Annotated in this window: 41 protein-coding genes, 3 pseudogenes and 1 riboswitch (2 of these 45 only partly in view); of the genes and pseudogenes, 21 read left to right on the forward strand and 23 right to left on the reverse strand. The window is 49.0% G+C overall.

Going from position 1 to position 57,671, the window contains the following annotated elements; all coding sequences use genetic code 11:
- The 9 genes from pheT to accC all read left to right on the forward strand — a co-directional run.
- A protein-coding gene (gene pheT, locus SPI9445_RS0101775) for a phenylalanine--tRNA ligase subunit beta (RefSeq protein ID WP_017302998.1) crosses the window boundary here: on the forward strand, window positions 1-1,979 show its 3' portion. It extends 457 nt beyond the left edge of the window; only the last 1,979 of its 2,436 coding nucleotides appear in the window; its start codon lies off the left edge, out of view; its stop codon occupies window positions 1,977-1,979.
- Between the two features lie 14 nt (window positions 1,980-1,993).
- Entirely contained in the window at window positions 1,994-3,145 is a 1,152-nt protein-coding gene (locus SPI9445_RS0101780; protein WP_026079457.1) for a glycosyltransferase, read from the forward strand.
- A gap of 80 nt (window positions 3,146-3,225) precedes the next feature.
- Window positions 3,226-3,957: an undecaprenyl-phosphate galactose phosphotransferase family protein gene (locus tag SPI9445_RS0101785; protein ID WP_017303000.1), complete on the forward strand. Its 732-nt coding sequence runs from the start codon at window positions 3,226-3,228 to the stop codon at window positions 3,955-3,957.
- Window positions 3,944-4,135 (forward strand): hypothetical protein, encoded by a 192-nt coding sequence (locus SPI9445_RS31285; RefSeq protein ID WP_237747913.1) that lies wholly within the window; start codon window positions 3,944-3,946, stop codon window positions 4,133-4,135. Before SPI9445_RS0101785 ends, SPI9445_RS31285 begins: the two co-directional genes overlap by 14 nt.
- 77 nt (window positions 4,136-4,212) lie before the next feature.
- Window positions 4,213-5,289 carry a GDP-mannose 4,6-dehydratase gene (gene gmd / locus SPI9445_RS0101790; RefSeq protein ID WP_017303001.1) on the forward strand — a complete coding sequence of 359 codons (1,077 nt, stop codon included), beginning with the start codon at window positions 4,213-4,215 and terminating at the stop codon, window positions 5,287-5,289.
- Between the two features lie 243 nt (window positions 5,290-5,532).
- A complete protein-coding gene (locus SPI9445_RS0101795) occupies window positions 5,533-6,489 on the forward strand; it encodes a GDP-L-fucose synthase family protein (protein WP_017303002.1) in 957 nt (318 codons plus the stop codon).
- A 420-nt stretch (window positions 6,490-6,909) separates the two neighbouring features.
- Window positions 6,910-8,031, forward strand: coding sequence for a tetratricopeptide repeat protein (locus SPI9445_RS0101800; RefSeq protein WP_017303003.1), 1,122 nt, complete (start codon window positions 6,910-6,912; stop codon window positions 8,029-8,031).
- Window positions 8,000-9,451, forward strand: a complete 1,452-nt coding sequence (locus SPI9445_RS27210) for a pentapeptide repeat-containing protein (protein ID WP_017303004.1) — start codon at window positions 8,000-8,002, stop codon at window positions 9,449-9,451. Before SPI9445_RS0101800 ends, SPI9445_RS27210 begins: the two co-directional genes overlap by 32 nt.
- A 126-nt stretch (window positions 9,452-9,577) precedes the next feature.
- Complete coding sequence (gene accC / locus SPI9445_RS0101810; protein WP_017303005.1) at window positions 9,578-10,924, forward strand: acetyl-CoA carboxylase biotin carboxylase subunit; 1,347 nt, start codon at window positions 9,578-9,580, stop codon at window positions 10,922-10,924.
- A gap of 48 nt (window positions 10,925-10,972) precedes the next feature.
- Here accC and SPI9445_RS0101815 read toward each other — a convergent pair whose 3' ends face one another.
- Together SPI9445_RS0101815 and SPI9445_RS0101820 are read right to left on the reverse strand one after the other, a co-directional pair.
- Window positions 10,973-13,330 carry a response regulator gene (locus SPI9445_RS0101815; protein WP_017303006.1) on the reverse strand — a complete coding sequence of 786 codons (2,358 nt, stop codon included), beginning with the start codon at window positions 13,328-13,330 and terminating at the stop codon, window positions 10,973-10,975.
- 219 nt (window positions 13,331-13,549) lie between these two features.
- Window positions 13,550-15,457: an ATP-binding response regulator gene (locus tag SPI9445_RS0101820; RefSeq protein ID WP_017303007.1), complete on the reverse strand. Its 1,908-nt coding sequence runs from the start codon at window positions 15,455-15,457 to the stop codon at window positions 13,550-13,552.
- 58 nt (window positions 15,458-15,515) lie between these two features.
- Here SPI9445_RS0101820 and SPI9445_RS0101825 point away from each other — a divergent pair, with 58 nt between their 5' ends.
- Window positions 15,516-16,079 (forward strand): HD domain-containing protein, encoded by a 564-nt coding sequence (locus SPI9445_RS0101825; protein WP_017303008.1) that lies wholly within the window; start codon window positions 15,516-15,518, stop codon window positions 16,077-16,079.
- A gap of 213 nt (window positions 16,080-16,292) precedes the next feature.
- Here SPI9445_RS0101825 and SPI9445_RS0101830 read toward each other — a convergent pair whose 3' ends face one another.
- From SPI9445_RS0101830 to SPI9445_RS0101840, 3 genes are read right to left on the reverse strand one after another with little or no spacing between them, the layout of a single operon-like run.
- Window positions 16,293-17,621: a TRAP transporter large permease gene (locus SPI9445_RS0101830; protein WP_017303009.1), complete on the reverse strand. Its 1,329-nt coding sequence runs from the start codon at window positions 17,619-17,621 to the stop codon at window positions 16,293-16,295.
- Window positions 17,611-18,177, reverse strand: coding sequence for a TRAP transporter small permease subunit (locus tag SPI9445_RS0101835; RefSeq protein ID WP_017303010.1), 567 nt, complete (start codon window positions 18,175-18,177; stop codon window positions 17,611-17,613). The genes SPI9445_RS0101830 and SPI9445_RS0101835 overlap by 11 nt, the downstream gene beginning before the upstream one ends.
- Window positions 18,178-18,201: 24 nt before the next feature.
- A complete protein-coding gene (locus SPI9445_RS0101840) occupies window positions 18,202-19,311 on the reverse strand; it encodes a TRAP transporter substrate-binding protein (protein ID WP_017303011.1) in 1,110 nt (369 codons plus the stop codon).
- 1,233 nt (window positions 19,312-20,544) lie between these two features.
- Between SPI9445_RS0101840 and sbcC the strand changes: the two genes are divergently transcribed.
- Together sbcC and ygfZ are read left to right on the forward strand one after the other, a co-directional pair.
- Window positions 20,545-23,571 (forward strand): exonuclease subunit SbcC, encoded by a 3,027-nt coding sequence (gene sbcC / locus SPI9445_RS0101855; RefSeq protein ID WP_017303015.1) that lies wholly within the window; start codon window positions 20,545-20,547, stop codon window positions 23,569-23,571.
- A gap of 244 nt (window positions 23,572-23,815) precedes the next feature.
- Window positions 23,816-24,871, forward strand: a complete 1,056-nt coding sequence (gene ygfZ, locus SPI9445_RS0101865; RefSeq protein WP_017303017.1) for a CAF17-like 4Fe-4S cluster assembly/insertion protein YgfZ — start codon at window positions 23,816-23,818, stop codon at window positions 24,869-24,871.
- On the opposite strand, the gene SPI9445_RS0101870 is transcribed toward ygfZ, so the two are convergent.
- Both SPI9445_RS0101870 and rpaB read right to left on the reverse strand, forming a co-directional pair.
- The gene (locus tag SPI9445_RS0101870) at window positions 24,858-25,952 is read right to left on the reverse strand and encodes an anthranilate phosphoribosyltransferase family protein (RefSeq protein WP_017303018.1); all 1,095 of its coding nucleotides are present in this window, start codon (window positions 25,950-25,952) and stop codon (window positions 24,858-24,860) included. The genes ygfZ and SPI9445_RS0101870 overlap by 14 nt on opposite strands.
- Before the next feature lie 33 nt (window positions 25,953-25,985).
- Window positions 25,986-26,756, reverse strand: a complete 771-nt coding sequence (gene rpaB / locus SPI9445_RS0101875; RefSeq protein WP_017303019.1) for a response regulator transcription factor RpaB — start codon at window positions 26,754-26,756, stop codon at window positions 25,986-25,988.
- A gap of 376 nt (window positions 26,757-27,132) precedes the next feature.
- On the opposite strand from rpaB, the gene truB reads away from it, so the two are divergent.
- Window positions 27,133-28,014: a tRNA pseudouridine(55) synthase TruB gene (truB, locus tag SPI9445_RS0101880; protein WP_026079458.1), complete on the forward strand. Its 882-nt coding sequence runs from the start codon at window positions 27,133-27,135 to the stop codon at window positions 28,012-28,014.
- 149 nt (window positions 28,015-28,163) lie between these two features.
- Here truB and SPI9445_RS29725 read toward each other — a convergent pair whose 3' ends face one another.
- Window positions 28,164-28,352, reverse strand: coding sequence for a hypothetical protein (locus tag SPI9445_RS29725; protein ID WP_071525252.1), 189 nt, complete (start codon window positions 28,350-28,352; stop codon window positions 28,164-28,166).
- Here SPI9445_RS29725 and SPI9445_RS0101890 point away from each other — a divergent pair.
- Complete coding sequence (locus SPI9445_RS0101890; RefSeq protein ID WP_017303022.1) at window positions 28,351-29,985, forward strand: alpha-D-glucose phosphate-specific phosphoglucomutase; 1,635 nt, start codon at window positions 28,351-28,353, stop codon at window positions 29,983-29,985. The genes SPI9445_RS29725 and SPI9445_RS0101890 overlap by 2 nt on opposite strands.
- 287 nt (window positions 29,986-30,272) lie before the next feature.
- Here SPI9445_RS0101890 and SPI9445_RS23965 read toward each other — a convergent pair whose 3' ends face one another.
- Together SPI9445_RS23965 and SPI9445_RS0101900 are read right to left on the reverse strand one after the other, a co-directional pair.
- A complete protein-coding gene (locus SPI9445_RS23965) occupies window positions 30,273-30,665 on the reverse strand; it encodes a DUF4278 domain-containing protein (RefSeq protein ID WP_017303023.1) in 393 nt (130 codons plus the stop codon).
- 42 nt (window positions 30,666-30,707) lie between these two features.
- Window positions 30,708-30,789, reverse strand: a riboswitch (Glutamine riboswitch).
- Between the two features lie 268 nt (window positions 30,790-31,057).
- Entirely contained in the window at window positions 31,058-31,672 is a 615-nt protein-coding gene (locus tag SPI9445_RS0101900; protein ID WP_026079459.1) for a Uma2 family endonuclease, read from the reverse strand.
- Window positions 31,673-32,100: 428 nt separating this feature from the next.
- On the opposite strand from SPI9445_RS0101900, the gene SPI9445_RS0101905 reads away from it, so the two are divergent.
- Window positions 32,101-32,673 carry a Uma2 family endonuclease gene (locus tag SPI9445_RS0101905; RefSeq protein ID WP_026079460.1) on the forward strand — a complete coding sequence of 191 codons (573 nt, stop codon included), beginning with the start codon at window positions 32,101-32,103 and terminating at the stop codon, window positions 32,671-32,673.
- A gap of 78 nt (window positions 32,674-32,751) precedes the next feature.
- On the opposite strand, the gene ilvB is transcribed toward SPI9445_RS0101905, so the two are convergent.
- The 3 genes and pseudogenes from ilvB to SPI9445_RS31840 all read right to left on the reverse strand — a co-directional run.
- Complete coding sequence (ilvB, locus tag SPI9445_RS0101910) at window positions 32,752-34,611, reverse strand: biosynthetic-type acetolactate synthase large subunit (RefSeq protein WP_017303026.1); 1,860 nt, start codon at window positions 34,609-34,611, stop codon at window positions 32,752-32,754.
- Window positions 34,612-35,002: 391 nt separating this feature from the next.
- A complete protein-coding gene (locus SPI9445_RS0101915) occupies window positions 35,003-35,251 on the reverse strand; it encodes a hypothetical protein (protein ID WP_026079461.1) in 249 nt (82 codons plus the stop codon).
- Window positions 35,252-35,361: 110 nt separating this feature from the next.
- Window positions 35,362-35,523: pseudogene (locus SPI9445_RS31840) on the reverse strand (RNA-guided endonuclease InsQ/TnpB family protein); the annotation flags it as partial.
- A gap of 45 nt (window positions 35,524-35,568) precedes the next feature.
- Here SPI9445_RS31840 and SPI9445_RS31845 point away from each other — a divergent pair.
- Window positions 35,569-35,655, forward strand: a pseudogene (locus SPI9445_RS31845) (IS200/IS605 family transposase); the annotation flags it as partial.
- A gap of 248 nt (window positions 35,656-35,903) precedes the next feature.
- The gene (locus SPI9445_RS27215) at window positions 35,904-37,901 is read left to right on the forward strand and encodes a histidine kinase dimerization/phosphoacceptor domain -containing protein (protein WP_017303028.1); all 1,998 of its coding nucleotides are present in this window, start codon (window positions 35,904-35,906) and stop codon (window positions 37,899-37,901) included.
- 97 nt (window positions 37,902-37,998) lie between these two features.
- On the opposite strand, the gene gltB is transcribed toward SPI9445_RS27215, so the two are convergent.
- Window positions 37,999-42,588, reverse strand: a complete 4,590-nt coding sequence (gltB, locus tag SPI9445_RS0101925) for a glutamate synthase large subunit (protein WP_026079462.1) — start codon at window positions 42,586-42,588, stop codon at window positions 37,999-38,001.
- A 431-nt stretch (window positions 42,589-43,019) separates the two neighbouring features.
- Here gltB and SPI9445_RS31565 point away from each other — a divergent pair, with 431 nt between their 5' ends.
- Complete coding sequence (locus tag SPI9445_RS31565; RefSeq protein ID WP_017303031.1) at window positions 43,020-43,154, forward strand: hypothetical protein; 135 nt, start codon at window positions 43,020-43,022, stop codon at window positions 43,152-43,154.
- Window positions 43,155-43,488: 334 nt separating this feature from the next.
- On the opposite strand, the gene SPI9445_RS0101940 is transcribed toward SPI9445_RS31565, so the two are convergent.
- Both SPI9445_RS0101940 and SPI9445_RS0101945 read right to left on the reverse strand, forming a co-directional pair.
- A complete protein-coding gene (locus SPI9445_RS0101940) occupies window positions 43,489-45,129 on the reverse strand; it encodes a Ppx/GppA phosphatase family protein (protein ID WP_017303032.1) in 1,641 nt (546 codons plus the stop codon).
- A 186-nt stretch (window positions 45,130-45,315) separates the two neighbouring features.
- Window positions 45,316-45,888: a peroxiredoxin gene (locus SPI9445_RS0101945; RefSeq protein ID WP_017303033.1), complete on the reverse strand. Its 573-nt coding sequence runs from the start codon at window positions 45,886-45,888 to the stop codon at window positions 45,316-45,318.
- Between the two features lie 401 nt (window positions 45,889-46,289).
- Here SPI9445_RS0101945 and SPI9445_RS0101950 point away from each other — a divergent pair, with 401 nt between their 5' ends.
- Window positions 46,290-46,718 carry a Fur family transcriptional regulator gene (locus SPI9445_RS0101950; RefSeq protein WP_017303034.1) on the forward strand — a complete coding sequence of 143 codons (429 nt, stop codon included), beginning with the start codon at window positions 46,290-46,292 and terminating at the stop codon, window positions 46,716-46,718.
- 371 nt (window positions 46,719-47,089) lie between these two features.
- On the opposite strand, the gene SPI9445_RS23975 is transcribed toward SPI9445_RS0101950, so the two are convergent.
- On the reverse strand, window positions 47,090-47,683 hold the full coding sequence (locus SPI9445_RS23975) for a hypothetical protein (protein WP_017303035.1): 594 nt from the start codon (window positions 47,681-47,683) through the stop codon (window positions 47,090-47,092).
- A gap of 223 nt (window positions 47,684-47,906) precedes the next feature.
- On the opposite strand from SPI9445_RS23975, the gene trpS reads away from it, so the two are divergent.
- On the forward strand, window positions 47,907-48,917 hold the full coding sequence (gene trpS / locus SPI9445_RS0101960) for a tryptophan--tRNA ligase (RefSeq protein ID WP_017303036.1): 1,011 nt from the start codon (window positions 47,907-47,909) through the stop codon (window positions 48,915-48,917).
- A 62-nt stretch (window positions 48,918-48,979) separates the two neighbouring features.
- Here trpS and SPI9445_RS0101965 read toward each other — a convergent pair whose 3' ends face one another.
- The 5 genes and pseudogenes from SPI9445_RS0101965 to def all read right to left on the reverse strand — a co-directional run bounded on the left by SPI9445_RS0101965 (window position 48,980) and on the right by def (window position 52,471).
- Window positions 48,980-49,249: a hypothetical protein gene (locus SPI9445_RS0101965; protein ID WP_017303037.1), complete on the reverse strand. Its 270-nt coding sequence runs from the start codon at window positions 49,247-49,249 to the stop codon at window positions 48,980-48,982.
- A 101-nt stretch (window positions 49,250-49,350) separates the two neighbouring features.
- Window positions 49,351-50,196, reverse strand: a complete 846-nt coding sequence (locus tag SPI9445_RS0101970) for an ArsR/SmtB family transcription factor (protein WP_017303038.1) — start codon at window positions 50,194-50,196, stop codon at window positions 49,351-49,353.
- A gap of 67 nt (window positions 50,197-50,263) precedes the next feature.
- Window positions 50,264-50,416: pseudogene (locus SPI9445_RS31850) on the reverse strand (Uma2 family endonuclease); the annotation flags it as partial.
- 40 nt (window positions 50,417-50,456) lie between these two features.
- A complete protein-coding gene (locus tag SPI9445_RS0101975; protein ID WP_017303039.1) occupies window positions 50,457-51,641 on the reverse strand; it encodes an RNA-guided endonuclease InsQ/TnpB family protein in 1,185 nt (394 codons plus the stop codon).
- A gap of 281 nt (window positions 51,642-51,922) precedes the next feature.
- Window positions 51,923-52,471 (reverse strand): peptide deformylase, encoded by a 549-nt coding sequence (gene def, locus SPI9445_RS0101980; RefSeq protein ID WP_017303040.1) that lies wholly within the window; start codon window positions 52,469-52,471, stop codon window positions 51,923-51,925.
- Between the two features lie 304 nt (window positions 52,472-52,775).
- Here def and SPI9445_RS23980 point away from each other — a divergent pair, with 304 nt between their 5' ends.
- Window positions 52,776-54,440 (forward strand): adenylate/guanylate cyclase domain-containing protein, encoded by a 1,665-nt coding sequence (locus SPI9445_RS23980; protein ID WP_017303041.1) that lies wholly within the window; start codon window positions 52,776-52,778, stop codon window positions 54,438-54,440.
- A 130-nt stretch (window positions 54,441-54,570) separates the two neighbouring features.
- On the opposite strand, the gene SPI9445_RS0101990 is transcribed toward SPI9445_RS23980, so the two are convergent.
- Window positions 54,571-57,671: the 3' portion of an ankyrin repeat domain-containing protein gene (locus tag SPI9445_RS0101990; RefSeq protein WP_017303042.1), read on the reverse strand. It continues 1,945 nt past the right edge of the window; 3,101 of the gene's 5,046 nt are visible here — the last part of the coding sequence; its start codon lies beyond the right edge, outside the window — the gene reads right to left on this strand; the stop codon is at window positions 54,571-54,573.

Genomic DNA, 57,671 nt, shown 5'->3' on the forward strand with positions numbered 1-57,671 from the left:
TGGGTCTGGATGATGTGATTTTAGACTTGACATCAACGGCAAATCGTGCTGATGCCCTGAGTATGGTGGGGGTAGCGCGGGAGGTGGCGGCTCTGACCCAAGGGGAAGTTAAGTTACCCCAAGCCTCTACGCCCAAGGTGGCGGGGAAAGGGGGCTTAACGGTGCAGGTGGCCGAAAAACAAGCTTGTCCGGTTTATATTGGGACGGTGATTGAAGGGGTAAAAATTGGCCCCTCGCCGGATTGGTTAAAGTTCCGCCTCCAGAGTGCTGGGATTCGCCCGATCAATAATGTGGTGGACGTGACGAACTATGTCTTGTTGGAGTGGGGACAGCCTCTCCACGCTTTTGACCGCGATCGCCTGCAAACCCTGACTAAAAGCTCAGAATTAGCCGTAGGCGTGGGTTTTGCCCAAGGGGAGGAGTCCCTACAAACCCTCGACGGACAAACCCGCCCCCTCGACCCCCAAAACCTCTTAATCACCGTGAATGACCGTCCCGTAGCACTGGCTGGGGTCATGGGGGGCGAAGAAAGCGAAGTCCACGACCAAACCACCAACCTCCTCCTAGAAGCGGCCTTATTTGACCCCGTAGCCATTCGCCGTTCCTCCCGTCGCCAAGGCCTCAGAACCGAGTCCTCCGCCCGCTATGAACGGGGAGTGAACCCGGTAGAATTGGATCTCGCCTGTGGGCGAGCGATTGCCCTGATTACCAAGTTGGCTGGGGGTCAGGTGGTGAGCCAACAGGCCGATGATAGCCGCCCCCCGGTTCAGGACTGGACCCGCACCCTTGAACTCCGCTTATCCCGTCTCCAGGCCGTTTTAGGTCAGGTGAAGAAAGGGGAGGCGCTAGGGGAGATTGAAGCGGCGGAAGTGGAAGGCATTCTGAGCGCCTTGGGCTGTAAATTGAAAGCCACCGGGGAAGCAGAACCCGTCTGGCAGGTGACCATTCCCCCCTACCGTTACCGCGACCTAGAACGGGAAATTGACCTAATTGAAGAAGTGGCGCGGTTATACGGTTATGACCGTTTTTGTGATACCTTACCCCGCAAAACAGAACCGGGAATTCTGCCCCCCAAACGCAAGGCCTACAATGGAATTCGGGCGGCCTTGCGGGGCATTGGTTTAACGGAGGTGGTTCACTATTCCCTCGTGAAACCGGAAATGGCTCAGGTGGTAATTGCTAACCCCTTACTGAGTGAATATTCTGCCCTGCGTTATGAGTTAGTCAATGGGTTATTAGATGCCTTTGACTATAACCAGTCCCAAGGGAATGGGGCGTTAAATGCCTTTGAAATTGGGCGAATTTTCCATAAGTCGGAAAGTGGGACATTGGGAGAAGCGGATGAAATCGCCGGGATTTTAGGGGGTCATTACTTCACCTCGGGACGCTGGACTACAAGCGGCAAGGGGTCGCCCATGACCTGGTATGAGGCGAAGGGGTTGTTAGAGAGTGCCTTTAGTCGTTTAGGGGTGACGGTAAGCTATCAACCTTGTAGCACTGAGGCGCTATTTCATCCAGGCCGTACCGCTTCCCTGTGGCTGGGGGAACAGGAGTTAGGGATTTTTGGCCAGTTGCATCCTCAAGTCCAGCGCGATCGCAACTTCCCCGAAGCGGTTTATGTGTTCCAACTCCAGGCCGAGGTTCTACTGTCTCAAATGAAACACGACGAACCGACTAAATTTAAGGTCTATTCCCCCTATCCAGCCGTAGAGCGGGATCTGGCCTTCTTCGCCCCCCTTGATTTAGCCGTGGGAACCCTCACCCAAACCATGGAGGAAGCCGGAAAAGCCCTCCTAGAGCAGGTGGAACTCTTCGACGAGTATCAAGGGAAGGGGGTACCCGAAGGTCAACGGAGTTTAGCCTTTAGTTTGGCCTACCGAGCAGGCGATCGCACATTAACCGACCAAGAAGTAGAACCCATTCACCAAAAAGTACGGGATGCCCTAGTAGAGCAATTCGCCGTCACCTTACGATCTTAATACAATCTTATTCAATGAAAATCGCGCTTGTGCATGAATGGTTAACCCCCAAAGCCACCGGAGGTTCTGAACTGGTCGTGCAGGAAATTCTCCAACATCTTGAGGCAGACCTCTATGCACTGATTGATTTTGAATCGGTCAATCCCCAGAGTTACTTATTCGGTCGCACCATCGGCACCACCTTTTTACAACACCTACCCCTCGCCCGCCGGGGCGTACAAAAATATTTACCCCTACTCCCCCTCGCCATTGAACAACTCGACTTGCGAGATTATGACCTCATCCTATCCTCCTCCCACGCCGTCGCCAAAGGAGTCCTCACCCGCCCCCATCAGCCCCATATTTGTTACTGTCACAGTCCCATGCGGTACGCCTGGGATCTCACCTTTGATTACCTCAAAAACAGTCGCCTCGGACGGGGCCTTCCCGGTCTTTACACCCGCTACCTCCTCCACCATCTACGTCAGTGGGACGTGATTTCCGCCAATCGGGTAGATTACTTTATCGCTAATTCCCAATATACCGCCCAACGAATTTGGCGTTGTTATCGTCGTACCGCCGAAGTGATTTATCCCCCCGTTCATATAGAGCGCTTCCCCTTCGAGCCAACTAAAGATAATTTTTATCTAACAGTTTCCCGTCTGGTCAGTTATAAACAAGTATCTTTAATTGTCAAAGCATTTAACGAACTCAAACAGCCCCTAGTCGTCATAGGGAGTGGACCCGAGTTGAAAACCATCCGTCAACTAGCCCAGAGTCATGTTGAAATCCTTGGTCCTCAACCCAATGAGGTAGTAGAGCAGTATATGGCAAAAGCTAAAGCCTTTGTCTATGCTGCCCATGAAGATTTTGGCATTGCGCCAGTAGAAGCCCAGGCCTGTGGCACCCCAGTCATTGCCTACGGTGCAGGGGGGGCCTTAGAGACGGTGAGAGATGCCCAAAAATCCCGAGAAGGAGGAACCGGATTATTTTTCTCTGGTCAAAATGTGGAATCTTTAGTCAAAACAGTAGAGACTTTTGAGAAAATTCGAGGAATAATTGATCCAGAGGCTTGTCGCTTGCAAGCAAACCAGTTTGCACCGACAATCTTTAAGCAACGATATCTCAGCTTCCTAGAACGCTGTTGTCAAGAGTGGAACCTGGGTCCAGTTCACCCCCATTTTTGAGCAATGTAACGGGAATTGCCCCCGCTAGATATCAAATGACTTTATCATTGGGGCTATGTGGTGTGATGTGAAGGAGTAAGATGACTGCGGAAAGCCAACTTGTCTCCGTCAAGCTATTGAGAGGGCGGATTTCTCAGAAAAATCGCCCCCAAACTGCTCAAAGCCGAGCAGGAGTGCGATGGCTTGATGTTCTAGACGGAAAATTCACGAAACGGCTCTTTGATATTGTCTTTTCGTTGACGGTTCTGATTGTGTGTTCCCCTCTGTATCTAGTTTTGGCGTTGCTGATTGCGCTGAGTTCCCCCGGGCCGATCTTTTATGTACAGAAGCGGGTCGGCAAGAACTATAAGCCCTTTGGCTGTATTAAGTTCCGGACGATGGTCAACAATGCCGATGCCCTGTTAGATGAGATGATCTTGAATTCCCCTCAGCTACGCAGCGAGTTTGAGATGGATTTCAAAATTAGAAACGACCCCCGAGTAACTAGGATAGGTCGTTTTCTCCGTTTAACGAGCTTAGATGAATTTCCCCAATTCTTGAATGTCTTGATGGGGGATATGAGTGTGGTGGGGCCTCGTCCTTTAGTGCCGGGTGAACTAAAGCGCTACGGTCGCAATATTGACCGCGTGTTAACGATTCGTCCGGGGATTACGGGTTTATGGCAGGTGTCTGGACGGAATGATATTCCCTATCATCGTCGTGTTCAGATTGATGTGTATTACGCGAATTCCCGCACGTGGTGGATGGATTTGTATGTGATTGTTAAGACGATGGGGGTGATTTTGTTCCCCCGCAATAATGGAGCCTATTAAGGGAGTCTGTGGTGGGGTCTTAACCCGGTGCGGAGTAGTCTTTCCGAGCTTAAATCCGTTGAAAGCAGAGTCGGGGGAGGGAAATCTAGGAGCGCTGGCCTGTTTGACGAGGTGCGATCGCCTAGTCCACAATAGAAAAGTGGATTTAACCCTTGGAGTCCTTGAGCAAAGCCAATAAAATTGGTGGTGAGCACCCATGAGCAATCATGGTGTGTCTACAATGTAGCGATTTCTCGTCCTAGGAAAATTGAAAGAATGACGCAAACCAAGCGAGCGCTGATTACGGGCATTACAGGTCAAGATGGCTCTTACCTAAGTGAGTTATTACTAGCAAAAGGCTATCAGGTTCATGGCATTATTCGCCGCACTTCAACCTTTAACACTGACCGGATTGATCATATTTACGTTGACCCCCACAATGAACAAGCACGGTTGTTTCTGCACTATGGGGATTTAACCGACGGGACAACTCTACGGCGGATTTTAGAAGAAGTTGAACCCCACGAAGTCTATAACTTAGGCGCTCAGTCCCATGTCCGAGTGAGTTTTGATGCCCCAGAATACACCGTGGACACCGTAGGGATGGGGACCCTGCGCCTCCTCGAAGCCGTGCGCGACTATCAACAACGCACCAGTAATCAAGTCCGTTTCTATCAGGCTGGCTCTTCGGAAATGTTCGGGAAAGTGCAGGAAGTCCCCCAAAAGGAAACCACGCCCTTTTACCCCCGTAGCCCCTACTCCTGCGCTAAGGTGTTTGCTCACTGGCAAACGATTAACTACCGGGAGTCCTATGATTTGTTCGCTTGTAATGGCATTTTATTCAATCATGAATCGCCGCGACGGGGTGAAACCTTTGTGACGCGGAAAATCACCCGGGCGCTGGCTCGGATTGTGGCCGGACAACAGAAAAAGCTCTATCTGGGGAATTTAGACTCTAAGCGGGACTGGGGCTATGCGAAAGACTATGTAGAGGCTATGTGGTTAATGCTCCAACAGGATGAGCCAGATGATTATGTGATCGCCATGAATGAAACCCATTCCATCCGGGAGTTTCTGGATATTGCTTTTAATTATGTCAATCTCAACTGGAATGATTTTGTGGAGTTTGACCCCCGTTATTTGCGTCCGGCAGAGGTAGATTTATTGATTGGCGATGCGACAAAAGCCCGGGAAAAACTGGGCTGGAAACCTAGCGTCACCTTTGAAGAGTTGGTAAAACTCATGGTGGATTCTGACCTAGGGGCTTTGGGGTTATCGTCTCCCAACTCAAGCGGGTCTGGGGTGGAAGATAATGCTTATATTCGGCAAAATATGGGCGCGACGGTAGATTAACGCTCCTGATGGTGGAGTTGGGCAAACATCCTCGCCTGTCACGAGAGCGGGGATGTTGTCGTTTCAAGTTAAATTGGTATTAGATGTCAACGGTCAACCTAACAACATAAAGCCGTCCTAGAAGGCTTGTCCTGAGCAAAGCCGTTCGTGAAACGTTGCGTAGCAAAGGGACGGGGTTTTAAACTCATTTTCTTGATAATGTAAAGGAGTCCCCAGAGCAAACCTACGGGAAAGGATAGAGTCATGCTAGATTTAAGCGGGAAACAGATTGTCGTCACAGGCGGTGCTGGTTTTTTAGGGCGGCAAGTGGTTGATCAACTGTGTCAGGCCGGCGCGAATCCAGAGAAGATTTTTGTACCGCGATCGCACACCCACAACCTCTGCACCCTCGAAGCCTGTCAGACAGTCGTCGAAAACCAAGACATCATCATTCACCTCGCCGCCCACGTCGGGGGGATTGGCCTCAACCGAGAAAAACCCGCCGAACTCTTCTACGACAACCTCATGATGGGAACCCAACTCATCCACTGTGCCTATCAAGCCGGAGTTGAAAAATTTGTCTGTGTTGGCACCATCTGCGCCTACCCCAAATTTACCCCCGTTCCCTTCAAAGAAGAAAACCTTTGGGATGGCTACCCCGAAGAAACCAACGCCCCCTACGGCATCGCCAAAAAAGCCCTACTGGTTCAACTCCAAGCCTATCGTCAACAATACGGCTTTAACGGCATTTATCTACTACCCGTCAACCTTTACGGCCCCGAAGATAACTTTAACCCCAACAGTTCCCACGTCATCCCCGCCCTGATCCGCAAAGTTCACGAAGCCCAACAACGAGGCGACAAAACCCTCCCCGTTTGGGGAGACGGTAGCCCCACCCGGGAATTCCTCTATTCCACCGATGCCGCCCGCGCTATAGTCATGGCCACCCAAGCCTATGATGGGGACGAACCTGTTAACCTTGGAACAAATAGCGAGATTTCCATTCGTAATCTGGTGGAGTTGATTTGTGAACTGATGGAATTCCAGGGCGAAATCCTCTGGGAAACCGATAAACCCAACGGTCAACCCCGACGCTGTTTAGACACCCAACGGGCGAAAGACTATTTCGGCTTTAGCGCAGAAATGAGTTTCCGAGAAGGTTTAAAACACACCATTGACTGGTACCGGGTTAGTAGTTGCGCTTCAGCGCCCCCAAGTTAGTTGTCGCGCTTCAACCCCCAGGTTAGTAGTTGCGCTTCAGCGCCCCCAGGTTAGTAGTTGCGCTTCAGCGCCCCCAGGTTAGTTGTCGCGCTTCAACCCCCAGGTTAGTAGTTGCGCTTCAGCGCCTCCAAGTTAGTTGTCGCGCTTGGCCGCCTCGAATTACGGGCTAAAGCCCAACAACGAACTATCATAATTAGGGTCTGCTGAATATCCATCTAATCACTGTTAGTAGGACTTTCGATTGGGAGCGAGAAACTACAGGGTTCTAGGGATAAATTATCAAAAAGGCTTGTCTTTTTCCGATTCTCCCTGTTCCTTCCCGTTCCCTGTTCCCCACCCAGAGTAGAGTTATTCAGCACGCCCTAATTATCAACTATCAATTATTCATTCTCCAATCATTCAAATGCCACCAATCGACCGATGAAAAAAGCGAATGGGTTTCAGGTTGCGCTCATGATTTCCACCGGAATACTGCTCACCGGGATAGTCCCCTTAGTTGCCAGTCCCGTACAAGCGCAGCATTCCCCCCAAAGTCAACAACTGCGGGATTTACTCCGTCAAGGGCGAGACTTAGCCGAGTCCGGCAACTATCAACAAGCCCTAGAAGTCTATCGTCAAGCCGTCTTTATTGACCGCAGCAACGCTAAAATTTACTCCGGGATTGGCTACCTTTACGCCGCCCTAGGGCAATATGCCGAAGCCGCCCAAGCCTACCAATACGCCCTACAATTAGAACCCAATAATGCGACCTTTCAAGCGGCCTATGCCCACTGTTTGGCGCAGCTACAAGACCACCGCAACGCTGCCGCCGCTTATCAACGCGCCCTACAATTAGACCCCCGCAACGTGGACTATTATCTAGGCTTAGGCGTGGTCTTGATGCGTCAGGGAGCCCATCGGCAAGCCCAAGAGGTGTTAGAACGGGGGGCCGCCATTAACCCCAAAGATGGGGAAGTCTACGGCTTAATTGCCACCACCCTGTTAGAACAGAATCAAATGGCGCGGGCGGTGGAAACTCTACAACGCGCTACCCAACGTTTTCCCCGCAATGGCAAGTTATGGCTCCAGTTGGGGATTTTTTTATTGGGGAATAATCAACCGGAGGCGGCGCTGTCGGCTTTGGAAAGAGCAGCATCCTATGAACCAAGAAATGGTCAAATTCAATTGCAAATCGGCGGAATTTTGCAACGGCAAGGCCGGAGACAAGAGGCCCAAACCTACTTTTTCCGGGCGGCTTCTTTACAGGAAAATACCTTTGAGGGACAACTTGCCCTAGGGGATGCTTTGATGTCCTATGAAGCGTTTACCCCGGCGATTATTGCCTATCGGCGGGCGACGGAGTTGGCCTCTAATAATCCTGTGGCTTATTATCGCTTGGGGATGGCACTGCGGGGGCAAGGGCGCAATCGAGAGGCGATTGAGAATTGGCGTATTGCTCAAAGTTTGTTTGAGCGGGCAGGTAATCGTGAAGGGGTGCGAGAAATGCAGGCTTTAATCAATGGAGATCGAGATGTTTCACCGAACTTTAGACCGTTTAATTAAGCCGATGGGGGGCTTTTGTCCTCTAATGGTGGGTAGTAGTCTAATCTTCGTTTTAGGCAGTCCAGAGGCGACGCTGGCGGTCAATGAGAGCCATTTAAAGCAGCTATTGGAAACTCGCAGTTGTCCCCGTTGTGATCTGCGGGAGGCGGATCTGGAAATGGCTCAGTTGGCCGGGGTAGATTTGCGGGGGGCGAATTTACAAGGGGCGAATTTACAGGGGGCGAATTTACAAGGGGCGAATTTGGAGGGGGCGAATTTACAGGGCGCTCAATTTGTCTTTGCGAATTTGGCGGATGCGAATTTACAACGGACGACGGTGGGGGTGCAGGATATCCGCTTAGAACCCTTTGAGTGGCCTAGTATTGGGGTGAATTTGGCTTTACTGCAACGTTGGGGGCTGTTTCTGCCCCAGGAGTCGCAAATTCCTCTAGATTCGTCGGAACGTTTGGTGTTGAAGAAGGAGAAGGAAAAGGAGGAGGAGGAAGAGGAGGAGGAAGTTGTTGCTAATTTCGATTTGGCGGATTTACAGAGGGCTGATTTTTCCCAGTCTCAACTGAATCGGGTGCGTTTTAATCGGGCGAATTTAAGTAATAGTAATTTTTCGTCGTCGCTGTTGATTGAAGCGGAGTTAGAGCGGGCGAATTTAACGGGGAGTCGGTTTTTTGTGGCGGATTTGCGTCGGGCGAATTTGGCGGGGGCGACGTTTAATGGGGCGAATTTGACGGGGGCAGATTTAAGTCAAAGTAATTTGGAGACGGCGACGGGGCGAGGGGCGAATTTTGACGGGGTGAATTTAACTCAGGTGAATTTGAATGATACCCGGTTTATTGATGCTAATTTTGCGGGGGCGATTTTGGGGGGGGCGCGTTTACGACGGGGGGTTTTCCGGGGGGCGAGTTTTTCCCAGGGGAAGTTAGGGGGTGCGGTGTTACAGGGGGGAGATTTCACGGGGGCGGATTTTCATGGGGCGGATTTAGGGGGGGCTTATTTGTTGGAGGGGAATTTTAGTCGGAGTTCTTTTGCGATCGCCAATTTAACTAACGCCGATCTCAGTGGGGCTACCCTCACCTCGGCTTATTTTTTCGGGGCAACCTTGACTAATAGTAATTTAACCGGGGTGGATCTGAGTTTAGGCACCCTCAGCAAAGCCAATCTAGCCGGGGTGCAATTGTTAGGAGCGAATTTACGCCAAGCTAATTTAACACAAGCCCATTTACGAGAAGCCGATTTAACCTATACCAATCTCACCCAAGCGGATTTGAGTGGAGCGAATTTATATCAAGCGGATTTACGCGGTGCTGATTTACAAGCGGCGGATTTGAGTGGGGCTTATTTAATTGAAACGGATTTCACTGACGCGAATTTAACGGATACGATCTTCAAAGGGGCGATTCGTTGGGTATCTTCTGGTGGGGGCTAACTATTTCGGCTCAAGAATCCTAAGCAATCTCGATCATCAATTCTCAAGGCTCAACTTCGAGTGAACCACTCAGGAGATGCTCAAAAAGCGGTATAGTAGTTAACCACCGCCAAAAAATGCACCGAAATGCAGTTCTCAAAAATTCTCATTGCTAATCGAGGGGAGATCGCCCTACGCATTCTCCGCACTTGCGAAGAATTAGGCATTGCCACCATCGCCGTTCACTCCACCGTGGATGAGCAAGCCCTTCATGTTCAATTAGCCGATGAGCGGGTGTGTATTGGTCAACCCCCCAGTAACAAAAGTTATCTTAACATCCCCAACATCATCGCCGCCGCTCTCACCCGCAACGCCTCCGCCATCCACCCCGGCTATGGATTCCTCGCCGAAAACGCCCGCTTCGCCGAGATTTGCGACGATCACAAAATTTGTTTCATTGGCCCGAGTCCCGAAGCGATGCGCGCGATGGGAGATAAATCCACCGCCAAGAAAACGATGCAAAAAGCCGGAGTTCCTACAGTCCCCGGCAGTCAAGGCCTGCTCGCCGATGAACAAGAAGCCCTCGCCACCGCCCAAGATATTGGCTACCCTGTAATGCTCAAAGCCACCGCCGGAGGGGGAGGGCGAGGAATGCGCCTCGTACGGGATGCCAGCGAATTAGTGCGAATGTTCCAAGCTGCTCAAGGAGAAGCCGAGGCCGCCTTTGGCAATGCGGGGGTATATTTGGAAAAATTCGTCGAAAATCCTCGCCACATTGAGTTTCAAATCCTCGCCGATAGTCATGGGAATGTCGTCCATTTAGGAGAACGGGATTGTTCAATCCAGCGCCGTCACCAGAAGTTATTAGAAGAGGCTCCTAGTCCGGTATTATCTCCAGAATTACGGCAAAAAATGGGGGAAGCCGCCGTTAAAGCGGCTCAGTCTATTAATTATGTGGGGGCGGGAACGGTAGAATTTCTCGTAGACCGCTACGGGAGTTTTTATTTTATGGAGATGAACACCCGGATTCAAGTGGAACATCCTGTAACGGAAATGGTGACAGGATTGGATTTAATTGCCGAACAAATTCGCGTTGCTCAAGGGGAAAAACTGCGTTTTAGCCAAAAAGATATCCTCTTAAAAGGACACGCTATTGAGTGCCGAATTAACGCCGAAGATCCCGACCATAATTTCCGCCCCCATCCCGGACGGATTAGTGCCTATCTTCCCCCCGGCGGTCCGGGAGTGCGCATGGATTCTCATGTTTATACGGATTATGAGATTCCCCCTTATTATGACTCCTTAATTGGCAAATTAATTGTCTGGGGTCCGACGCGAGAAGCGGCGATTAAGCGCATGAGGCGGGCTTTACGAGAATGTGCCGTAACTGGAGTTCCCACCACTATTGGTTTCCACCAACGGATTTTAGAACACCCGGCTTTTCTCTCTGGGGAAGTCTATACGAATTTTATTCAGGAACACATGAAATTGTAGGTTGGGTGACACTTCGTTTCACCCAATTTCAACCCATTAGCAGAGGGGTTAAAGGGCGCGAACGATTCCCCCGCCTTGGTTGCCGGCTTGATGGAGAGCATCACGGGCGATCGCATATAAACTCGCCACATCCTCCCCATCATCAGGATAGACGGCTAATCCAGCACTTACTGTAATCTTCATTTCCGTTTTACCCATCCCCGTGAAGTGTTCGGTTTCCAAACGAGACAATAAATGAGTCACCCGCTTGAGGCCATCGATCTTAGACATCGCATAAATCCCAATCAGAAACTCATCCCCCTCCCAACGGGCAATAATATCCTCTAAGCGGAAATGTTGCTGCAATAGATTGCCCAACTGTTGCAAAATGCGATCGCCCATCTTGTAACCATAGGACTGATTAATCTGTTCCAAACGATCCACATCAAACAAAATCAGACACAAACTTTGATCATGACGTTGACATAACCGAAGATAGCGCTTTAAATACTGGGTCGCACAGCGACGATTGGTTAATCCCGTTAACAAATCCGTATCCGACAGACTATTTAACAACTGACAGCGTTCTAAACGGTTAAAAATCCGAGTAGCTAACTCCCCTTCTGTAAAGGGTTTCGCTAAATAATCATCCGCCCCACTTTGATAAATGCGTTGAATCACTTGGGGATCTTGACGTACCGTGACAAACAAAATCGGCAATCCTTGCCAGCGCCGATCTTGTCGCACCACCTGACATAACTGTAACCCATCAAAATGGGGCATTTCCAGATCCAAAATCAACAGATCCGGAGCCGTAGACTCCAACACCTCCCAGAAGCGTCGGGAGTCCACAAGAGGCGTAAATTGTAGCCCCCAGCCCCATAATAATGGCTCTAGGGAGGCTAAAAACACTGGATCATCATCCACCACCAACACCCTTGGGGCAATGGAATGAGAAGCCTGTAAAATGCCCAGAATAGACTCATAAACTTCTTCGGGGGAAGAGGCTTTAGAGAGGAAAGCGGTACCCCTTTCCGCCACAGCCACGCGATCGCTCAATCCATCCCGCACCGAAAACGCCAAAATCGGCAAATCTGGAAACTGTAAGCGCAATTCTTGCAAAAAGATCAACCCCTCATCGGGATTTTCAGGAAACACTAAATCTAATAACACCAAATCGGGCAGTTTTTGCTCCATCAAATGGCGGGCTTCTTCAATGGTTAAAGCCCCTTCAATCTTGATCTGCCAATGCAAAGACTCTTGTTGCAATTTTTGCACTAACTCCCCATCATCATCCACCACCAAAATCCGCCAAGTTTTTTGCTCCGGAATCCTCAATAATGGGGAAAGTGGATTAACCTTTTCCGCCACGGCAAAGCCTAATTCCTCTTGTAATTGTTGAAATAAAATCCTTAAACCATTGATCCGATCTTCCCTCTGATTTTTAGCTAATTCTGGGTTTTTCAAGGTTATGAAATACTCTTCCATCTCTTGAGCCAGTTGATAGGCTGTCTGCTTGCCAAAAATCCCTAAAGAACCGGCTAATTTATGGGCAGTGAGTTGACCTTGAGCGCGTTTCTCTTCTAACATCTTTCCTTGAAGCACTGACTTTAACACTTCTTCTAATATGCCCAGACGTTCTTGAATTTGGCCTTGGGATTTTTCCCACAATTGAGTTAAAGCCGTTGATGGGCTTTTATCGTCTGGGGGAGGGCGAAAAGAGTAACTGGATTGATTGACACTAGAGGGAGTGTCTGGGGAAGGCAGGAGACGATATCCTACCCCATAAATCGTTTGAATAATCTCCTCAATCCCCACATTTTTCAATTTGCGTCGTAGCCGTTTCATGTGGGCGCGAATTGTGGCCTCAGTGGGGGGGTCATCAAAAGACCATAAATGCTCTAAAATCGTGCTATGGGTTAGCACCCGTTTAGGGTTACGCAAAAATAATTCTAATAGTCCATACTCTTTGGGAGAAAGGGATAAAAATTCATCCTGATAAGTAACATTATGGGAACTGGGATCCAGGCATAAATCCCCCCATTCTAAGAGTAACGCTCCCGCCACACTACGCCGCCGGAGTAGTGCGCGTAAACGGGCAAAAAGTTCTGGGGAGGTGCAAGGTTTGACCACATAATCATCAGCCCCAGCATCTAAACCTTGAACTTTATCTTGACTATCATTCCGGGCGGTTAAAAGCAGAATAGGAACTGTTAAATTTTGCTGACGAATGCGCCGACAAAGACTAATTCCATCCAGTTTGGGCAAACTAATATCTAATAAGATTAAATCATAGGTAAAAGCCTGTACAAAGTCCCATCCGGTTTCTCCATCCACCGCTAAATCCACCACATAACCTTGTTGTCTCAGGGCTTGGTGAATAGCCTCGGCTTGAATTTCGTCGTCTTCTACTAGAAGTAATCTCATAGATAAATTAGAGAAAAAATAAATTATAGATGATTAGGAAATTGAGAATCAATAGTTGATGTTGATAATGAATAACCCTTTTCTTTCCTCTCTTCGCCTGTAATAACACCAAGGGATTGACTTTTGACACTCCCCGGCCATCACGGCGCGGGGGGTATCCGTTCTAAGGGAGTCCAACGACGTTACCCTCACGGAGCTTCGTCAGTCACGCCCAAAATTTCACTCTTGATGGGTCAATTGACATAAAGTGTCTAACTCAAAATTCTCTAGAAGACATTCCAGTCTGGTACTGAGGGATTCTGCACTGGCTGGAATTTCGGTGATTAGGGTGCGAATTTGTTCCACATCAAGAGCCCGGGCGGCACAATGGACTTGAACAATCCACTCGGCGGGCATGATTTTTAAATCTTCGGCCACTAACAGGGGATAAGATGGGAGTTTTGATTTTACCCCGTCTGGAGAGGGGGAAGCGTAAATATAAGAAAGTTGTAGTGCTTGTGCAATTTTTGTGAACAACTGATCCTCATCAATGGGTTTGTAGAGGATGTCATTACAACCTACTTGTTGGGTCAAGTCACGACTGGCCGGGGAAATATCCGTGGTGAGGGCAAAAATGACGGTAGGGGAGGCCTCCTCCTGTTGGCGGATTTGTCGGGTGGCTTCGTAACCGTCACAATTAGGCATCAGTAAGTCCATGAGGATTAAGTGAGGGTGCCAAGCGCGCCATTGTGCGATCGCCTCATAACCATCCCGTGCCTCTTCCACCTCAAACCCCAAGCTGGTCAGACGTTTCTCTAAAAAGGCGCGATTATCCGGGTAATCATCCACAATCAACACCCGGCAAGGTTGACTGTCCGAGCATAAACTCACAATCGGACGGGTGAGTTCACCCGAAGAGGGTTTAGGTCGCGCTTGAAGACTGGGGGCTTTCAAGGGTAGGTTAAAGTGGAAACAACTACCCTGTTGATGGCGGGATTCCACTTCAATTTTCCCCCCCAGTAACCGGACAAAATTCTGACTAATCACTAGACCTAATCCAGTGCCTTTACTGCTTGATTTACGCCCAGCACGGGTTTGAGCGAAGGCTTCAAACAGTTTACTAATTTCTTCGGGTGCAATGCCCTCGCCGCTATCTTCCACAGCAAAGCGTAGGGCATTAGGAGAGTGATCGGCCCTCTCGTAAACCGCCGTGACGGCTAGACGGACTTTCCCCTGCTCCGTGAATTTGACCGCATTACTGAGCAAATTAATCAACACTTGACGCAGTTTCACCTCATCCGTGTAAATCACCTTGGGGACTGCCGAGGCGCAATCCACCTCAAATTCTAGCCCCTTTTCTTGGCTAGGGAGTAAAAACGCACTTCTTAAATCATTGAGTAACACCGAAATGGTCACTTCGTTGTCTTCGAGGGTGACTCGCCCGGCCTCAATTTTGGCGAGGTCTAAGACATCGTTAATGAGTGCCAGCAAGTGTTCCCCATTGCGGATGATGGTATCGAGCCATTTTTCCTCCTCGGCGGTGTGGGAGGAATAATGGCGCATAATGCGGGCAAACCCAAGGATAACAGAAAGAGGGGTGCGGAGTTCGTGGTTCACTTGGGCTAAAAACTGATTTTTGGCATTTAAGGCGCTGTGGGCGAGTTCTTCGGCGTTGCGTCGTTCCAGAATTTCCCGTTGTAGGTCTTCATTTTTGGCTTTGAGTTCTTCCCGTTGGGCGATGACTTCTTGATGCAAACGTTGTAATTTCAGATGATTTTCAACGCGCAGCAGCACTTCCTCCACTTGAAACGGTTTGCTGATGTAGTCTACTCCCCCCACGGCAAAGGCTTTTTGTTTGTCGAGAACTTCCTGATAGGCGCTGAGGAAAATCACCGGAATATCAACGGTTTGGGGTTGAGATTTCAAATAGCGACAGACCTCATAGCCGTCCATCTGGGGCATATTAATATCAAGGAGGATTAAGTCGGGGTGAAAGCGGGAAATACTGGCCAGGGCAAATTTTCCATCGGGGGCTAAACGCACTTCATAGCCCTGCTGACTGAGAACTTCTGCCAGTAAACGAAGATTTTCTGGCAAATCATCCACCACTAAAATTTTCCCTTTCGAGGGGTCAGTATTCCCGGTCATAATGTTCTCGTATCATAGGCCTTAGCAGTGATCCTAACGCAGACGAGGGGGTTTCAAGATGGCAGATTTAAGCGAACGTTTTGAGCAGGCGCTAGTTTATGCGACTCGTCTCCACCAAAACCAGAGGCGTAAGGTGGGGAAAGTGCCTTATATAGCCCATTTAATGGCGGTGAGTGCCTTGGTTTTGGAAGCAGGGGGAAGTGAGGAAGAGGCGATCGCCGCATTACTCCATGATGCCATTGAAGACCAAGGCGGAGAACCCACCCGCCAAGACATCTTAAAGCGTTTTGGTCCCACGGTCGCCGCCATCGTCGAAGGTTGTACAGAATTCCAGAATCTGCCGAAACCCCCTTGGCAAGCGCGCAAAATCCAGTATTTAAAACAAATTCAAGCCGGGAGTCCCTCGGTGCAGTTAGTCTCTTTAGCCGATAAACTCCATAATGGGCGCTCGTTGCTTTGGTCTTTACGTCAACAAGGCTCAAGCATTTGGAGTCATTTTGCCGGGGGGCGGGAGTTAAGTCTCTGGTTTTATCAATCCCTATTAACGGTTTACACCCATCACAAAGAAACCGTTTTATGGCGAGAATTGGCTCAAGTGGTTGCGGAATTAGAGCAGTTTTAAGGGGAGCAGGGGAGAATTGATAATTATTCCCTCTTACCTCTTCCCCGACTCCCGACTCCCAACTCCCTTATTCAGCCAACCCTAAATACTCTTATTCCAGTACTCCAAGCCCGTCAAAATCACATCTTCTAACCACAACTTAAAACGTTTTACCTTGAGGGAATACTGAGTGAATATTGTACCAATGAATACCCCCCCCAAGTCTGGATTCCCCTACCCCAAAGACGGTAAAAATGTCACCAAAGGGGGAAAGAGAATCAACACAACCAAAACCAAAACCTGCAAGATAATAAAAGGAACTGCTCCCCGATAAATGTCCTCTGTGGTGATTTCAGGAGGGGCTACGCCACGCAGGAAAAACAGGGCAAAACCAAAGGGCGGGGTCAAAAAAGACGTTTGTAAGTTTGCGCCCAAAATAACCCCATACCAAAGCATATCTAACCCTAACGCCTGGGCGACGGGGGCGAAAATGGGGATGATAATGAAGGCAATCTCAAAAAAGTCGATAAAGAAGCCCAACAGAAAGATCACGACCATATTCACCAGCAAAAACCCAAGGGTTCCACCGGGTAAGTTGGTGAGGAGATCAAACATAAAGCGATCGCCGTGTAACCCCCGAAAAACCAAACTAAAGGCCGTAGACCCAAACAAGATAAAGATCACCATGCTACTAATCCGGAGGGTCGAATCACTCACCTCGGCCAAAGCAGACCCAGTTAATCTCCCCTTCAGGGCGGCCAAAAGGATCGCCCCTAAAGACCCCACCGCCCCCGCTTCCGTGGGGGTAGCAATGCCGAAGAAAATACTCCCCAACACTAAGCCAATCAACAACAAAGGAGGAATCATCACACTCACCACCCGACGGGCTAATTCTCCCCGACCAATATTGCGCACTGACTCCGGTAGGGCAGGGGCGACATCGGGACGCAAAAAGGCAACGATCAACACATGAAGAGCAAACACCCCAGCCATCAGGAGGCCGGGAATAAAGGCTCCAATGAATAAATCCCCCACGGAAATCCCCAATTGATCCCCTAAGACCACTAACACTAAACTGGGGGGGATAATTTGCCCTAAAGTCCCCGAGGCAACAATAACCCCTGTTGCCAATTGTTTGTCATACCCATAACGCAACATGACGGGGAGGGAAATTAAGCCCATCGCGACTACAGTAGCGGCCACTACCCCCGTAGAAGCGGCCAGGAGAGCGCCCACGAAAACCACCGCTAAGGCGAGTCCTCCCCGCAGTCGTCCGAAGAGAATTCCCATGGTTTCCAGTAGGTTTTCCGCTAGCCCAGTTTTTTCTAACATCGCCCCTAAAAAGACGAAGTAGGGGATGGCCAGGAGGGTGTAGTTGGCCATAATGTTAAAGATGCGTTGGGGTAAGGCGGTGAGAAAGAGAGGATTAAAGATATCTAGGGCAACTCCCACTAAACCAAAGAGAATGGCGACTCCCCCCAAGGAAAAGGCGACGGGATAGCCCAAGGACAGAAAGAGTAAGGCCCCGGCAAACATAGCTGGGCCTAACCAGTCATAGCCCATGATTTTCCTCCTCGGAGCGTAAATCTGTGGGGGAGGGGGGATGGTTTTTTAAGCGGTCGAAGTTTTTGATGCCTTCGGAGAGACCTTGGAGGATGAGTAGACTAAAACTGACCAGTACCATAGATTTTATGGGGTAGCGGGGCAATCCGCCGGGATCTGGGGACATTTCCCGGATGAGCCAAGATTGAAGGATGGTTTGCCAAGAAAAGTAGAGGACGAGACAGCAGAAGGGGAGTAGAAAACAGGTGATGCCGATTAAGTTGGCGATCGCCTGTTTCCGTCTGTCCCAATTTTTATAAAAAATATCCACCCGCACATGGCCGTTATGCTTCAGGGTATAGGCCGCCCCCAAAAAGAAAATCAGGGCGAAGAGATACCATTGAATCTCAATCAAGGCGTTAGAGGCGAGATTTTGCTGAATATATTGACCCAGATAGCGCGCCAACACGTTCCAAACCCCAACGCCCACTAAAATTAAAACTAATCCTGTGCTGAGGCGACCAATCCCCTCATTCAGTCGATCAATCCAGCGCGCTATGGTTAACCACACGTCCATCAAAACAAACCCAACCCCATTGATTTACAAGGTTTCCGCCACAAAATTGGTTAAACTCAACTCATTGATTTTGTGCCACTGTAGGATTTTATCCCGGAACTCTCGCCACGGTTCATACACTTCTTTAAACGTGGTATCTTGGTTGGCGGTTTCGGCGTAAATCTCAAAGGCTACCCCTTGGGCAGCTGCCATAATTTCTGGGGAAAAACGCCGTAATTGAGTCCCTCCAGCGAGTAAGCGCTGTAACGCTTCTTGATTTAAACGGTCATAGCGGGCTAACATCTCCAGATTGACCTGATAACTGGCGGCCTGAACAATGGTTTGATACTCTGGGGGCAATCCCTCCCAAGCGGTTTTATTCACCTGTACTTCTAAGGCGGCTCCAGGTTCCCACCAACTGGGATAGTAGTAGTATTGGGCGGCATTGTGCAGACCTAATTTTTCGTCATCATAGGGGCCGACCCATTCGGCCGCATCAATGGTTCCCCGGTCTAGGGCGAGGAAAATTTCCCCCCCCGGCAAAACTTGGGCGTTGACCCCTAAGCGTTCCATCACTTTCCCCCCTAAGCCCGGAATGCGCATTTTTAAGCCCTGTAAATCGGTGAGGGTATTCACTTCCCGTTTAAACCAGCCCCCCATCTGCGCCCCGGTATTCCCGGCCGGAAAGTTGATGATGTTGAAGTTGGCGTAAATTTTCCTCATGGCTTCTAAACCGCCACCACTATAGAGCCAAGCGTTATGTTGTTGGGCATTGAGGCCAAAGGGGACGGTTGTCCCGAAGGCCAGGGCGGCACTTTTGCCGATGTAATAATAGGCGGCGGTGTGACCACATTCTACGGCTCCACTTTGGACGGCATCAAGGACTTCTAACCCCCCGACGATTTCCCCTGCCGCAAAGGGGGTGATTCTAAAGCGACCTCCGGTCATGTCGCTAATTTTTTGACAAAAGGCCTCGGCGCTGCCGTAGATGGTGTCTAAGGATTGAGGCCAACTGGTGGCCATGCGCCATTGTAATTGGGGGAGACTTGGGGAGTCGGTGGAGGGGGAGCGCGAGGGGTTGGTTTGACAAGCAACGAGGGCGGCGGCTGTGGTTCCGGCGATCGCACTACTCTGAACAAACTGTCTACGCTTCATGATTTCTCTAAGGTTGGGCGAGGGGTCAGTTGGCTTCAGTCTATCCCAAATGTTGCCCGAACTCACGAAAAAGGGGATAGGATTGAACGCTTCCTATCCCCTGTTCATCATCATTGGACGATCACGATTTAACGCACCTCTTAACGCACCTCTCGCGTTGAGGTTTGGTTGATTTTGATTAAACGTTGCGCTAAACATAACAATATATAGATAAACATTAAGTAGCTTGTGGCCACTAACAGGATCATCATGGGTACACCTCCAAGGTTATGAGTGGGGGAAAGTCAAGGGGATTTTAAACTTAAACGTTATTCAGTTTTTTATTCAGTTTTTTATTCAGTTGTTCAAGCAATGGCTAATCTGGCGTTTGCAGGCAGGGCGAAGCAGGACGAGGGAAAGGAACTCTCCATCGGGAAGGCTTCACGAACGCCTGAACCGTTCTTGGACTGACTCACGGGCTAACCCGTCACGGGTCGAGAACGAACCCTTCAGGGGTTTGTGTGACAAAGGCTTTGAGGCAGATGCAGGAAACCCAAGCCTCAACTTTGAAGTATGAACTCTAGGAATCTCATGCTCAGACCTTCTAGACTTTTAACTGTTCTAGATTGGAGCAATGGGGTTAGGATATCATTGAACTAATCCACGACTAAACCTGAACTGGACGAGCATCCAATTCCTGTTAGCACTCCCCTCACCCTCAAGACCCCATTCAAAGATACTAGCCAAAAGCCCTTTAGCTAAAACGCTTGATCTCCCAGAGCAAAGCTGTATTATCTTCCATCCTAACCACTTCGCTCAGAGCCGCTTATTCTGGTCTTGAGAACCCTTCTCAGCATTTTGTCTCGAATCCTTCAACCTGTCAATCCTGAAGTCTCACCTGAACAGGTTGGCGGGTGGGCCAGACCTGACTACTCCAAGATCACCAATTTTCGGAAACGGGGACAAAATCCCCAAGGGCTATCACAACAGGGTTATCAAACCCTCGCCTAAGAAGCTCTAAACACAAAGGGCGGAGGCAACAGTTCGGTATTGTAGAACACAAGGAATCGAACTGCTATTGATCAGACTGCTTCTCAGTTAAAAGAGCTTTGCACTCAGAACGAGTGTACAAAATCTTTAAAAGCCTTACTATAAGAGTAACATAGGATTTGCTAATCTGGGAGTATTTTAAAGAAAAATTTTCTCAATGATTGTGCTGAATGTTGCTCCGTATTTTCAGGGAGATCGAAAAGTATGATTCCGTTACAACTGACCCTGAAGAATTTCCTGAGTTATCGCCAAGTGACGTTAGATTTTCGGGGTTTACATACGGCTTGTATTTGTGGGGCCAATGGGGCGGGGAAGTCGTCGCTGTTGGAGGCGATTACTTGGGCGGTGTGGGGGCAAAGTCGGGCGGCGACGGAGGACGATGTGATTAATGCGGGAACGAAGGATGTCCGGGTAGATTTTACCTTTTGCAGCGATGACCAAACCTATCGCATTATTCGCAGTCGTCCGAGGGGGCGCAGTGGGAGTTTAGAGTTTCAGGTGATGACGGGGGATGGGCGTTTCCGTGCCATTAGTGGGAAGGGAGTTAAGGCAACACAACAGCAGATTATTGAAACCTTGAAGTTGGATTATGATACGTTTGTCAATTCGGCCTATTTGCGTCAAGGTCGGGCGGATGAGTTTATGTTACGCCGTCCGACGGAACGGAAGCAGGTGTTAGCGGATTTGCTGAAGCTGGATCATTATGAGGTTTTGTCCCAGAGGGCGAAGGATCAGGCGAAACAGTTTAAGGCTGAGGTGGAGGTTTTGGAAGCGACTCTAGGCCCGTTACAGGGCCGACTGGGGGAACGGGGGGAGATTATTGAGAAACAGGAGCAGCTAGGGATTCAGATTGAAGGATTGCAAGGGGAACAGGAGAAACTGAAGGGGGAACGGACTCATTTGCAGAAGGAGGAACATAGTCGCCAATATTGGGAGAATCAGTTAACGTGGCAGCAGAATCAGTGTCAACAGTTGGCGCAAGATTGCGATCGCCTTCGACAAGAAATTGAGCAGTTCCAGCAGCGCTCTAGGGGCTTACAGCAGTTGGTGGAACAAGGCCCCGAGATTCAAGCCCAGTATGAGCAGTTGTTACAGTTGCGCCAACAGGAGCAGAATTTCGCCCAAAAGTTTCAGGTCTATCAGGAGTTACAACAGCAGCACCAACAGTTACAGCAGCAGTTACTGCAACGCAAGAATGAGTTAAGTCTCTCCTTGGGACAGGAACAAACTCGTCTGGCTCATTTGGAGCAACAGGAACAGGAAATTCTGGGAATTTTGAGTCAGGAGGGGGAGATTCGGGCGGCCTTGGAACAACTACAACGTTCTCGTCAACGGCTCCAAGAATTAGATGCGCTCAAGTTGGAGGTGTCCCCTCTGTTGGAACAGCGTCACCGTTTGGGGATGGAAGTGGAGCGAGTTCGCGCCCGTTATCAAGCGCGCTTGGAACAGTTGCAAGTGACTAAGGGGAGGATTGAGGAACAAATCTCCGCGATTCCTCAGTTGCGACAACGGATTTTAAGTGTTGATGCTCAGGTGGTGGCGTTGGAAAAAAAACAGGTCTATCGGGAACGAGTGCATGATAAGGGACAAGAACGGAACTTGTTCCGCAGTCGTTTGGAGGAGCAGGAACGGCAGAATGAACAGCAAATTGGGGAGTTACAGCAAAAGCTGGATTTATTGGCGGTGCAGGGGGCAGTCTGTCCCTTGTGCGATCGCGCTCTTGATGAAGACCATCGCCGCCATGTGATCGAAAAAACCCAAGCGCAACAGGAACAACTGCAAAAACAAATCTGGGCGATTCGAGAAGATATGGCCACTTGTGAGCGAGAGTTAACCAAACTGCGGCAGGAATATAAACAACTGGAGCAAGAATTAAAGGTGCATCCCACCTTGACTCAAGAACGAGGCCAGTTAGAAGCCCAGTTAGAACACAGTTGTGAGCAGTACGAACGACTGCAAGAACTTGAAGAGGAGATGAGCGAGTTAGAACGCTCTCTGACGGTGGGGGGCTATGCCCTAGAACTCCATCAGGAACTGCACCAACTCAATGAAAGGATAGTGCAGTTAAACTATGATGAACAAACCCATGCGTTAGTGCAGGGGGAGGTGAAACAGCGACAGTGGGCGGAAATTAAACAGTCGAAAATTGACGATGCCAAGCGGAAACAAGGGGAGTTAGCCCGTCAACGGCCCCAATTGTGCGATCGCCTGACCCAAATCCAACAACAGATCGCCCAACTCGAACAAAACTCCGATCTGCAACGGCAGATTCAACAAGTCAAAGCTCAAATGAGCGCCCTGGGCTATAATCGTCAGGAACATAGTCACCTCACCGAAACCTTGCGCGCCATGCAGGGGGCCGAACTGCGCTATCATCAACTCAAACAAGCTCAGGCCGAACTGCCCCAAGTCCAAGGTCAAGAGGAGGAAAAACGGCAGTTATTACAGGTGCGAGAACAAGATCGCCAGAACACGGGGCAAGAGATTCAGCAGTTAATCAGCCGCATGGCAGAAATACCCGACTATCGCCCCCAAATCCAAGCCTTAGAACAAACCCTACAAGAAAATCGACAGGCGTTAGATCATCGGATTGCCGAACAAGGGCGCTTAGGGGAACAATTGCGCCAACTTGAACACTACGAGCAGGAATATAAACGGACTCAGGAAAAGATTCAAAAGGTCCGCCAACAGTACCGAGTCTATCAGGAACTGAGCCAAGCCTTCGGGAAAAATGGCATTCAGGCACTAATGATTGAGAATATTCTCCCCCAACTTGAAGCCGAAACTAACCAGATTCTCGCTCGCTTGACGGGGAATCAACTACACGTTCAATTTATTACCCAAAAGGTAAGCAAGAGCAATCAAGGCAAGAAAAACGCCAAAATGATTGACACCCTAGAGATTCTGATTGCTGATGCCCAAGGGACCCGCGCTTATGAGACGTATTCCGGGGGCGAGGCCTTTCGCATTAACTTTTCCATTCGTTTAGCCCTAGCGCGACTGTTAGCCCAACGTTCTGGGGCATCATTGCAAATGCTAATTGTCGATGAGGGATTTGGCACCCAAGATGGGGAAGGATGCGATCGCCTCATTGCCGCCATTAACGCCATTGCCAGTGATTTCGCTTGTATTTTAGCCGTTACCCATATGCCCCAATTTAAGGAAGCGTTCCAGTATCGGATAGAAGTACAGAAAACGGAACAAGGTTCTCAGTTGCGAGTGTTGAGTTAGTAGGGGAGAAACCCTATCGGCTTCCTTCGTTAGGGGAGAAATTCGGGCAACTAAACGCTATAAAGAGGTTCTCAATTTGGATGTGTTTCAGTTCACAACCCCATCCTTTGATTGAGGTGGGGAAAAAATCAGGGGGTGGAGCGTCAAAATTGATCATTATTCCCTGGGCTGGATTGCTCCATAGAGGCCTGAAAGCTATACTCAATGATCAACGTGCCACTAAACCCCAATCCCTAGGCTGTTCATGAGCGATTTACAACAGGAAATACAACAACAGGGAGCGACTTTCTCCCCAGAGAGTCCCAGTCCCTTGGGGAATGACTCAGAAGCCTATCTGAGCATCATTTCAGGCTCCGGGGTGTGGATGTATCTTCCCGCTCAAAACGGATTGTTAGAACTCTCAGACCAAGACTGTCGGCAATTCCTCCACAATCAAAGCACAAATCAAATCCAAACGCTCAAACCCGGAGCGGGCTGTCAGACGGTTTTTGTCACCTCCACCGCTCGCACCCTTGATTTAGCCACGGTTTACGTCACAGAAAACAGTGTCTTAACCCTCGTTTCCCCCAGTCAACGGGAAAATCTGCTCCTTTGGTTAGACCGCTATCTATTCCCAATGGATCGGGTTAAAATTCAGGATATTTCCGCAGAATTCGCCGTTTTTCGCCTGTTTGGGGTCTTTAATGAGGAAAAAATCAAAACCTTGGGGTTAGAAGCCTTACAGGGGCAGCCAGAAGCCTCTCACGGAGTCTTTAACCTCGGAGGGGTAGAGGTACGGGTGGCGGTGGGCAATGGTTTAGGTCTGCCCGGTTATACCCTGATTGTGCCTCAAGCTCATGTTGCCAGTCTGGGGGAGACGTTGAGGGATTTGGGGATTCAACCAGTGGGGGAACAGGTTTGGGAACAATTGCGCATTCGCCAAGGTTGTCCAGCCCCGGAATTAGAACTCACGGAGGACTATAACCCCCTAGAAGCGGGATTATGGGGCGCTATCTCCTTTAATAAAGGCTGTTACATTGGTCAGGAAACGATTGCCCGCCTCAACACCTATCAAGGGGTGAAACAGCGCCTTTGGGGGGTGAAATTGAATCAAGGGGTTTCCCCCGGCCAAGCGGTGAAGGTGGGGGAACAGAAAATCGGAGTTCTGACCAGTTGCACCAGCACCCCCGATGGGATTTGGGGTTTAGCCTACATTAAAACTAAGGCCGGAGGGGCAGGTTTAACGGTACAGGTGGGGGAGGCTACGGGGGAAGTGGTGGCTGTTCCTTTTCTGACCCATGAGTATGTTACAGGGTCGTGAACTTACCCCACCCTGCCGTTGGCGAGGAAGGGAATTCCCCAACATTTTTGTTAATTTGCTCTAATTTAGCCGCTACCTGCCCACTTTCCAGTAGGTTTTGAGCTTGTTGGATGCCCTCGGAGAGTTGGGCGACTTGACCACAACGCCACAGATAAAAGCCCCCATTCCACAGGACCGCCGGCCAGAGTGGGGACGTTTGTCCTGCAAGGGTGGCGCGGATTTGGCTGAGTAACTCTTCTGGGGAGTTTAAGGGGACTTCTGTTCCCCCTAAACCGTAATCCCGGGCATGGAGTTTGAGGCGTTCTCGTGCCTCGAAATTGCCGGGATCGTGACAGGTTATAATGGCGGTGCGATCGCGAGGTAAATCACAACTCCCCTCTAAACCCTTAATTAACGTATGTTTCCCCACCTCCCGCCATCTCAACGCCTCTTGGATAAAATGTTCCGTCGGGGGATGCACATATCCCGCCAGCAGGTGATAATTCCCCTCATAGGGCGACCAAATCAACTCTAAAGTCGCAAAGGGTGGACGCTTGCCGATTTCGTCCCGATAGGTGGTGAGAGCGTCAAATCCCGGAAAATGGGCAGGGGTATAAAAGAAACCTAGCCCGGTTGTTTCCAGCATCTTCTGGACAGCATCGAGAGTTAAGGGGCGAAAATCTACCCCCAAAGCTTGCCAAATTTGCACCAGGGGAATTCCGTATTTAGTGGGCATAGCGTCCCCCCCATGCAGAACCACAGACCGCCCAGAAGCCGCTAAAATCAAGGCTGTGAGAACTGTAACCGGGGCTGTGCGCGATCGCCCATCATAGGGAGTCCCCAACACCAGCACCTCAGATTCCCCCCCCACATCCCCCAAACGAGGACACAGTTCATCATAAGCCTCCAACATCCCCGCCAACTCCTCCCCCGTCGGCCGCTTAATCCGATGAGCAATCAAAAACGCCCCAATTTGAGCCGGAGTCGCCTCCTCTCTCAAAATCATCAAAGTAGCGGTTTTGGCCTCATCCCAAGTCAAATTCTTCCCCGTATGGGGACCACTCCCGATTTTTTTCAGCAAATCACGAAATACAGCACTCATTGATTAACTCTTCAGACCTTCTTGAATCCTATCCTAATCCATGGCAATTCCCGCACTCATCACCTGAGAGGAAGCACCCCCTTGAGGATAGTCCAGTAAGCGCTGGAAAGAATAACCCATCCCCCGTTCCGTGATGATATATTCCGGTTGTTTGGGGTCGTTTTCAATCTTGCCCCGTAACCGGGAAATATGAACATCGACTAAGCGTAAATCCCCCGTTTGACGAGGAGTATAACCCCAAATCGCCTCTAGAATCTCCGCTCTAGAAATCGGCTCCCCCGCCTGACGAATCAACAGTTGCAGCACATTAAACTCAATTTCAGTCAAGCGGACAATACTATTGCCAGAAAATACCTTGCGCTTGTTGGTGTCTACCGTCAGTTTACCAATCCGCAAGACCCCGCCATCAGGATTAGAACGGTATTCTGTCTTTTTCACCCGTCGTAAAATGGTACTAATCCGGGCTTCTAGTTCTTTCGGAGAAAAAGGTTTTACTAAATAATCATCTGCTCCAATTTGCAACCCTGTAATCCGGTCTGCAACATCGGATAAAGCCGTGAGCATAATGATAGGAATTTCAGAGAATTTTCGTATTTCTTGACAGATATAATAGCCATCTCCTTTGGGAATCATAACATCTAAAATGACCAGATCGGGAGACTCTTGATCAAATAATTTCAAGGCTTCCTCTCCGTCCGATGCGGTGACGACTTCATAGCCCACCATCGAGAGACGAGTTTCTAAAATTCGCCGCACCGCAGGCTCATCATCTACGACCAAGATTTTTGCATTGTGGTTGTCCACGTTCCCTTCCAGACTAACTTTGCGTCTGTCCAATTGTTATCAAGGTTATAACTATTCAAATAATAGCATGAGTCTTTTTACTTAAGCAAACTAACTAAAAATAATAAAAAAATCTGACCTTTTAACACAAATTTTGTTATAATCCCAATGAATTTATCTCGCCTAGACTCCGGGCGAGAAAATCAGGGGAGTTTAAATTATGTTTACAATTTTATCATTGCTGATCCCCGCCTGTTATTATCAAGGGCAAAATTCGGTCTGCACTCTGACCCAAGGAAGATATTGCCCTGGGCTATGTGAAAATGGCTCACGGAGTAGGGCTGACTGAGTAGGGTCTACCGAGTCCTGATAATTAATAATTAATAATTAATTGCCTGTGTTTGGCTTCTTAAATCTTAACAAATCGGCTGGTTTGACATCTCATGACTGTGTGGCAAGGGTGCGACGACTGCTGAAACTGAAGCGCGTAGGACATGGCGGAACCTTAGACCCGGCAGCAACGGGGGTTTTGCCCATTGCCTTGGGTCGGGCAACGCGCTTGTTGCAGTATTTGCCCGAGGGCAAGTCCTACCGGGCGCGCATTCGTTTAGGGGTTCGTACCAGTACGGATGATTTAGAGGGAGAGGTTTTAGGGACGACTTCAGCCGAGGGGGTAACACGGGAGGCCGTGGAGGTGTTGTTAGGGGAGTTTGTGGGAGAAATTGAACAGATGCCGCCTGTGTATAGTGCCATTAAGCAGGGAGGAAAACCCCTGTATGCCAGGGCAAGGGCGGGGGAAGTGGTAGAAGTACCAAGGCGATTGGTAAAGATTGACCGGGTGGCGCTAGTGAGTTGGCAGACTGGGGAGTGGCCGGAGTTGGAGGTAGACATTGATTGTGGGGGCGGGACTTATATCCGGTCGATTGCCCGGGATTTGGGGGAAAAATTAGGGGTAGGGGGGACGCTAGCGCATTTGACGCGGACGTTAAGTTGTGGCATGAGGTTAGGGGAAGGGGTGACGTTGGAGGAGTTGGCGGCACAGGTAGAGGGGGGCAGTTTTAGTCCTTTGGGGGTGGATATGCCTTTAGGACATTTACCCAAGGTGGTGTTAGGGGAGGAGGAAGCCCAACGTTGGTGTCAGGGTCAAAGGGTGTTGTTGTCGGAGGAGGTGGGAGGGGCTGTGCTGCGAGTGTACAGTGAACAAGGCTTTCTCGGTGTAGGTTTAGGTCAGGGGGAAGGGGAGATGAGGGTGTTGGTGCCTAAGACGGTTGTTTATTAGGGGAGGGAACGGGACGGGGGAGCAGGGGAATAGTGGCTAGTGAATAGCCAAAACTCTTTTATTTTAGGGAACCGGGAACAGGGAACAGGGAGCAGGGGGGCAGGGGAGCAGGGGAGCAGGGGAGAGGGGGAGTTGATAATTATTCCCTATTACCTATTACCTATTCCCGATTCCCGACTCCCGACTCCCGACTCCCTAGGGCGCAAGCATTGCGCCCCTACACCGACACCCAATTCCCTGTTCCCTGTTCCCCGTTCCCTGTTCCCTATTCCCCGACTCCCGATTGAGGGGCCAATGGCATTGTAAGATAAGCGTGAAAACTCCCAGCTTAAGGTCATGAATCTTCGCACTGTCTCAACTACACCGTTTAAGGATCAAAAACCGGGGACTTCTGGACTGAGAAAGTCTGTCCCGGCGTTTCAAAAACTGCACTATTTAGAAAATTTTATTCAATCCATCTTTGACAGCTTAGAGGGTATCACTGGACAAACCCTAGTGGTCGGGGGGGATGGTCGCTATTACAACCGAGAGGCGATTCAAGTTATCCTCAAAATGGCTGCCGCCAATGGGATTGGCAAGGTTTTAGTGGGGCTAGGGGGAATTTTATCCACTCCGGCCGTGTCTTGTATCATCCGTAAGTATCAAACTTTTGGGGGAATCATTCTCTCGGCCAGTCATAATCCCGGAGGACCCCAGGGGGATTTTGGCGTGAAATACAATATTAGTAATGGGGGGCCGGCTCCGGAGAAGGTGACGGAGGCGATTTTTGCCCGGACGCAGGAAATCACGGAATATAAAATTTTAGAAGCGGCGGATATTAATTTAGACCGGGTGGGGTCGTTCAAGTTGGGGACAATGGAGGTCGAGGTGATTGACTCTGTTGTGCCTTATTTGGAGTTAATGGAAAGCCTGTTTGATTTTGAGAAAATCCGCCAACTGGTGACGGGGGGGAATTTCGGGATGTGTATTGATTCTCTCCATGCGGTGACAGGCCCTTATGCCCGGGCGATTTTTGAACAACGTTTGGGGGCAGCAGAGGGGACGGTGCAAAATGGAGTCCCGTTAGAGGATTTTGGGGGGGGACACCCAGACCCGAATTTAGTCTATGCGGAAGAGTTGGTTAAGGTGCTGTTTGGGGAGGATGCGCCGGATTTTGGGGCGGCTTCTGATGGAGATGGCGATCGCAACATGATCCTCGGTCGTCGCTTCTTCGTTACTCCCAGCGACAGTCTAGCCATTCTCACCGCCAACGCCCACCTTGTCCCCGGATATCAAAACGGACTCACCGGAGTAGCGCGTTCCATGCCCACCAGCGAAGCGGTAGACCGCGTAGCTGCTAAATTAGGCATTGATTGTTACGAAACCCCCACCGGATGGAAATTCTTCGGCAACCTCTTAGATGCCAATAAAGCCACCCTCTGCGGAGAGGAAAGTTTCGGCACCGGCTCCAATCATATCCGGGAAAAAGACGGCCTCTGGGCGGTTTTATTCTGGTTAAATATCCTCGCCGTTACAGGGAAATCTGTTGAAGAAATTGTCACAGAACACTGGGCAACCTACGGCCGGAACTTCTACTCCCGTCACGACTACGAAGAAGTAGCCAGTGAACCCGCCCAACAACTGATGACGGAATTAGAGGCCAAACTCCCCAGTTTAGTCGGTCAAACCTTGGGCCACTATCAAGTTAAATATGCCGATAATTTCAGTTATACGGATCCTGTAGATGGCAGTGTGAGCCAAAAACAAGGGATTCGCCTTGGTTTTACCGATGGTTCCCGTATGGTTTTCCGTTTATCGGGAACTGGCACCAAAGGGGCAACCTTGCGGGTGTATTTAGAAAGTTATGAACCCGATGTAAGCCAACATCAGCGCGACACCCAAGAAGCGTTAGGAGATTTAATTCAATTGGCCAATGAAGTGGCAAAAATTCAGGAGTTTACCGGACGGGATAAACCTACGGTGATCACCTAATTTTATTGTTTTGTTGGGTTACGCTTTTCCTGTGCCTAACCTACGGGGTGATTATACCCAATGAAATAGACTTGAGGGCAAAAGCCTGAATTTCCCCTGTTCCCTGTTCCCTGTTCCCCCTTCCCCAAACCTCCCTCTACTGCACACAACTCAAGTTAAATTGGTTGGTATAAGAAACCCGGTTTCCCCCTGTCAGAACAAGCAGAGAAACCGGGTTTTTTCAGACAGGTATTCAGGACTAGCAAAAGCAATAGGTCACTACAAATGCTGTTCCTGAACTCAACACACTAAACCAACTGTGCAGTTAAACCAATCTCTTGGGCGGCACGATTGAACATCACCCGTTGACGGTGTAAATTATCCCGTTGATTTTGCCAGAATAAGGCACAAGCTTTCTGACGAACAGAAGGATGAGAATTAACGGTTTCTTGAACAGGTGTATTGCCGTTCCCTGAGTTATTGCTCTCAGCACCTGTGCGATAATGAACACCCCGATAGATTAAATCTAACGTTGGTTTTTGAACCGGGGGTTTTTGCAGATTGCGGAATCGCCATTCCAAACCGCGATACTTACCCGTTACACCCATTTCTACTGTGTCCACTGGGCTGGGTTGATAATCGTAAGTAACACCGCGATAAGTGAGTTGCGTAGTTTTCGATTGCGCAGTTCTCGTTTGCATGGTCTTCGCCTCCATAGCGAGCGTATCGTGTTCGTTAAATGAGGCGCGTTCCTTCGGGATGGCTCCCTACTTCCGTCTCCCAAGAGGGGGACTCTCAACTTAGAGTCTTTTGGGGATGAACGATTGTTTTTGTTTCTGTATCTATTGTTACCGTTTACTCGAAAAATGTCAAGGGGGGAGGGAAAAATTCGAGAAACCCAGTCTAGGTGTGCCTCTCAAGCCCTACCGAGAGCCTTGCTACCCTTCCGATTCGTAGATTGTAGGGTGCGTTAGGCGCTTTTTAAAACTGGAATCAAACTCAACCAAGTTTATCAGCGCCGTAACGCACCACAACCTTACTGATTCTTGTGATTTCCCCTTCAACCCAGTGCCTAACACACTCTACGGGAAAGTTAAGCCTCAAAAATCTGTTTAGCCGTTAAGTCTAATTCAGGAAAAGCCACAGACTCAACCTTATCATTCCCTCGGAATTGCTTAACTTCATACTCCCCATTAACCATTATATAAATTGAAAGGGTGGGAGATTTGGGTTCACCAATAAAACGCCGTCCTCCTAACCCTAAATAATCCACAACCCAATATTCTGGGATTGCCATTAATTCATAATCTCCAGCTTGTCTCAGATAATCATTCTGCCAGTTAGTGCTAACCACTTCCACCACTAACCGCACCGAACTCCCCAAGGTAATAATAGACTCTTTTTGCCAACGAGGTTCGTTACTTAACTCGCCTTTATTCAACACGATTATATCTGGTTGATAACCTGATTCATTGTCATCTAAGGGTTTCAGCAAACAGTCACCGGGGATAGAGTAAGGTAATTCGCAACGGTCAATTTGAACTGCCAATTTTAAGCAGATAAATCCTATAATACTAGAGTGAGATCCTGTTCCTAACGGCATTTCTATAATATTCCCGCTGTGTAGTTCATACCTGCGTCTGGCATTTTCTGGATACCAGGTTACAAATTCATCAAAGGATATGGGTCTGGTAATGGTTTGAGTCATAATCAAAAGGCAATAGGCGATCGTCACTAATGAATGATGCTATAATTTTCCTAGCTTAATGTATTTAATCCAGATTGTAGGGTGCGTTAGGCGCTTTTTAAAACTGGAATCAAACTCAACCAAGTTTATCAGCGCCGTAATGCACCACAACCCTACTGATTCTTATGATTTCCCCTTCAACCTAGCGCCTAACACACCCTACGGGAATCGGTGCGTTACTGGGAATTGGTGTGTTACGGTGCTATTTCCTTGATTCTTGTGATTTCACCTTCTAGCAAGCGCGTAACGCAGCCTACAGAGGGAATTTGTGCGTTACGGCACTTATCAGATGGGTTGGATTTCATTTAATATTTAAGCAAGTGCCTAACGCACCCTACTACTACGGCAACTATTATCAGTGGAGAAATAGTGTAACTATGCCAAAAACCATGACCCCTTTAACCTTAAATTTAGACCAAGTTAATCTAAGTCATGAACAGTTTTATCAGTTGTGTCAAAATAATCGCAACTTAAACTTTGAACGCACGGCTCAAGGAGAATTAATTATTATGCCACCTGTTGGAGGGGATAGCGGCAATCGAGAAGCCGATTTAATCATTGATTTGGGAATCTGGAATCGACAAACTAACCTAGGCTATATCTTTAGTTCCTCCACTGTATTTATATTACCCAATGGTGCCAACCGTTCCCCCGATGTGGCATGGATTCGCCAGGAACGTTACGCCGCATTAACCCCCGAACAACGGCAGAAATTCCCCCCCATTGCACCGGATTTTGTAATTGAATTAAGGTCAGCAACTGATGATTTAAAAATGCTCCATAATAAAATGCAAGACTCTATGGACGCGGGGGTACAATTAGCATGGCTCATTAACCCCCAACAGCAACAAGTAGAAATTTATCGGTTGGGGAAAGAGGTAGAAGTGCAGGATTTACCCGCAGAGTTATCCGGTGAGGAAATATTGCCCGGGTTTAGGTTGAGTTTGCCCAGGTATTTGTAGTTGCCAGAAAAACGCCCAAAGAAAAACGCCCAAAGTACAAAGACTTTGAGCGCTGCTTCTGATTACCCAATATCCCGCTTAGAGTTTTGTTCCACACTCGGAGCAGAATTTGTGAGCCGTTGAATTTTTCGCCCCACATTGGCTACAGTGGATAATGCCCACCGCTTGGTCAATTTTGCTCTTTTCGGGTAAACCCAACATTTGAGCGTTACTCTTGCCGGGGGCAATCATGGGATAACAGTTTTCATCCTGCTTGACATGGGCATCCACCAACACCGGACCGTTATGAGCTAACATTTCTGCGATCGCCTCTTTCAAATCCGACCGCTTCTGAACTAACATTCCCTTAACCCCGAAAGCATCCGCTAACTTGACTAAATCCGGCATCCCAGCCTGCATATTCGAGGCCACATAGCGCTCCCCATAGAAAGTCTGTTGCCACTGCCTCACCATCCCCTGCCAGCCATTATTGACGACCACAGTCTTGACATTAATCCCATACTGTGCTAGGGTCGCAAGTTCCTGTAAATTCATTTGGAAACTGGCATCACCGCTAATACAAATCACCTGCTCCTCGGGTAAAGCCACTTTCACCCCCATAGCCGCAGGTAGACCATAACCCATTGTTCCCAAACCTGCACTAGAAATCCAGCGACGGGGGCCATAGTTAATAAACTGCGCCGCCCACATTTGGTGCTGACCGACATCCGTCGTGTAATAGGCATAGGGGGCTTGACGGCCAATTTCCACAATCACCTCTTGAGGAGATAAACTCGACCCATGATGAGGCACCACTAAAGGATAATCTCTCCGCCACTCCTTAATCTGCTCTAACCAAGCATGGGTACGGTCATCACTCGGAGGAATATTCAACTCGTGAACGCGACCTAAGATTTGGTTTAACACCACCTTCACATCGCCCACAATCGGCACATTGGGGGCTTTATTTTTGCCCACTTCCGCCGGGTCAATATCAATGTGGATAATTTGGGCTTTACAAGCAAACGCCTCTAATTTCCCCGTTACCCGGTCATCAAAGCGCGCCCCGACCGCAATCAACAAATCACATTCCGTTACTGCAAAGTTGGCGTAGGCCGTGCCGTGCATTCCCAACATTCCCACGGACAGGGAATGATTTTCGTCAAAAGACCCCAAGCCCATTAAAGTGGTTGTGACCGGGATTTGGAAATGTTCCGCCAACTGCTTCAACTCTTGATGAGCCCCTGACGTAACCGCCCCGCCCCCAATGTAGAGCAATGGCCGTCTGGCTTCCTGCATTAACTGAATCGCCGCGTTAATTTGGCGGGGATTGCCCTTAATCGTGGGACGATAGCCTGCTAACTTGACCTCACCGGGATTCACAGGCACATAATTACACTCTTCGAGTCCCACATCTTTGGGGATATCCACCAACACCGGACCGGGGCGGCCTGTACTGGCAATATGGAAGGCTTCGGCGATAATGCGCGCCATATCTTCGGCCTGTCTCACCACATAGGAATTCTTGACAATGGGTAGGGTAATGCCCCAGATATCTGTTTCTTGGAAGGCATCCGTTCCAATGGCCGCCCGTCCCACCTGTCCGGTAATCACCACCATGGGAATAGAATCTAGATGAGCCGTCGCAATCCCGGTGACTAAGTTCGTCGCCCCCGGTCCAGAAGTGGCAAAACAAACCCCCACTTTCCCCGTAGCGCGAGCATAACCATCGGCCGCATGGGAGGCACCCTGTTCATGTCGCACTAGGATATGTTGGACATCGCCTCTGGCTTCGGCTCGATAAATTTCATCATAAATCGGCAGAATGGCTCCGCCGGGATAACCAAAAATATGTTTCACCCCATGACGCACAAGACTATCAATGAGGGCAAAAGCTCCAGTACAACGGGTGGGAGCTTGGGTCGAAGAACTAGATTGTGGAACGCTTGAAGAAACCACGGCTATTTTTTGCAACAATATATTTGTACTGTTTTTGAGATTTTTCTGTGGGGTTCACAGAAGATGAGCAACGCCCTAGGGTTAAGGCACTAGGGTTAAGGCACTAGGGTTAAGGCACTAGGATGAGCGATAGTGTAGGCCGCTACAGATCAGCGCGCTATTGACGAGGTTAACCTGAGACGGCGACTTTTTGGCGTTCCTTGACACTCCCCAGTCCAAAGTCAAGGGGATTCTCAGTTCGTTGGGAGTCCATTGACTTTACCCTCCTTATCCGAGATCACTATAGCACAGAGGCAGGCTATCGGCGAAGAGAAAGCCGCTCTAGAAGGGTGGGGCTTGTGCTAACATTGTCTACCTTTGGGTAACTTTGTCCGGATTTTTACGAGCGATTTTATTGATCCGAATTGATCAGATCCGAGGGGGGGCGATCGCTACTCCAAGCCCACCACACCTGTCCACAGTCGCACTCATAGAACTCCTGCCATTTACGGCGATAGTCTTCACTGATTACAGGGGCGCGGCGATTAATCCAAACTCGTTGGGCCTGGTAAGAGGAAGCCCCACAACGGGGACAACAAAAAGAAAAGGCGTGTTTAGCTTGTTCTGTCCAAGGGGGTGGGGTGGGATCAAAAGCTTCCATGACTTGGGGGTGCAAAGGGTTAAAGCCTAGCTTACCAAACTTCAGCGACAGACCACTAGCGGGCTGTAATAGATTGACGCTCCCATCGCTAAAAGCGAGGGATTCCCTGTTCATCCAGTTACCTTATCTAGGAGGCTTTCACCTAATAGACAGTGGGTAGTCTGTCCAAGGGCTTGAATTTCTGTCCGCCCGACAGTATTCGCTTTTTGAAGTAGGTTTTTAGCGGCGTTTTCATCCCTATCCAAAACACAACCACAAGAACAAATCAATGTGTTATGTTAGAGTTATAGCATTTCACTGCACTAACTGTCAAGGGTATGGAAATTAATTATTTTAAGACTCGCCGGGCTACATTTAATCTCACTGTCTACATAGTCTTGGTGAATAAATACCGTAGAAATATGTCGAGAATCAGGATTCCCCTGAATATTAGTTGTGCTTCGCTGTCTTATATTGGTCGGCTTTTCATCTCATCGGTAAAACCGAGAGCCTTTGCTGCGCAACGTTTCACGAACAAGCCGACATTTTAGGTAAAAAAGAGTATTATCCCATCGAGCATTTCAACAATTGTCAATTTTTGACGGGTTGAAATCGATGGAATCCCTGTCCGTTTAGGGTGGGGTGGATGTCAACAGCGATAATATATCGGTAAATGGTGAATGATTGGCGAATTTGGTTAGAGGCCAATCCTCTACGGGTGACTCCTGAGACTCCCCTTAAGGAAATTTTGGCCCGAATGCAGGCCGCCCAGTGCCCAGAAAATGCCCCTCTCGCCCTCGTTGGGGAGCAAGATCGACCCTTGGGGCTTTTTAGCCTCGAAACTTTGCTCTATGGTGTGTTAAAGGGGGAAGAGTGGCTGAATTTGACAGTGGGTGAGGTGATGGAATCCCTGCCTCCTCCGGTGCGAGTCTGTGGGGATTGTCTCGTTGCTCCTGCGCTGGATGATTCTCCCTATTTTCCGGTAGTGGATGAACAGGATCGATTTGTGGGGGTGATCCGTCAGGGGAATTTGCGATTGTATCAAACTCTTGAGCCTATGGGTCGGGAACAAGCGGCAGAGGTGGAAGGGGAGCAATTCTTCGGTAAAATGAGCCAATCTCTTCAGGAGGCGTTTGATTTACCCCGCTTGCTCCAGAAGACGGTACAGGAAATTCAAAGGTTGTTGGGGGTGGATCGGGTGTTGGTCTATCAAATCCAACCCCAGTATATTCCCTTAGCTCCGGCACTAGGGACAAAAATTGCTGAAGCGGTGGGGGAGAATCTTCCGCCTTTGACGGGAGTTCATTTCCCTTCGGACAATTTCCCCTCTAGTTGTTCCTATTGCTATCAACAAGGGATTATTCACAGTCCGGGGGATACACAACAGGAGGAGATGCCTTTGTGCTTGCACCAGTTTATTGAACAGTCTCAAAGTCGTGGGACGTTGGTTGTGCCTATTCTGCAACGGGAGAGTCTCTGGGGATTGTTAATTGTGCAACAAGGCAGAGAAACTAGAGACTGGAAACGCTTGGAAATTCGCCTTTTGCAACGGATTGCGGGTCAGTTGGCGATCGCAACTTACCAATCCGAACTTCAGGACACCTTACAGCAAGAACTCTACCAACGCCAACAAACTCAGCAAGCTTTATCTATCAGTCAACAGCGTTTAGAATACCTGCTCATCTCTAGCCCCGGTGTTCTTTATACTTGTAATATCCAAGAAGGGCGAGCGACGTTTATCAGTCAGAATGCCGAAAAGCTGATAGGTTATAGTCTTGCCGAAATGATGCAACCCGGTTTTTGGTTACAGCATCTTCATCCTGACGATCAAGCGTTAATTGAGCAATCTGGATTATTGAACCTTTTGGCACAAGAACACTATCATTTAGAATACCGTTTTCTCCATCAGGATGGCTCTTACCGTTGGATCTATGATCAGATTAAAGTGATCTACGATGAAACAGGCAACCCCATTGAGATCATCGGCTATTGGTTGGATATTAGCGATCGCAAAGTCACGGAATTTAAACTAAGAAAATCCCTCCAAGAGAAGGAAATCCTACTCAAAGAAATTCACCACCGGGTTAAAAATAACTTGCTTGTCGTTTCCCATCTGCTGGAATTTCAAGCGGAATATCTCCAAAGTCCTGAACTGGTTAAAACCCTCGAAGATAGCCAAAATCGGATTTATTCGATGGCATTAATTCATGAAAAGCTCTATCACTCCACAGGGCTAGATTTAATTGATTTTGGAGAATATCTCACCGCTTTATTAGAAAACCTGATTGAAACCTATCAAGTGAGTGAACAACAGATCGGATTTTCTCTTTCCATTGAGCCTGTTTTTCTCAATATTGAAACCGCCCAACCCTGCGCCCTAATTGTTAACGAACTCCTGAGTAATGCGTTAAAACACGCTTTTCCAGATGGCCGCAAAGGACAAGTTTATTTAGAGCTTAAACAGGATGCAGAACAATGGATTCAAATTAAAGTACAAGATAATGGCATTGGCTTCCCTCCATCTCTTGATTTTCGTCAGGTTGAATCATTAGGGATGGAGTTAGTCTGTACATTAACAGAACAAATTGAAGGAAAAATTAAGCTGGATCGAACTCAAGGAACTTGCTTTGAACTCAGGTTTAAAGAACTGAATTATCCCCAACGAGTTTAGGGCTTGAGTTGGGAGCAGGGGAGTAGGGGGGGAGGGGGAGCAGGGGAGACGAGCAATTAAGACTTATTCCCTATTCCCTGTTCCCCGTTCCCTTCAATTAACTACCCCCAATTCGAGCCACATCACGGGCATTCTCTTCAAAAGCAGCGCTTAGGGCATCATCGCCACTTAAACCCGCTTGTAGAGCCTTCTGGATGGCTTGTAGCACCCGTTTGTAATCCCGAGGCATAACTTTCACGAACTTGGGTCGCATTTCCTCCCAATTCTCTAAAACCTGTTGTGCTTTCCGACTTTGGGTATATTTAGCGTGGTTTTGGATCATTTGGTGAATCTCGGTGATCTCTTCGGGATCTTCCAAGGTTTCTAAGTCCGACATCTCGGTATTACAACGGCTGGCAAAATCCCCCGCTTCATCCAAGACGTAGGCAATCCCGCCACTCATCCCAGCGCCAAAATTGCGCCCGGTACTACCGAGGACGATCACTTTTCCGCCCGTCATGTACTCACAGGCATGATCTCCTACTGCTTCCACCACAGTCCGGACTCCAGAGTTCCGCACACAGAAGCGCTCCCCGGCGACTCCGCCAATATAGGCCTCGCCTCCGGTGGCTCCGTAGAAGGCTACATTACCGATGATGATGTTTTCTTCGGGAACAAAGCTAGAAACGGGGGGAGCATAAACAATGACTTTGCCGCCACTGAGTCCTTTTCCAAAGTAGTCGTTGGCATCCCCTTCTAACTCTAGGGTGACTCCCTTGGGAACAAAGGCCCCAAAGCTTTGACCTGCGCTGCCTTGGAAGTGCAAATGCACTGTATCCTCCGGCAGGCCGTCCCAGTGACGTTTGGTGATTTCGTTGCCCAAAATCGTCCCCACTACCCGATTAGTGTTTTTAATCGGTAAGGTGGCCTTCACTTTTTCGCCGTTTTCAATGGCAGGTTTGCACAAATCCAACAGGGTGGTCATGTCAAGGGATTTGTCTAAGCCATGATCTTGGGTCATTTGGCAATAGCGCCCTACTTCAGGCCCCACTTCGGGCTGATAGAGAATCTTAGACAAATCAATGCCTTTGGCTTTCCAATGATCAACCGCTTGTTTGGCTTCTAATACATCGGTCCGACCGACCATTTCGTTGATGGTGCGGAATCCGAGTTGCGCCATGATTTCCCGTAATTCTTGGGCGACAAACTTCATAAAGTTAACCGTATATTCGGGATCTCCGATGAAGTTTTTGCGCAGTTCGGGGTTTTGGGTGGCGATACCTGCGGGACAGGTGTTCATGTGGCAAACGCGCATCATGATGCAGCCGAGGGTGACGAGGGGGGCGGTGGAAAAGCCGTATTCTTCCGCGCCGAGGAGGGTGGCGATCGCAATATCTCGCCCGGTTTTCATCTGACCATCGGTTTCTACGGCAATCCGAGAACGCAGATTATTTAACACTAAGGTTTGATGGGTTTCGGCTAATCCTAACTCCCACGGTAAGCCCGCGTGCTTAATCGAGGTCTGGGGAGAGGCCCCGGTTCCCCCATCAAACCCGGAAATCAGCACCACGTCGGCGTGGGCTTTGGATACCCCGGCCGCAATCGTTCCGACTCCCACCTCTGAGACTAACTTCACACTAATCCGGGCTTCCCGATTGGCGTTTTTCAGGTCGTGGATGAGTTCCGCTAAGTCCTCAATGGAATAAATATCATGGTGGGGCGGCGGGGAAATTAAACCCACACCGGGGGTTGAGTGGCGCACTTTAGCAATCCAAGGATAGACCTTCCGGCCGGGCAGTTGTCCCCCTTCTCCGGGTTTCGCCCCTTGCGCCATCTTGATCTGAATTTCTTTCGCTTGGGACAAGTACAAACTGGTGACACCAAAGCGCCCCGAAGCCACCTGTTTAATGGCGCTATTTTTCGAGTCGCCCCGTTCATTAGTCCAAGTATAGCGTTCTGGGTCTTCCCCCCCTTCCCCAGTGTTGGAACGGCCGCCGATGCGATTCATGGCAATGGCTAGGCTTTCGTGGGCTTCTTTGGAAATCGACCCATAACTCATCGCCCCGGTTTTGAAGCGTTTCATAATCGCTTCAATGGGTTCTACTTCCTCTAAGGGAATGGGATCCCGGGCTTTGAACTCCAACAGACCGCGCAGGGTGAAATACTGCTTGTTCTGTTCGTTAATCAAGACCGCATATTTCTTATACAGGTCATAGTCCCCGGTTTGCACGGCTTTTTGTAAGCTGTGGATGGCTTCGGGACTCAACAGGTGCGCCTCGCCATCTTTGCGCCATTGATACTCCCCACCCACATCTAAGGTGTGACCATTGGTGGGACGGTCGGGGAAGGCGTGGCTATGGCGTAAAATAGCCTCTTTCGTAATGACTTCTAAATCTGACCCTTCAATGCGGGAAGCAGTCCAAGAGAAGTATTTATCCACCACCGAATGATCTAAGCCAATGGCCTCGAAAATTTGCGCCCCTCGGTAACTTTGAATGGTGGAAACCCCAATCTTCGAGGCGACTTTAATCACGCCTTTAGTCGCCGCTTTGATGTAATTCTTACAGGCCTTGTCGTATTCCACATTCACCAGTAAGCCCTCTTGGATCATCTGGTCGATGGTTTCAAAGGCTAAGTAAGGGTTAACGGCACAGCAACCATAGCCAATTAAGGTGGCGTAGTGGTGAACTTCCCGAGGTTCGCCGGACTCTAGGATTAAGCCCACACGGGTACGGGTGCCTTCCCGAATCAGGTGATGGTGTAACCCCGCAACGGCTAATAAGGCGGGAATGGGGGCATGATTGGTATCTACGCCCCGGTCGGAGAGAATAATTAGGTTGATGCCGTCGTTAATGGCCTGACTGGCTTGGCTAAATATCTCCTCCATCCGACCTTCTAGCCCTTGAACTCCGGCTTTAGGGTCAAAGAGGATGGGCAGGGTAATCGATTTAAAGCCGCCCTCGTCTACATATTTTAATTTAGCTAACTCCCCATCGGTCAGAATGGGGGTCGGTAGGCTAATCAAATGACAGCTTTCGGGTTGGGGTTCCAGTAGGTTCCGTTCCGCCCCAATGGTTGTCTCGGCGGAGGTAATAATCGCCTCCCGGATGGAGTCAATGGGGGGGTTAGTGACTTGGGCGAATAGTTGCTGGAAGTAGTCATAGAGCAACTTGGGACGGTCGGAGAGTACCGCTAGGGGGGTATCGGTTCCCATCGACCCCACCGCTTCCACACCATCCCGCGCCATGGGGGTCATCAGGATGCGCAACTGCTCAAAGGTATAGCCGAAGGCGGTCTGACGTTGGACGAGGGGCAGGGTGTCGGTGAGAGGTTGCAGGGTGGGCGCGTCTTTGAGGTCGGCTAGATTAACCATCTGTTGGTCAATCCACTCTTGATAGGGTTGGGCGCTGGCGATGCTGTGCTTAATTTCTTCATCGGCGACAATGCGCCCTTCGGCCATGTTGACCAAGAACATCCGACCGGGTTGGAGGCGACCTTTAAAGGCAACTCGTTCCGGTTCGATGGGTAATACTCCCGCTTCCGAGGCCATAATCACTAAGTCATCATGGGTGACGTAGTAGCGGGAGGGGCGTAACCCGTTGCGGTCAAGGACTGCGCCGATCATGGTGCCGTCGGTGAAGGCAATGGAGGCTGGACCATCCCAGGGTTCCATTAAGCAGGAGTGGTATTTATAAAACGCCTTTTTCTCTGCACTCATGGACTCGTGATTGGTCCAAGGTTCAGGAATCATCATCATGACGGCGTGGGGGAGGGAGCGCCCGCCTAAAACCAGTAGTTCTAGGGCATTATCAAAGATGGTGGAGTCGCTGCCTTCAAGGTTGATGACGGGCTGAATTTTTTCGAGGTCGTCCCCAAACAGGTCGGATTTAAACAGGGACTGGCGGGCGTGCATCCAGTTAATATTGCCTCGGAGGGTGTTAATCTCGCCGTTATGGGCAATGTAGCGGTAGGGGTGCGATCGCTCCCAACTGGGGAATGTATTGGTACTGAAGCGGGAATGCACTAAAGCTAGAGCGCTTTCCATGTCGGGATCATGGAGTTCGGGGTAATATTCCCCCACCTGGACAGGCATCAACATCCCTTTATAAACCATCGTCCGACAGGAGAGACTGGCGGGGTACCAACAAGGATCTAAACCGGTTGCCCGGATTTCGTGTGATCGCTTCCGGATAATATAGAGTTTCCGATCAAAAGCCAGATCATCGGTCAGATTAGCCCCCCGTTGGATGAATACCTGTTCCATAAAAGGCTCACTGGCTTGAGCCGTTGCCCCCAAAGGACTATTATTGGTGGGAACATCACGCCACCCTAACACCTGTTGCCCTTCCTCGGCCACAATCTGCTCAAAGCGCTGACGGCTTTGTTGCCTCTGTTGGGGGTCCCGGGAACTATAAATCATCCCCACCCCATACTGTCCGGGTTCAGGTAAATTAATATTCTCGGCGGCGGCCACTTTTTTGAGAAACTTGTGCGGCACTTGCATCAATATCCCAGCACCGTCGCCCGTATTCGGTTCACAGCCACAGGCGCCTCGGTGGTCTAGATTGAATAGTATGGTTAAGGCTTGTTCGATAATTTCATGTGATTTCTTCCCCAACTTATGAACAATAAAACCAACACCACAAGCGTCATGCTCGAACTGTGGCTCATATAATCCTTGTTTAGACGGCAGCTTGTTGCTGTTCATTGATGCTTCTCTATAACACTTAGGGTTCAGTTCGTTTTCAGCCTGAATCTAGAGGGCGGGAAGCTTTTAAGCCTAGATTCCTACACTTTAACGTTGTTTGATTCTCGATCAATCTTTTGGGTTCGGGGCGAGTTCTTAAGGAAATTTTAGACTCATCTTTACAACTTGTTAGGGTTTGAGCCTCTTTGGGGGGGAGTATTTTTACCGGGGGTTCAGAATCCTTAGCTGGGGGCTATCCTTGGTCAGATAAGGGTTTTTGCGCCTTAGAACCCAAGGATTTTACCCAAACGCCCCCAAATCTTATCGTTTTGTTAACTGACATCCATCAGGGGATGACATAGAATGAAATTGTCGTTAAAATGTAGTTAAAGTTACAGAAATAACGCACTGGCTTTGAACTGTATTGTAATTTACCATCGGAGATCCAGATTATGATGATCAACAAACAAGCTCGATTATTGAATGCTCGCAAGCGCGAACGCGACAACAACCGTCATCGTCAAATCTCTACCCTAATTCGTTCTGCTTCTGGTTTAGAAAACAATAATGAAGGTGAAATGCGCTAGACTCTAATGCTTTGTTCTCTTGATTGCTAATCATCACCAGCTTGCAACAAGAAATAAGGTGTTCAATTTATAAGCGGCAGGATTTCTAGGAAGATCCTGCCGTTTTTGGCGAGAGAAAGATGTCTACTGAGGGCTTGCTGAATAACTCTATTCGTGGGGCTAGGGAACAGGGAACGGGGAACAGGGAACAGGGGAAATTCAGGTTTTTGCCCTCAAGTCTATTTAATTTGGTATAAACGGCTGAAAGTCCTAGTAACACTGCTTAGAGGGATATATTGCTACGCAACGCTTCGCGTTCGCGGAGCGTCACGAAGTGAACAGCAGACCCTACTGATTAACTCCCTTGTACCTCCACCTGAACTTTCACTCCAAACTCTTCCTCAAATACGTCCTTTTTATACTCTAAATTCCATTTCTCCAAACCACAATCATCCCCAGAAATACGGGGAGTCAGATATAAAATTAATTCCTTGTGGTGGGGGTAATAATCACAGTCAATGGAAGCGACTCCTCCAATTTGCCGACGGTCACAGGCTACGGCAAGACGTAAAATAGCACTAAGTTGATCGACAACATGGCGATAGTGCTTGTTCGGTAGGTTTTGATAGTTTTCGTGTTTCTTTTTAGGCTTATTTTTCCGGTGATAACGGGCAATATTAGCAATCACTTCTATTTCCGTTTCCGTAAAGCCTAATAACTCCGCATGACGAATGAGATAATAGGAGTGTTTATGGTGGGCAGAATGACTAATATAAAGACCACTATTATGGAGCATTCCGGCCGCCCATAATAGTTCTCGTTCTTCTTCGTTCCAGTAGTGTAGTTTGTCGTGGAGTTGGTCAAATAAACTGAGGGCAAATTGTGCCACGCGCTCACTATAGTCCATTTTGACTTTGTATTTGCGGGCAATTTTATAAACACTGCGTTCTCGGACTTCACTTTGAAAACGGAGGCGATCGCTAATTAAACCATGAGACAGCATCCAATCGACGATCATCCCTTCCCTTAAGGCTCGTTCACAGATGATAATTTCCTTAAGATCCAACATCTGCATGGCTTCCGTCAGAATTACCGCCCCCGCTACAATAATCTCAGCGCGTCTTTCCGACATTCCGGGCAGGTTTAGGCGATCGCTATAATCAGAACTCGCGAGGGTATGAGTCAGGTCTAGTAAGGTTTCCTGGCTAATCCGATACCCTTGGAGAGGATTGGGAGGATTGCCTGTGGTCATCTTAGCGTGGAGGACAGCCAAGGTTTCAATCGTCCCGGAAGTCCCGACTAAACGGGGAACTTCCCCCGCTTCTAGCCCCTTTTGAATCTGTTCGACTGGGCGTTCTAACATCCCCCGCACATAAGCCCGTAAATAGGTTAACTCTTGGGAGCTAATGGGATCTGTCGTGATAAACTCATGGGTTAAACGCACCGCCCCCACTTTGGTACTACTGAGAAAACGGGCTTCTTGGCGATCGCACAAAACCAACTCCGTAGACCCGCCACCAATATCAATAATCACATGGGGAGTCGGATCAAATTCCATCCCCGACAAAACCCCTAAATAAATCCGTCTCGCCTCCTCCGGCCCTGAAATCAGGTCAATTTGTAACCCTAACTCCTTATCCACCCGTTTAATAAACTCATTGCCATTGGGAGCTTCCCGCACCGCACTGGTGGCCGCCGCTACAATATATTGCGCCCCAAAACTGGTCGCTAAGTTCTGACAGCGTGCCAGAGTCGTCATCGCCCGTTCCACCGCTTCTGGGGTGAGATCCCCCGTCTTGGGGTCAGAATCCCCTAAACGCACCGTATCCTTTTCCCGCGCAATAATCGTAAAGGCCGGAAGATGTGGATCAATCCGGACTACCACCATATGAATGGAGTTAGTCCCAATATCAATCGCCGCTAGGCGAACTTCTTCGGTAATTTGCAGGTCAGGGGAATGGTCTACCGTCGGCCAAGGTGCAATAGGATCAAGCATGGGTTTTGTTGTCTCTCAATATCTGCATGGGGGTCAAGGAGGATACGCCCCACAGGAACCTACTAGGGTTTCTCCTTCTTAGTTTCCCTCAGATAGGGTCGATTTCCGAGAGAACTTAACAAAATTTGCACAAGAAAAGCGGGCAAACTGCCCGCTTTAGCCTAAATGGGGGTATTTAGTCAGGGTCTAGCCCACAAATTCTAAACGAGGCTCAGAAACACCTTGAGATTCAGTCCCTTTCAGGTACGCTAACATGGTGTCTGCATCAGAGGTTTCAAAGGGATCACTGGGGCAGTTGTCAGAGTAACCGGGCTCAACAAACAGTTTTTCAATCTTGCCATCGTTCACCAGCATGGAGTAGCGCCAAGAACGCATCCCGAAACCGAGGTTAGCTTTATCTACTAACATCCCCATTTTGCGGGTGAATTCGCCGTTGCCATCGGGCAGTAAGAACACATTTTTCGCGCCGATTTGTTTGCCCCACTGGAACATCACAAAAGCATCGTTCACGGAAACGCAGATGATTTGATCTACGCCTTGGGCTTTGAATTCTTCGTATAATTCTTCATAACGGGGCAGGTGGTTAGAGGAGCAGGTGGGGGTGAAGGCTCCAGGAAGGGAGAATACCACTACTTTTTTGCCGCCGAAGATTTCTTGAGTGGTTTTGTCTTCCCAACGGTAGGGATTGGGACCCGGCACGGACTCATCACGCACGCGGGTTTTAAATACGACATCAGGCACTCTTTCAATTGCAGCCATAAATAACCTCTCAATATTTAATCAGTGTTTGAACTGTTTGGTTTGAACTGTGTGAACTACCCCACCCTGCCGTTGGCGAGGAAGGGGAATTCCGCAACATTTTTGTTAAAGCAATTGCCAAGGCATTGCAACGGTTTCACTGGGTTGTTTCCTCACATATCTCAGAATAATTCTGATTTAAGAAAAAGTCAATAGTAATAATTACCTAATTTATTAATTTTTCCTAAAAAAGAACTATTCTGAGATAGGACTGCTAACATAGAACAATCAAGGAGGCTGTAATCGGCAAGAAATCATGACTTAGTGAGGGTCCGTGGGTCGTGGGGCTGTTGAGTCGGTAAAATCCTTTAGCGAGGGAGTGTTAATTTTCGCGGTTTATTGTGGAGTCGGAGTAAGGTGATATGCAGCAGCAAGCGGATCAAATCGTTAAAACCATGAAAAGCAAGGGCTTACGGGTGACACCTCAGCGATTTGCCGTTTATGCCAATTTGCTGGAACGGAAGGATCACCCGACGGCTGAACAAATTTTGCAAGATTTAAACCAAGAAGCGCCGAGGTCTTCTCAGGCGACGGTGTATAGTTCTCTACAGGCTTTGTGTCAGGTGAATTTAGTCAAGGCGGTGTTATTGGAGGAGGGGGTTTGTCGGTATGATGCCAACGTCAACCGCCATCACCATTTCCGTTGTAAATGTTGTGGCAAAATTGAGGATATTCCTTGGGAAGATTTTCCAGAAATGACCTTTGAGCGATTGCGTCCCGGTTTACAGGTGGAGGGGTATGAGGTGACAGTGCATGGGGTGTGCGATCGCTGTGAATATTCTAGGGAATAGGGAACAGGGAATAGGGGAGAGGGGGAGCAGGGGAATAGTGGCTAGTGAATAGCCAAAACTCTTTTATTTTAGGGAACGGGGAACGGGAAGGGGGAGGTAATAGGTAGGGCTTGCTGAATAAGTCCGAGAGTTGGGGAATCGGGAGTCGGGAGTCGGGAGTCGGGAGTCGGGAATAGGCAATCGTGCCAGTTTTAGATGATCTGTTCCCTGTTAAGAGTTCCCTGTTCCCTTGTTGAGCCTAGCATAGGCGTGTTATTCAGCAGACCCTAGGTAATAAGTAGTAAGTCTTAATTCCTTGTCTCCCTCTCTCCCCCTCCCCCCGCGCCCCTACGCCGATTCCCGACTCCCTAATTTCCCTATTCCTCTGCTTATCAAGAGGGCTTCGCTTGTTTAACTGGGCAATGAAGCGCCTCGTCACTAGGAGGAGGGGAGATGGGGGGGGTTTGGCTTCCCCGAGGTTTCAGTAAATGGACGGCCATGGCATAGGGGAGTCCGGGGGAGTTAGGGGGAATGGGAGAAGGTTGGGAACGTAAGGGACAAGAGGGGGGAAGGCTGCCAATTTGTTGTAGGCGATCGCGCAATCCCCTTAAATGTTCTTGGGTATCCTTGGGAAGGCGAGGTTTCGGCAACTCAGAATTAGGCCAAGAGGGAATATCATGACAGGGGCAAGCATTGGGAGGTGTTCCGCGTAATTTTAAGGGAATGGGCATATCACAACGGGCGCAAAGAATGAGATCCCAGGCAGGGGACAATAGAGCTTGAATCGTGGTATCTGTACCTTCTAAGTAGCAGTCCCGACCCTCAGCGGCTAAAATCTGTTGCCAACACTGCTCAAATTCTGGAGAATAGCGATCGCCCTGCACAATCGATTGAGGTTTGATCACTTGTCCATTGTGTAAATGAACCGATTTTCCTAGTAATAACCAATGAGCAAGGTATTGTTTAACGTGGTCAACAGATGCCATAAGACGTAAGGGTAAGGGTTTTGTGCGCTCTCTGTTTCGATCCTACTGTGATTTTTTCGGAATTCCCATGCAATGTCTGATCTCTTGCCCCTGCCCGAGTCCCGATTTCCCCACGGTTCCTTGCTGCTTAAGGAGTTAACCATAAAGCGGGGACATCTTTGGGCATAATTGAGGAAAGAAAACCATTATGTGAAGCGTAGATAACCTTCCCTTACTAAGACGCATGAGTAAAAAGCGAGTTCTTTCAGGAGTTCAACCCACCGGGAATTTACATTTAGGCAACTATTTAGGGGCAATTCGGAACTGGGTGGAGTCTCAACAGGACTATGACAATTATTTTTGTGTGGTGGATTTACACGCCATTACAGTTCCCCATAACCCCGCCAGCTTGGCGGCTGATACTTATGCGATCGCCGCCCTCTATTTAGCTTGTGGCATTGACCTACAATATTCTACAATTTTCGTCCAGTCCCATATTTCCGCCCACAGTGAACTCGCTTGGTTATTGAACTGTGTCACCCCCATTAATTGGCTAGAACGGATGATTCAGTTTAAAGAAAAGGCGATTAAACAGGGGGAAAATGTCAGCGTGGGCTTATTGGATTATCCCGTGCTGATGGCGGCCGACATTTTGCTCTATGATGCAGATTTAGTCCCGGTGGGAGAAGACCAAAAGCAGCATATTGAGTTAACACGGGATATTGTCATTCGCATGAATGACCAATTCGGCAAACCGGAGCAACCAGTGTTAAAACTCCCGGATCCCTTAATTCGCAAGGATGGAGCGCGGGTGATGAGTTTGACCGATGGCAGCAAGAAAATGTCGAAGTCGGATCCCTCAGAGCAGAGTCGGATTAACCTGTTGGATAGTCCCGATGCGATCGCCAAAAAAATTAAACGCTGCAAAACCGATCCCATCAAAGGCCTAGAATTCGACAACCCCGAACGCCCCGAATGTAATAACCTCTTAACCCTTTATGCCTTACTCTCTGGGCAAAGTAAAGAAGCCGTCGCCCAAGAATGTCAAGATATGGGCTGGGGGCAATTTAAACCCCTGTTAACAGAAACCACCATTGCGGCACTAGAACCCATCCAAAGGAAATATCAGGACATTATGGCAGATCCGGGCTATTTAGACGGTATTTTACGGGAAGGTCGCCAGAAAGCCGAACAGAGCGCCCAAGTCGTGTTAGAGCGAGTCAAAACCGCGTTAGGCTTTTCCCTGCCCTTGTGAAGAGAAAAACAGCAAAAAGGGACACTCTCTTGTGTCCCTGATGATTGGATTACAAATGGATTTTAAGCCATTTCTTTCGGGGTTTTTTCTTCGAGTCGTCCACTGCCGCGCTCCTTAGTTGCATCAAACTCTTTATGGCCTTTATAACGGTTCACTCGGCCACTGCCGCGATCGCTAGAGCAGTAATCGCTACAAGTGTCAGACCCCGCGCTAGGCTCGGCTGAACTGATTTGCAGAGGTTCGCGCACCGTGCTAATTTCAGTTAGTCCTGCCTTCACAGCCGGAACAATTGATAGTAAGCTCAGGAGAACTACTGTAATGTATGTGTGCATAGCAAATTTAATCCGTGTCAGGTTTCTATTTCCTGATACGGAGTTTCTTGCTATTCATCAGGACAAATTTTTCACATCCCCTGATCTCTAGTTCTCAAAAATTAAGCTCCGCGCAGAGATTTTTCTAAAGTGGGGGGATCTATGCCTAATTCCGTCAGCAACACTAAAGCGGGACAAAACTTTTCTGGGTGGGGGAGTAACTGCTTCCAGAGACGAGTCACCCCTAACAAGAGATGCTCACTACCGATCAAAATATGACCCGATGCGATCGCCTCCTCCAGAGAAAACTGTAAAACTTGTTGAGCCATCGGGGAAAATGCCATAATCCCCCCTTTTTGAGCCTCTAATTTACTCTTGACAAAAGACCGTGCTTGTGCTAAATCTAAACCCGCCAACTTCAAAGCCCGTGCCGCCCCCCCGCTGCCTTCCCCCAACAACCCTAAAAGAATATGTTCCGTCTCTATCTTCTCCTGTTTTAAGCGCATCGCCTCCATCCGTGCCAACAGCAACACCTGCACCGCTTTTCCCCCCAAGCGCTCATAAATATGATGGGGAATAAACGCCTCTAAATCCTCTTGTTGGGGGTTTTTGTGGAGAATTTGACCTAACACAAACCCCTCATTATGTTGAGTAATCTTCTGCCAGTCCACAATATGCTGTTTCACACAACATTCTGTATAAAAAAAGGCAATTAAATCCTCCAACACTTCTGTATTCAGGGAATAAAACACATATTGTTTATCTTTTCTCACCCGGACAATTCCCTGTTGTTTTAACTTATCTAAATGACGAGAAATGGCAGAATTGGAAATCTTAACTCGTTCAAGCAGTTCTGCTACTGTAATTTCGTGGGGGTACTTTTTCACCAGAAACCGCACAATAAACAAGCGGACGGGTGAGCCTAAAGCCCCCAACAAACCAGCATAGCGTGTTGTACTTGATTTCATAGTTTTAGTGATTTTTTACCAAAAATACTAGAGTTTTTTTTGAATAGGATTGAGTTTTATACCCCTTTTAAAGGGGCATCAAATCATCAAGTTTTAATGCTAAATTCGGGAATAGACGAGAGGAAATTAACTCCCCTAAACGATATTGTTCCTGTTGATAAAATCCGTTGACTAACTCACAGACAGTAAAAGTCGGTTGCTTTGGCTTACCGTTGAACCTCCCATCGCTGAAAGCGAGGGATTCCCATATAGACTCTTATCTAGACCGAAGTCCCCGACAGAACGCCATTACTGGGCTGTTTGACCACGGGCGCACCGACCGCAGTTAATCCACGCTGTTTTACTATTATTGAAGCAGCAACATCCCGATCCACGGTGTAGCCACATTCAGAGCAAGAGTGAACCCTTTGAGAGAGTTCTTTCTTCCCTGTATGGGTTCCACATTCAGGACAAACTTGAGAGGTATAGTCTGGATTTACCTTGGCAAAATATGTATCCGTTTGAGAACAAACATATTCCAAAATAGTAAAGAATTGACCTAAACCCATATCTAGAGACTGCTTACAGAATAGTCCTCTACTCCAAGCTGTGAAGTTAATATCTTCAACAAATACCATCCCGACTCCATCACAGAGTTGATGGGCTAACTTGAAGTGGTAATCCTTTCTTCTGTTGGCTACAGCTTCATGTAATAGAGCGATCCGATGCTGTAGTTTCTGCCATTTATTGGACCCTTTGTTTTTATTTTTAAGCCTTCTTTGTAGTAATTTAATCTTACGCCGTGCTTTATCTAAAAACTTCGGCCTAGGAAGAATCAAACCGTCGGAAGTTGCCAGCATACTTTGAATCCCAACATCAATCCCCAAAGCGTGACCATGAGGTATTGGGGTTGGGATATTAACATCAAGCTCAATTGCTAAGTTGACATAGTAACCCGATGCTTTCTTGATTACTTGAACTTGTTTGATCTTAAAACCCTCTGGAATATCCCGTGACTTGACAAACTTAACTTCCCCCAATAGAGGCATCTTTAGCTTGTTACCATTGACTTCAATTCTGCTACTAACTAAATTAAAAGACTTCATGTTCCTCTTGAAGCGAGGAAAACCTAGTCCCTTGCTTTTCATGTCGTTAAACGCCCGATCTAATTTCCGCAATGTTTGCTGCATCGCTTGGGCATTACCAGACTTAAGGAAATCGTTAGTCTTTTTAGCTTGGGTTAGATTGGCAGATTGAGTATGGTAGTTAGGATATTCAAAGGGAGCAACAATATATTCAGAACGAATAGAGCAAGCGTTAACCTGACAACTACGACTGTTATACCAAAGCTTTCTTTGAGCCAAAGCATAGTTCCAAACAGATTGGCAGACAGTTAAATTCAATTCGATCTTCTCTGTCTGCTCTTTGGTTGGAATTATCTTATAGTTGTAAGTAAGGTTAAGCATTCAATTCTTGCTCATTGCTAGTAAGATTATAGCACAATTTTACAATTCGGGGGATACTGTTGTAATATGTCGTCATTCATCCCGTCGATAAAATCGAAGGTCTTCTTCCGACGATCAAGATAAATTGTTCAAAGTTTAGGGTTTTAGGTTGGGTGTAGGTCATAATTTGGTGTGAGGTTCAATTTGAGGAGTTTTTAGGTGTTTTATCCCCCTAAATCCCCCTTTGAAAGGGGGACTTTACTTGGGTTTTATCCCTTGGGAAGGGGGACTTTGATTGGGTTTTATCCCTTGGAAAGGGGGGCTTCCGACAGAATCAGGGCTTGATATTCTTCCTCAGTAAAACGATCGGCTTCGCTTGCCAAACGATCCACAAATAAAATGCCGTCGAGATGATCTAACTCATGCTGAAAAATCCGTGCGACAAAATCTGTTAAAACCTGTTGTTGAGGGTGTCCCCAACGGTCTAAATAACTGACCTCAATTTGGCGATCGCGCTTCACCAAACCCCGGACACCCGGCACACTCAAACACCCCTCCCAATCCTTCACCATCTCCCCCGAATAGCTCAGAATACAAGGGTTAATCATCACCGTGGGTTCCATCTCCGGAGCATAGGGATAGCGCCCATTAGGTCGAGAGGCCACCACAAACAAACGGCAGGACTCCGAGACTTGCGGCGCTGCAATTCCCACCCCCTTGGCCGCTAATCCCGTAGCAATCAGACGATCCATCCACCCCTGCCAAGCCCGGTCTAAAATAGTCTCTAGGGGGTCAGCCTTTTGGCGCAAAATAGGATCACCGATCTCAATGATGGAGAGGAGTTCAGTCATAATTTCCTTTGGTCAGATGCGTTATTCCTCCATTGTGGCTTATGTCACCCCCTCTTGAACGATCTGGGGGGAAATCCCCCCCCCTGAGTGGTAGTCCCCCCAGTTATTCGCTACACTTAGCTTAATTCTTGGGTTTGATAGGATAGGGTGCAACTACAGAGAATCTAGTGTTATTAATTTGACGTGGCAAACGCCGATCACCTCCAATGGCCAAAATATTGAGTAGAGTGGAGAAAAATCAACTCAACTTAACCCTGTTGGCCTTGTTACCCAACCTTAGCCCCCCTGAGACTGGGAGTGTACTATGACAGAGTTACGGCTACGCTTACATATTGAAGGGACTCCGGAACGAGTGGTAAGTGTAGCATCATCTGAATTTATCATTGGTCGTCTACCTGAGTGTGATTTGTGTCTACCGTTTTCGGAAATTTCTCGACACCATACCCGGATTTTTCAAAACTCCGTACAGGAATGGATGATTGAGGATCTAGGGAGTACCAATGGCACACTTTTAAATCAAGTCCAGTTACAGGGATCTGCCCCACTACACCATAATGATGTGGTGCAAGTTGGAAATGCCTTCGTGATTGCCTATCTCATTGAATCGAGTACCGCTACCCACACGACGGAAGTCTCCCACAGTCCCACCCGCATGACGATTTTACGCAGTGCGGAGGAGTTACAAAAGCAATGGTTACAATCGGAAGATAGCAGTCGGGGGGAAACGTTTAATATTCAGCAACGGGCGATTTCTCGTTTACAGTATTTGGTGGAAATTGCCAAGGATTTAAACTCGGCCGAATCCATTGAGGCGATTTTCAATCGGGTGCAGGATGTGGTGTTTAAGGAATTAAAAAATATTCAACGTCTGGCGCTGCTGGTGGATGTGGATACGAATGGGGAATTAACGTTAATTGATGCGGCCACTCGTTTTGAACTCCCGGATTATCTGAACACGCGGACTCATAGCTGGATTAGTCGGAGTATCTGTAAACAGGTTTTTAAGGAAAAAGTAGCGATTAAAACCGTTGATGCTCAAGAAGATAAACGCTTTGAAGGAGAACATAGTATTTTAGCCAAAGGGATTCGCGGGGCTTTAGCGGTGCCCTTGTGGGATAAAAACCAAGTGGTGGGGGTAATGTATGCGGATGCGAGTTTGAATCTCAAAACCTCCGACGCTTCGGAAGATGAGGAGGATTTGAGCTTTTTCTCTACGGTGGCCAATTTGGTGGCCTATAGTGTGCAACGGTGGTTATTAACGCGGAAACTCCAAGGAGAGGAACGGATTCGGCAACAGTTGGAACGTTATCACTCCCCGTCGGTGGTGCAACAGTTAATTGCGGTGGGGGCGTTAGATCATGGAAGATTAAAGCCCAAGGAAGCAGAAATTAGTATTATTTTCGCCGATTTAGTGGGGTTTACGGCGATGTCGGAACGGATGACTCCGGCACAAATTGCCAAACTGTTGGATCGGTTTTTTGAGGAGATGTTGCAGTATGTGTTTAAGTTTGGGGGAACGTTAGATAAGTTTATTGGTGATTGTATTATGGCCTTTTTTGGTGCGCCGGAACCTCAATCCGACCACGCGGATCGGGCGGTAGCGGCGGCGGTGGGGATGTTGCGCCATTTAGACCGTTTAAATGCGGCGAAAGTCTGGCCGGAACCTTTAGAGATTCATGTGGCGATTAATAGCGGTAAAGCGGTAGTGGGGGATGTGGGGAGTCACCAACGGGTAGATTATACGGTATTGGGGGCGACGGTGAATCTAGCGGCTCGTTTGGAGGCCATTTGTCCCCCTTGTGAGTGTGTGATTTCGGAGGATACCTATAAACGGTTAAAACGCCCGCAAGGCTTCTATTTGCTGGGAGAACGGACGTTTAAGGGGATTGACCGACCGATTAAAGTTTACCAAACTCGTCACCGTCAGCGATCGCAATCTATCAGCCAACAACCCACCGCTCAAATTTGACCCCTGAAGGAGATCAAGCCAGTTCGACTCGTCAGGGGGGTGAATGGGTACTACCCTAGTTAGAGCCATCCTGTCAGGACAAGCTGATTCCTTGATTGAAGAATCCCCGTGTTGTGATAGCTAGGAAGTGTCAATCTTCTAAAGGGGGAGCGCCGCGACTGAGCAGAAGTTGTACCATGCCAGTGCGTCCGGTTTTGGTGGCCAAAGCAAGGGGGATATTGCCGTCTTGATCTTTGATGGTAAAATCCGCCTCCTGAGTGAGCAGTAAATCAAGTAAGTCTTGACGATTCATGCGGATGGCGGCATGGAGGGGGGTTGTGCCGAGACATTCTGAGCAAACGACATTAGGACTGGCTCCGGCTTCTATGAGCATTTTCACCCGTTCGGTGTTTCCGGCCGCAATGGCTCGGTGGAGAATTGAACCGTTGGGGGTGTTGAGGTTAACGTCTGCTCCCCGTTGGATTAGGAGTTGGGCGATCGCATTATCCTGAACTAAATACAAAGGAGACTGCTGATTCTGGTCTACAACATTCACCGTTGCGCCCCCATCAAGCAATAACTGGGTCAATTCCAGATTATTCCGTTCGACGCTTTTATGTAGGGCTGTCTGTCCTTGAGGGTTGGGTTGATTGGGATCTGCCCCTCGCTTCAATAATAACTGCACTAAGGGCAGGTTATTGTTCTCCACCGCACACTGAAGGATGGGTAAAACCCGGGATTGAAGAATGCCCCCGGAGGTTTCATAGTATAGGGTGACAGTGGCGTTCGGACGACCCGCCCGGTCGAGATAATCTTGAGTAAAGGTGAGGTTATGGCACACATCGGAGGGGGTTCGCCCCATGGCACTAGGGAGCGCCCATTTTCCCAAGGATAGCAGGGCTAACATGAAACAAAGTAACGTGATGCTGATTTTAGACAGGGGAATCTTCCCTTGTTGGCGCAGCACTTTGCCCCCTTGATAAATTAAGTATCCCAAGACGACCAACAAGATCACGGCACAATAAGACGGGGCGAGGGTTCCCCGATCTAAGAGTAATTCCACCACCATCCCCCCGCTCAGAGTGCTTAAGAGAATCAAAGCCGTGGAAGCTTTGCCGAATTCGGCTTTTAGGTTTTGGCAAGCGCGAATCCCGGGTACCACAGAGGCGGGATTAGAACTTTTAATTACTAGAACTAAGCCCGTGAATACATAGGCGGCGATCGCACCCAATAAAGCCGCGGCCAGAGAACCCAACCCTTCGGCGGCGTTCATCAAGGCAATAGCAATCATAATCCCCGCGCCGAAGAGTGACCCTAATTGTAAGGTGGGATTGCCCACTTGCCGACTGAAGAAATACCCCGCTACACTCCCCGCCATCCCCAAAGCCAATAAACTGGCATTGATGGCTGACTCAGAAAAGACCTCCGTCGCCAAGGCCGTACAAGCCCAAGCGATGACAAATAACAGCCCCAGAAAGCCCACCGGGCGCTGATAAACCCGAGGGGAGGGTTTGAGGTCGGCGCGCAGTTCTTCGGGTACATCCCCCGCATAAGGCGTGTGTAAGGTTAAAAAGTTTTCTAAATAGGGTCTAGCTCGTTCGTCCCAATCGGAGCGGGGTTGTTCGATTAAATCCCAGTCTAACATCCACAGTTGACCCGTCCCATCTTGACGGGCGGCCACCCCATAACGGCCATCTCGACTAAAGGCCACACTCAACACGGGGGAAGATTCTTCAAAGGTGCGCAAACACAGCCCCGTCGTAGTATTCCAGAGGCGCAGGGTTTGGTCTAAACTACCCGAGAGTAGATAATGACCATCGGGGCTAAAGGCGACGGCCGTCACAATGCCTTCATGGCCGTAGAGGGTGCGAATTTTTCGCCCCACGCGCACCGCCCAAACTGAGAGGGTGTGGTCGGTGCTGGCGGAGACTACATAGTTCCCATCAGGGCTAAAGGTAACGGAGGTTAAGCCGGAACGCAACCCGGACACGGTTTGCAAAGATTCCCCGGTGGCAATTTGCCAGTATTGCCAGTTGCCCAAGGTGGTGGGAGAAAGCAGGGCGAGGGCAACGGAACCGTCGGTTCTGGGGGTGGGGGCGGTGGTGGTTTGGCTGGGATAGCCTTGATGGGCGAGGCTGGTTCCGGCTTCGCTAGAGATGCAGTATTGACCATCGGGGCTAAATTGAACGGCGGTGATGGGGGTTTGGTGACCGCTAAAGGTGCGCAAACAGCGCCCGGTGGCAATTTCCCACAGTTGCACTCGGCCTTGATAGCCTCCGGTCATGAGATACAGACCATCGGGACTGACGGCTAGGGCGGTGATGCCTTGGGAGTCTACGGTCAAGTTATAGAGACAGATTCCGCTTTCAATTTCCCAAATATGCACCTTCCCGGCACTCGTCCCGGCAAAGATATATTGACCATCGGGGCTAAATTGAACGATGGTGATGGCTTCTTGCCCCATTTGATAGAACTGGCGGACGGCTTCTCCGGTGGCGACGTTCCAGAGTTTGAGCGTGCGATCGCTACTTCCCGATACCAACCATTGACTATCGGCACTAAAGGCTACCGTGGTCATGGCCTTATAATGTCCCGTCAACGTGAAGGCTTCCCAAGCATCTTGTAAGGGGCCCCGAGGCAGACGGGTATAGAGTTCCGTCCAGAGGGCGAGGGAACGGGGTTCGTGGCGGTAGCCCGGCAGGGAGCGCGCCCGACGTAAACATTGGACGGCGGTCAGGGTGTCCCCCTGTCCAAAAGCCCGTTTGGCTTGAGCCAGTTCCTGCTCGTAGATTTCTGAGTCCGAAAGCAAGTTAGCGGTGGGGTGAACGGTGCAAAGACGCAAGGGAGCAGCGGGGGCGGGGGTATAACAGTGAATTTGCCACAGTTGTACTCCCATCCCCCCCACCAGGGCATAATGACCATCGGGACTAATGGCGACGGTTTGGCCGCTATCTTGAAAGCTAAAGGTGCGTAAACAGCGCCCAGTTTCCACTGACCAGAGTTTGAGGGACTGTCCGGCTGTGACCAGATAGCGCCCATCGGCACTTAAGGTTAGGGCGGTGATATGGGTCCGATCGGTTTTCAGGGTGCGTAAACAGCGCCCCGTGGCCAGTGACCAGATTTCTAGGTTATAGTCCACCGTGGCGGCGATGAAATAACGACCATTGGGGAAAATACAGACGGCGTTTTGCTGCATGGCTCGACAGTCGAACTCCCGCACACATTGCCCGGTTTCTAGTTTCCAGAGTTTGA

This window comes from Spirulina subsalsa PCC 9445 (assembly GCF_000314005.1).
GTDB classification, from domain to species: domain Bacteria; phylum Cyanobacteriota; class Cyanobacteriia; order Cyanobacteriales; family Spirulinaceae; genus Spirulina_A; species Spirulina_A subsalsa.

What these genes read in the sequence shown, in the direction of transcription:
- SPI9445_RS0101780 (WP_026079457.1), top strand. Translation starts at nt 1,994, where the DNA reads ATGAAAATCGCGCTTGTGCATGAATGGTTAACCCCCAAAGCCACCGGA.
- SPI9445_RS0101785 (WP_017303000.1), top strand. Translation starts at nt 3,226, where the DNA reads ATGACTGCGGAAAGCCAACTTGTCTCCGTCAAGCTATTGAGAGGGCGG.
- SPI9445_RS31285 (WP_237747913.1), top strand. Translation starts at nt 3,944, where the DNA reads ATGGAGCCTATTAAGGGAGTCTGTGGTGGGGTCTTAACCCGGTGCGGA.
- gmd (WP_017303001.1), top strand. Translation starts at nt 4,213, where the DNA reads ATGACGCAAACCAAGCGAGCGCTGATTACGGGCATTACAGGTCAAGAT.
- SPI9445_RS0101795 (WP_017303002.1), top strand. Translation starts at nt 5,533, where the DNA reads ATGCTAGATTTAAGCGGGAAACAGATTGTCGTCACAGGCGGTGCTGGT.
- SPI9445_RS0101800 (WP_017303003.1), top strand. Translation starts at nt 6,910, where the DNA reads ATGAAAAAAGCGAATGGGTTTCAGGTTGCGCTCATGATTTCCACCGGA.
- SPI9445_RS27210 (WP_017303004.1), top strand. Translation starts at nt 8,000, where the DNA reads ATGTTTCACCGAACTTTAGACCGTTTAATTAAGCCGATGGGGGGCTTT.
- accC (WP_017303005.1), top strand. Translation starts at nt 9,578, where the DNA reads ATGCAGTTCTCAAAAATTCTCATTGCTAATCGAGGGGAGATCGCCCTA.
- SPI9445_RS0101815 (WP_017303006.1), bottom strand. Translation starts at nt 13,330, where the DNA reads ATGAGATTACTTCTAGTAGAAGACGACGAAATTCAAGCCGAGGCTATT.
- SPI9445_RS0101820 (WP_017303007.1), bottom strand. Translation starts at nt 15,457, where the DNA reads ATGACCGGGAATACTGACCCCTCGAAAGGGAAAATTTTAGTGGTGGAT.
- SPI9445_RS0101825 (WP_017303008.1), top strand. Translation starts at nt 15,516, where the DNA reads ATGGCAGATTTAAGCGAACGTTTTGAGCAGGCGCTAGTTTATGCGACT.
- SPI9445_RS0101830 (WP_017303009.1), bottom strand. Translation starts at nt 17,621, where the DNA reads ATGGGCTATGACTGGTTAGGCCCAGCTATGTTTGCCGGGGCCTTACTC.
- SPI9445_RS0101835 (WP_017303010.1), bottom strand. Translation starts at nt 18,177, where the DNA reads ATGGACGTGTGGTTAACCATAGCGCGCTGGATTGATCGACTGAATGAG.
- SPI9445_RS0101840 (WP_017303011.1), bottom strand. Translation starts at nt 19,311, where the DNA reads ATGAAGCGTAGACAGTTTGTTCAGAGTAGTGCGATCGCCGGAACCACA.
- sbcC (WP_017303015.1), top strand. Translation starts at nt 20,545, where the DNA reads ATGATTCCGTTACAACTGACCCTGAAGAATTTCCTGAGTTATCGCCAA.
- ygfZ (WP_017303017.1), top strand. Translation starts at nt 23,816, where the DNA reads ATGAGCGATTTACAACAGGAAATACAACAACAGGGAGCGACTTTCTCC.
- SPI9445_RS0101870 (WP_017303018.1), bottom strand. Translation starts at nt 25,952, where the DNA reads ATGAGTGCTGTATTTCGTGATTTGCTGAAAAAAATCGGGAGTGGTCCC.
- SPI9445_RS0101890 (WP_017303022.1), top strand. Translation starts at nt 28,351, where the DNA reads ATGAATCTTCGCACTGTCTCAACTACACCGTTTAAGGATCAAAAACCG.
- SPI9445_RS29725 (WP_071525252.1), bottom strand. Translation starts at nt 28,352, where the DNA reads ATGACCTTAAGCTGGGAGTTTTCACGCTTATCTTACAATGCCATTGGC.
- SPI9445_RS23965 (WP_017303023.1), bottom strand. Translation starts at nt 30,665, where the DNA reads ATGCAAACGAGAACTGCGCAATCGAAAACTACGCAACTCACTTATCGC.
- SPI9445_RS0101900 (WP_026079459.1), bottom strand. Translation starts at nt 31,672, where the DNA reads ATGACTCAAACCATTACCAGACCCATATCCTTTGATGAATTTGTAACC.
- SPI9445_RS0101905 (WP_026079460.1), top strand. Translation starts at nt 32,101, where the DNA reads ATGACCCCTTTAACCTTAAATTTAGACCAAGTTAATCTAAGTCATGAA.
- SPI9445_RS0101915 (WP_026079461.1), bottom strand. Translation starts at nt 35,251, where the DNA reads ATGGAAGCTTTTGATCCCACCCCACCCCCTTGGACAGAACAAGCTAAA.
- SPI9445_RS27215 (WP_017303028.1), top strand. Translation starts at nt 35,904, where the DNA reads ATGGTGAATGATTGGCGAATTTGGTTAGAGGCCAATCCTCTACGGGTG.
- gltB (WP_026079462.1), bottom strand. Translation starts at nt 42,588, where the DNA reads ATGAACAGCAACAAGCTGCCGTCTAAACAAGGATTATATGAGCCACAG.
- SPI9445_RS31565 (WP_017303031.1), top strand. Translation starts at nt 43,020, where the DNA reads ATGATGATCAACAAACAAGCTCGATTATTGAATGCTCGCAAGCGCGAA.
- SPI9445_RS0101940 (WP_017303032.1), bottom strand. Translation starts at nt 45,129, where the DNA reads ATGCTTGATCCTATTGCACCTTGGCCGACGGTAGACCATTCCCCTGAC.
- SPI9445_RS0101945 (WP_017303033.1), bottom strand. Translation starts at nt 45,888, where the DNA reads ATGGCTGCAATTGAAAGAGTGCCTGATGTCGTATTTAAAACCCGCGTG.
- SPI9445_RS0101950 (WP_017303034.1), top strand. Translation starts at nt 46,290, where the DNA reads ATGCAGCAGCAAGCGGATCAAATCGTTAAAACCATGAAAAGCAAGGGC.
- SPI9445_RS23975 (WP_017303035.1), bottom strand. Translation starts at nt 47,683, where the DNA reads ATGGCATCTGTTGACCACGTTAAACAATACCTTGCTCATTGGTTATTA.
- trpS (WP_017303036.1), top strand. Translation starts at nt 47,907, where the DNA reads ATGAGTAAAAAGCGAGTTCTTTCAGGAGTTCAACCCACCGGGAATTTA.
- SPI9445_RS0101965 (WP_017303037.1), bottom strand. Translation starts at nt 49,249, where the DNA reads ATGCACACATACATTACAGTAGTTCTCCTGAGCTTACTATCAATTGTT.
- SPI9445_RS0101970 (WP_017303038.1), bottom strand. Translation starts at nt 50,196, where the DNA reads ATGAAATCAAGTACAACACGCTATGCTGGTTTGTTGGGGGCTTTAGGC.
- SPI9445_RS0101975 (WP_017303039.1), bottom strand. Translation starts at nt 51,641, where the DNA reads ATGCTTAACCTTACTTACAACTATAAGATAATTCCAACCAAAGAGCAG.
- def (WP_017303040.1), bottom strand. Translation starts at nt 52,471, where the DNA reads ATGACTGAACTCCTCTCCATCATTGAGATCGGTGATCCTATTTTGCGC.
- SPI9445_RS23980 (WP_017303041.1), top strand. Translation starts at nt 52,776, where the DNA reads ATGACAGAGTTACGGCTACGCTTACATATTGAAGGGACTCCGGAACGA.